The following is a 48,256-nucleotide window of genomic DNA, read 5'->3' as shown; positions in this document are numbered from 1 at the left end:
AAGACCACCGCATCATAGTGGGCCCGCAAATCCGCCAACGACAAATCCACCCCGTACGCCACATTGCCGAAAAACCGGATATCACCCCGGTCCAACACCTTGTGCAACGCGCCCACGATCCCCTTGATCCGCGGATGATCCGGCGCCACCCCATACCGGATCAACCCATACGGCGCCGGATACCGGTCAAACAGGTCAATACTCACCGACAACCCATCCGCCACCTCCTGCGACTTCGTCAACAGGTCCGCGGCATACACCCCCGCCGGACCCGAACCAATAACGGCCACACGCAGGGGGCGCTCGGCGGATCCAACAGTGGCTCCAACAGGGGTGGGGATGGCAGTGGACACGGGTGTGCTCATTTCTGTCATGGGAAAAGGGGGTTTGGACAATTCTAGGGCAGTTGGCTGACGGTTTCCCGGGTGCCGTAGTACCCGGTGGCCAGTTCCGGCGGCGCCAGCGGGCTCACGCGCACCACGTCGCCGACGACGACGACGGCCGGGTTGCGCACGCGCGCCGCCTGGGCCTGCGCCACGATGGTCCCGAGGGTGCCGATCGTGACGCGCTGGTCGGGCGCGAACCCGTTCTCGATGATGGCGACGGGGCAGTCAGCGCCGCGCCCGGCCGCCGCCAGGATGGGCATGGACCGGTTCAGTGTGCCGACGCCCATGAGCAGCACCACCGTGTGGTCGCTGCCAGACGGGACGTGTTCAAGTTCCTCATGGCCGCTGATCAGCGTGAACGCCTTGGCCAGGCCGCGGTGCGTGACGGGGATGCCGGCGGCGGCCGGGACGGACACGGCGGACGTGACGCCGGGGACCACCTCGACGTCCACGCCGTTCGCGCGGCAGAAGATCGCCTCCTCACCGCCGCGGCCGAGCACGTACGGGTCCCCGCCCTTGAGCCGGACCACGCGGTTGCCGGCCCGGGCCTCGCGGACCAGGATCTCGTTGATCTCCTGTTGCGGGACGGGGTGGTGGCCGGGCGTCTTGCCGACCTCGATGACGCGCACGTCCGGGTCCAGCCCGGCCAGCAGGTCGCGGGGGCCGAGCCGGTCGGCGACCACGACGTCGGCCTGGGCCAGCAGCCGCCGGCCGCGCACGGTGATCAATTCCGGGTCGCCGGGCCCGCCGCCGACCAGTGCGACGGATCCCCGGTGGTCGAGCCCGTCGAGACCCCGGTGGTCGAGCCCGTCGAGACCCCGGTGGTCGAGCCCGTCGAGACCCCGGTGGTCGAGCCCGTCGAGACCCCGGATTTCCCCAGCCTCAATCACCGGCTTGCTCCGCCGCACCGGCAGCTCGCCTGTCTCCAGGGAAAGGGCGACGGCGTTGCGGATGGCGATGGCACGGCGCGGGTCCCCGCCGGCGTTGACGGCGATCTTCACGTCATCCACCGTGGCGACGGCGGGCGTCCAGGCGGTGGAGCCGTCCGCGTCGGCGGCGTTCACGCACCACAGGCGGCGGGCCTCGGCGTCGGCGGCGACACGGTTGTCCACGTCCGCGGAGCCGGTGGCCGTGACGACGAACCAGGGCACGTCGAGGTCGCCCGGCTCGTATTCGCGCTGCCGCCAGGCCAGCAGGCCGAGCAGCTCACGCGCCTCGGCGGAGAGCTCCGGCGCCACCAGCGTGACGCGCGCGCCGGCGTCGAGCAGGCCGCGGGCACGCCGGGCCGCGACACGGCCGCCGCCCACCACGAGGGTGGGCCGGCCGAGCAGCCGCAGCGACGTCGGGTACAGATCCACAATTGCCATGAAAAAACCTTAGGTAGGGGGTGTTGCCGCGATCAATGACCCCGCAACACCGGTTCACGCGGCGTCATGCGGGGACACATTCGGCGGTCACCGTCAGCGCGTGCTGCCGGCGAGCAGGCCGCGGCCGCGCAGCAGGCGCTTCTCGACCGGGGCGAAGACCAGCAGTTCCACCGCGATGCCGACGAACAGGATGGTCAGGATCGCGGACATGACCATGCCCATGTCGGCCAGTTGGCGACCCTGTTCGAGCAGCGAGCCCAGGCCGAACCCGAGCGTGCCGCCGATGACGATGATCTCCGCCGCCATGAGCGAACGCCATGAGAACGCCCAGCCCTGCTTGAGGCCGGCCACGTAGCCGGGCAATGCGGCGGGCAGCACCACGTGCAGGGCCATCTCGAGCCGGGACGCGCCGAGCACGTGGCCGACGCGCCGGTATTGCGGCGGGATCTGGTCGACGCCGGCGATCAGCCCGTTGATGATGGATGGGATGGCGCCCATGAGCACCACGAAGAACACGGTGGCGTCGGTGAGCCCGAACCAGATGATGGCGGCCGGCACCCACGCGACCGATGGCAGCACCTGCAACCCGGAGATCAGCGGCCCGAACGCCCGGCGCAGCGGTTTCGCCTGGGCCAGCAGCAACCCGATGGGTGTGGCCACGGCGACGCTGATGGCGAAGCCGATCAGTCCGCGCTGCAGCGACGTGAGGACGGCCTCCTGGATCTTGCCCTCGTCCCACAGGGTGCCGAGCGAACCGAACACGTCCAGCGGACCGGGCACCAGGTCGCGGCGCCGGAAGCCCAGGGACACGTACAGCTGCCAGGCCAGCACGAGCACCACGAGGGCGCCCAGCGGCAGCAGCAGACGCGACCATTCGATGCCGCGGCGAACACCCGCGTCGGATTGCAGCGAATCGAGCCCGGCCTCCAGCGAGCGCAGCTCCTCAGGCGTGCCGCTCTTCAGGGCCGGGGCCGTGATGGTTTGAGGCAGTGCTGTTTCAGGCAGTGCTGTTTGAGGCAGTGCTGTTTCAGGCATGGCGGCGGATCTCCTCGCGCAGTCTGGCGGTGATGGCGGCCGTCAGCTCGCCGGCGGCGCCCGCATTGGTCCGGTGTGCCTCGCTGACGTCCCATTCGGCCACGACGCGGCCGGGCCGGGAGGACAGCAGCAGGACGCGCTGGCCGAGCCGGACGGCCTCGCGCACGTTGTGCGTGACGAAGATGATGGTCCGCCCGGTTTCGCGCCACACCCGTTCCAGTTCGTCGTGCAGCAGGTCGCGGGTGATCGCGTCGAGCGCGGCGAACGGTTCGTCCATGAGCAGCAGCGGCTTCTCCTGCGCCAACGACCGCGCCAGGGCCACGCGCTGGCGCATCCCGCCGGACAATTCGTGCGGGCGCTTGTCCGCCGCGTGGCCCAGGTGCACCAGGTCCAGCAGTTCGTCGGCCCGTTCGCGCCGTTGCGACTTGTCGAGCCCGCGCAGCTTCAGCGCCAGCTCGATGTTGCCCCGGGCGCTGCGCCACGGGAACAGCGCGGAGTCCTGGAACATGAACGCGGCGCCGTCCGCGGGCACCTCGAGCGCCCCCGCGGTGGGCGTGTCCAGCCCGGCGATGATGTTCAGCAGGGTCGATTTCCCGCAGCCCGACGCGCCCAGCAGCGCCACGAACTCGCCCTGCCGGATGGTCGCGTTGACGCCGTCGAGCACGGGCGCGCCCGCGCCGAAGCGCTTGCCCACCGAGTCGAGCACGACGGCGGGTGCCCGGCGCGCGTCGCCGGCCGCAGCACGGGTGGGGGCGGCCTGGGCTGGATTTGCCGCTGTCGCGGCCTGGGCTGCGGGGGCGCTCACTAGTTCGTCCCCAGCCCGGCCGCGTTCACCGTGGGCTGCCCGGCCTGGCGCAGCGCCGCGTTCAGCGGGGTCAGGTCGAAGATGCCGTTTATGTCGGCCTGTTTCGTGACGCCGGCCTTGACCCCGTGCGCCAACAGGGTCGGGAACGTGACGGCGAGCGGGTCGGCGGAGAACTTCAGTTCGGTCAGCGAGCGGGCGATCACATTATCCGCCAGCGGCTTGCCGGCGGCCGTGGCGAGGCCGGCGTTGATGACCTTCGCGGTCTGGTCCTGGTGCGTGTTCAGCCAGGTGACGGCCTGAACGTGGCCGGCCAGCAGCGCCTGGACGGTCTGCGGGTGGGCGTCCAGGTAGGACTTGTTCACGATCAGCACGGTGGTGCTGAACTGGCCCTTCGCCCACAGGTCCCCCTCGTTGACCAGGACCTTGGCCCCGGCCTGCAGCACGAGGCGGGACGCCCACGGTTCCGGAAGCCAGGCGCCGTCGAGCTTGCCGTCCTGGAACAGGCGCAGTGTCTGGGCGTTGTCGGTGGGGTTGATGGTGACGTCTCCCCCGCCGCCGGGGGTGGTCTTGAAACCCTGGTCGGCCAGCCAGGAGCGCAGCGCCACGTCCTGGGTGCCGCCGAGCTGCGGGGAGGCGAGCACCTTGCCCAAGAGCTGCGCGGCCGTGGTGATGGTCGGCTTGACGACGAGCTGGGCGCCGCCGGCGGTGGCACCGGCGACGATGCGGATCGAGTCGCCGTGGCTCTTGACGTAGGAGTTGATGGCCGGGTTGGGCCCGACGTAGGCGGCGTCGATGGCGCCGGCGTTCAGCGCCTCGATGGCGGCCGGGCCGGCGTTGAACACCTCCGTGCTCAGCGTCGTGCCGCCCAATGCCTTGGCGAAGAGGCCCTCCTGCAGCCCGACGAGGGCGGGGGCGTGGGTGACGTTGCCGAAGTAGCCCAGCCTCAGGCTCGCTGCCGGCGTGGGTTGCGCCGCCACGGCGTCGTGCGATTGCGAGGTGACCGAGGCGACGGCGGCACCGGCGCCGATGAGCACCACGAGGCCGGCGACGGCGGCGATCTCCAGTCCGCGTTTGCGGGCCTTGGTCGGGCGCTGCGGTTTCTGGCCGGCGACGATGCGGGTGGTGGCCAGGGGTTCATTGTCTGGGTTGTGCTGGGGCATGGGGGGTCCTTGGGGTTCGGCGGATGCGGGCAGTGGTCAGGCTGCGCGACATCGCCGCGTGGTGGTGCGCGTCCGGCGATACGTCGTGGCGGGCAGTCCCAAAGTGGTCATGCGACAACGCTAGGGAAGCCGCCGGGCGCCTTCAATCGCCCGGAAACCCTAGGTCACGCGGGGTCACGCGGCGTCACAAAACAGCCCTCAGGCTCCCCGCACCCCTGGCCTCATGCCAGTGAAGTCGCCTGTCCCTGCACGCGAGTGCCTGCACGTTGATGGGTTCGAGAACCCATTGTCTTGTCTTCTGTGCGTCCACCAGTGCGTAAACCCGCGCACGCCACCGCCGCCTCCACCCGGGCCACGGCATCCAAACGCTCCACCACGGCCGCCCTGCACGCCGCCACCTGCGCCTCCAGCCGGGCCACCGCCGCCAACGCCTCCACCGCGTCATCACGGGCCGCCCGCGCCGTCGCCACCACCGACTCGCCCCGGCGGCGCTCGGCCACCGGGTCAAACCGGGAAACCACCGGCACACTCACCGCGGCCACGACCGCCGCCACACCTCGCGGCGTGCCGACACCCTCACCGTTCGATCCACTGCCGCTGGATCCTCTGCCCCGTCCCCCGGAGCCACCCGGAATACCCATATCTTCATGGAACACCCACCCACCGACAAACTCGTTCGCGGAGACCGCGCTGCTCGGGCTGGCCGCGCCGGAAGCGTGGAACTGCCCGCCGTTCTGCGCACCGTTCGGGGCCGAACATTGCGCAGTGTGGCCTCCTGCGCAGCGTAGCAACCCGTACCGTGCGCAGAACGGCCGGCTCTTGAACCCGCCGCTAAAATGAACGATAATTCATAGTGAATGAATCAATCGTCAGTCTGCCGGGTGGTGGGTCATGCCGCATGTCGCCCTTGTCACAGGCGCCGGGTCCGGGATCGGCCGGGCCATCGCCACGGGCCTGGCCGCCGGCGGCTGCCGGGTCGCGGCGGCCGACCTCAACCTGCCCGCGGCCGAGGCGACGGCCGCGACCGCGCCGAACCTGATCACCCCCTACCTGGTCGACGTCACGGACCGGGCATCCGTGGACGGGTTGCGCGACGGCGTCACGGCTGGGATGGGATGCCCCGACATCGTGGTCAACGCGGCCGGATGGGACCGCGCGGCACCGTTCCTGGCGGCAACCGCGGACTTCATCAACGCCGTCGTCGCGATCAACTTCCTGGGCCCCGTCAACATCTGTGGCGCCTTCCTGACGGGCATGATCGACGCCGGCCACGGCGGCAGGATCGTCAACGTGGCCAGCGATGCGGGCCGGGTCGGCAGCGCGGGTGAGGCGGTCTACGCCGGCGCCAAGGGAGGGGTCATCGCCTTGAGCAAATCCCTGGCCCGGGAGATGGCCCGGCATGCGATCACCGTCAACTGCGTCTGTCCGGGACCCACGGACACGCCGTTCTTCGCCGCGCAGCCGGAGAAACTCCGTGAGGCGCTGATCCGGGCCGTGCCGTTCCGCCGCCTGGCCCGGCCCGAGGAGGTCGCTTCGGCTGCCCTGTTCTTCACCTCCGACGCGGCGTCATTCGTGACCGGCCAGGTGCTCAGCGTCAGCGGCGGACTGACGATGGCAGGATGACACGGAAGCGACCAGTGGGGCCATGGATTTCACCCAGTACAAGCACCTTGCGTTCACCCGCCACGATGACGGCGTCCTGCTGGTCACCTTGAACCGGCCGGCAGCCTACAACGCCACCGACGAGCGGATGCACGGCGAATTGGCACGGGTCTGGCGGGAGGTGTCCGACGACCCCGGAACCCGGGTGGCCGTCGTCACGGGCGCCGGCAAGGCGTTCTGCGCCGGCGGCGATCTGGCCATGGTGCAGCGGATGGCTGGGGACCATGCCCGCGTGGCGCACATGCTCTCGGAGATGAGCGATCTGGCCTACAACGTCATCAACTGTGAAAAGCCCATTGTGTCGGCCGTCAACGGGGTGGCTGTCGGCGCCGGGCTGGTCGTGGCGTTGCTGGCGGACATCTGCGTCTGCGCCGAGGACGCCCGGCTGGGCGACGGCCATGTGAAGCTCGGCGTCGCCGCTGGAGACCATGCGGCGATGATCTGGCCCCTGCTGGTGGGGATGGCGAAGGCACGCTACTACTTGCTGACCGGCGAGATGCTCACGGGCGCCGAGGCCGAGAGGATCGGCCTGGTGAGCCTGGCCATCCCGCGGGACCGGGTGCTCGAGACGGCCCTGGGAATCGCGAACGAACTGGCCACCGGATCACAGCTTGCCATCCGGTGGACGAAGCGGGCACTGAACAATTGGCTTCGAAGTGCCGGGCCGATCTTCGACCAGTCAGCCGCCTACGAAATGCTCACCTTCCTCGGACCCGATGTGGCCGAGGGCGCCGCGGCCCTGCGGGAGAAGCGAGCCCCCCGGTTTCCGTCCGCGGCGCGGGCCGGCTGAGAACGCGGGAGCAGGCCATGCTGGACCAGGGCCCCGAACACGTCGCGTTCCGCGCCATGATGCGCCGCTTCCTTGCCCGCGACGTCGTGCCCCAATTGGACCGCTGGGAACGAAATCGGCGAATCGACCGGGCGTTCTTTGTCCAGGCCGGCAGCCTCGGCCTGCTTGGCCTATCGGTACCGGAAGAATACGGCGGACCCGGGGTCGACGACTTCCGCTACAACGCCATTGTCATCGAGGAGACCAACCGGGTCGGGGCCGTGGCCCTCGGCCTGGCGTTCGCGTTGCAAAACGATGTGGTCTTGCCGTACCTGACCGGTCTGGCACGGGCTGAACAGAAGTCCCGATGGCTCCCGCGCGTCGTCACCGGCGAATCGCTGCTGGCGATCGCCATGACCGAGCCGGGCGCCGGCAGCGACCTGGCCGGCATCCGCACCAGTGCCGTGCGGGACGGTGAACACTATGTTGTCAACGGCAGCAAGACCTTCATCTCCAACGGCCAGAATGCCGACCTGTTCGTCGTTGCCGTACGGACCTCGCCGGAACCGCACCACGGTCTGACGTTGCTCGCCGTCGAGGCCGGCACACCCGGATTCGCGCGGGGACGCAATCTGGACAAGATCGGCCTGCACGCGCAGGACACCAGCGAATTGAGCTTCCGCGACGCCCGCGTCCCGGCGACGCATCGCCTGGGCCTTGAAGGCGAAGGCTTCTTCCAGCTGGTGCACAACCTCCCCCAAGAGCGGCTCTCGCTCGCGGTGGGGGCCGTCGCTGCCGCCGAGGGAGTGTTGGCCGGGACGCTGCGGTACATCCGTGAACGGACGGCGTTTGGGCAGCGGATCGGCGATTTCCAACAGACGCACACGGTCATTGCCGAACTGGCAACGGAGCTCGACGCCGCGCGCGCCTACGTCGATGACTGCGTTCGCGAACACCTCGCCGGTGAACTGAGCGCCGCCCGGGCCGCCCGCGTGAAGTGGTGGACCACCGAACTCCAGTTCCGGGTGGCGGACCGATGCCTGCAACTGTACGGCGGCTACGGATACATGCGGGAATACCCGATTTCCCGCGCCTTTGTCGATGCCCGCGCGCAAACGATCTATGGTGGCACTACGGAGATCCTCAAGGAACTGATCGCCCGCGACCTCATCGGCTGAGCCACCGCGGCCGGGCGGATGGTGACAGGTGGCAAAGGAGCGGACGATGAGCCTGGCCGAGTCAATTTCCGAGATGGAGGAGGCCGTGCGGTCCCTGCGCCGTGACGCCCGGCGCCGCCAGGTCCTCGACGCTGCGGTCGCCGTGATGCAACGCACGGGCTTTCACGAGATGTCGATGCAGGCGCTCGCGAACGAGGCGTCGGTCAGTGTCGGGTTGCTGTACACCTATTTTGGCGGCAAGGAGGAGATCCTCCTTGCCGCCGTGCTGGACATCCTCAACTCGTTCCGGGACCAGCTCCGGCCCGCCATGGACGCCGTGGGGGACGATCCGGTCGAACGCCTGGCCGCCGGATTCCGCCGGTACACCGAGATAGTCGACGAGAACCGGGACGCCGTACTGCTGACCTATCGGGAGAGCCGTACCCTCGACCATGCCGGCCTGGAGCAGATCAAGGAACTGGAGGTCGAGACGTCGGCACCCCTGCGCGACGCCGTCGAGGCCGGCATGGCACGCGGCATCATCCGGAGCGCGGACCCCGATTTGGTCACCTACGACCTGATGATGCTCGCCCACGCGTGGGCGCTCAAGGCCTGGCACTTCGAACCGAAATACTCGGTCGAGACGTTTATCAGGGCGCAGACCGCGCTCGTTCTGCAGTCGCTGATTCCCCCGTCCCGCCGCAGCCACTACCGCCACCTCGTGGAGGGGTGACCGGGCGTTCTCGCCTCCCCGCCGGGGGCAAGCGCTACGGGCGCATGTCCCCCGTATCGATGTAGCGCTGGTGCCAGGACAACGCCTCCCCCATCAGGTGCGGGGTGTGCTTGCCGTAGCTCTCGCGGGACGCCCGTTCGAAGTAGTCCTCCAGCATGGGCCGGAAGTCCGGGTGGGCGCAGCGTTCCATGATGAGCCGCGCGCGTTGCTTGGGCGCCAGGCCGCGCAGGTCCGCCAGGCCCTGCTCGGTGACGATGACCATGGTGTCGTGCTCGGTGTGGTCCACGTGGCTGGCCATCGGCACGATCCCGGAGATCCTGCCGCCCTTGGCCGTGCTCGGGGACATGAACACGGACAGGAAGCCATTGCGGGCGAAGTCGCCGGACCCGCCGATGCCGTTCATCATGTGCGACCCGGCCACGTGCGTGGAGTTCACGTTGCCGTAGATGTCCGCCTCGATCATCCCGTTCATGGCGATGCAGCCGAGCCGGCGCACCAGTTCCGGGTGGTTGGAGATCTCCTGCGGGCGCAGCACGATCCGTTCCCGGTAGAAGTCGACGTTCGCGTTGAATTCGGCGATGCCGGCCTCGCTGAGCGAGAACGACGTGGCGGATGCGAACGCCAGCGTGCCATTCTTGATCAGCTCCAACATGCCGTCCTGGATGACCTCGGTGAACGCGCGCAGCCCGCGGTAGCCACCGTCGGCCAGGCCCGCCAGCACGGCGTTGGCGACATTGCCCACACCGGACTGCAGCGGCAGCAATGTCCCGGTCAACCGGCCGTGGTCGATCTCGTGGGCGAAGAAGTCCAGCAGGTGGCCGGCGATCTGCCGGGAGGCCGCGTCCGGGGCGGCGAACGCGGACAGCCGGTCCGGCGCGTCCGTCTCGACGACGGCGATGATCTTGTCCGGGTCCACGTGCAGGTACGGCACGCCGATCCGGTCCTCCGGGGCCAGCAGCGGGATCGGCTTGCGGTGCGGCGGCAGGGCCGTGCCGTAGTAGATGTCATGCATGCCCTCCAGCCCGGGCGACTGCTGCGCGTTGACCTCGATGATGACCTTGTCCGCCATCTCCAGCCACGTCTTGTTGTTGCCCACGGACGACGACGGGATGAGCCGGCCGTCCTCCAGCACGCCCACCACCTCGATCACGGCCACGTCCACGTCGCCGTAGAAGCCGAACCAGGCGTGTTGGGCCACATGGCTGAGATGGATGTCCATGTAGTCGAGGTCGCCGTCGTTGATTCGCTTGCGCAGGCTCGGGTCCGACATGTAGGGCAGGCGCAGCTGCATGCCGCCCACCTTCGCCAGCACGCCGTCGAGCTCCGGCGCCGTGGACGCGCCGGTGAGGACCTTGATCTGGAACTCGTTCCCGGCTCCGTGTTCGGCCTCCATCAGGCTTGCCAGCGCCTGCGGCACCGCCTTCGGGTAGCCGGCCCCCGTGAAGCCGCTCATCGCCACCGTCATCCCCGGCTTGATCAGCGCGGCCGCCTGTTCGGCCGACATCCGGCGTTCCAGCAGTCCTGCGTTCCGGATTCGATCGTGCACGTGCGGGCCCTTCCCTTGGTCGCGACCCCCATCCTCGAGTGTCGCCCACACCACTGTAGCCCGTGGGCCAGACGACAACGGCCGTTCCGTGCCACCGTGGGTGGGCCTCCGCGACGAACTGTGGCTTTCACGCGCCCAGGTGCCGGCGGACGTGCCCCGGGCCCGCCTGGCGGCCCCCAAGACCCCAAGACCCCAAGACCCCAAGACCCCAGGGACCGTGGGATCGGTTTGATACGCTTCACACTCGTGCGCAACGGCAGCGTCCGGAACGAACTCCATCGTCACGGGCCGGCCGGTTCCGGACCCCGCCCACTTCCAAGGAGCAGCCATGAGTGCAGCCACCCCCGCCGCCAACCCCGACGCCGGCGCGCCGACGGCGCAACCCCGGCCCGCCGTCGTCGGACTTGTCGATGTGGACCGGACCGACCCGGCAAAGCGCGCGTGGCTGACCGAGGCCATCCGCCGGGTCAAGGCCGACGGCGTCCGCTCCGCCGACACGCACCTGTTGCAGTTCCCGCTGCCGGCCGAGTGGGGCATCGACCTGTACCTGAAGGACGAATCCACGCACCCGACCGGCAGCCTCAAGCACCGGCTGGCGCGGTCGCTGTTCCTGTACGGGCTGTGCAACGACCTCATCCATGCGGAGTCCACGATCGTGGAGGCCTCCAGCGGGTCGACGGCCATCAGCGAGGCGTACTTTGCCCGGCTCATCGGCCTGCCGTTCGTGGCCGTCATCCCGCGCCGGACCAGCCCGGAGAAGATCGCCGCCATCGAGGCGTACGGCGGCCACTGCCACCTGGTGGGCGATGCCGTGTCGATCTACGACGAGTCGAGCCGGCTGGCCGCGGAACTCGGCGGGCACTACATGGACCAGTTCACGTTCGCCGAACGGGCCACGGACTGGCGCGGCAACAACAACATCGCCGAGTCGATCTTCGCCCAGCTGCGCGCCGAACGGCACCCGCTGCCCGAGTGGATCGTGGTGGGCGCCGGCACCGGCGGGACGAGCGCGACGATCGGCCGGTACATCCGCTACCAGGGCCACCCCACCAGCCTCTGCGTGGCGGACCCGGAGAATTCCGCGTTCCTGGCCGGCTGGGCCGGTCACGATCCTGGCGCCACCGGCGGCGGGTCGCGGATCGAGGGCATCGGCCGGCCGCGCATGGAGCCCAGCTTCCAGCCGGACGTCGTGGACCGGATGATGGGCGTCCCGGACGCCGCGTCGCTGGCCGCGACCCGGTTCCTGCAGCGGCACACCGGGCTGTGTGCCGGCGGGTCCACGGGCACCAACCTGTACGCGGCGCTGCGGCTGGTCTGTGAGATGCGCGCGGCCGGGCGCACCGGCAGCATCGTGACACTGTTGTGCGACGGCGGCGCCCGGTACGGGCAGACGTACTACGACGACGTGTGGGTGGCGGCGCAGGGCTTCGACCTGGCGCCGTACCTGGACGTGCTGGCGGCGGCCTGCGCCATGGGCGAGTGGACCGGCTGAGCCCGGACGACGACGGCGGCGACCCGCCCGCCGTGGGCGAGTCGCCGCCGTCGTCCATCACCGCCTCTACAGCGGCAGGTGCATGCCCGAGGCCAGGTTGAGGCCGGTGGCGAACGTCAGGTACATCAGCCACAGGCCCGTGGCCAGGTGCCAGAACCCGAGAGCGCGTTCACCCCAGGCCATGCCGATGCTGTGGAAGAAGTCGCTGACATAGATGAGCGTCAGCCCGCAGAACAGCAGCCCGACGGGCCAGTCGCCAGCCAGGAAGAACACCACCAGCCCCAGCACGGAGATGACGGTGAAGGCCACGGACATGCCCGCGTTGGGGCGCGGATCGCTGCGCTGCCAGCGGTTGTAGCCGAGCGCGAACCAGTGGATGCCGTACGCGGAGAACGCGAGCGCGGCCATGTACAGCGGCGCCGCCTTGAACACCTGGAACCAGGTCATGCCGACGAACAGGTAGATGCCCGTCAGCAGTTGGCAGAAGCCCGGCATCCAGATGCCCCAAACACCGGTTGACCGGTCCACCGCCTCATCCCGCTTGGGCCAGTGAAACAGTTCCTGCGGGCCGTAGATCAGGTAGCCCGTGCCGAGACCGAAAAACCCGAGGCCGATCGGTACGAATGCCGAGGCCTCAAACACCATGTTCATGTCCATGATCCTTTTCAGTGTGAACAAACCAATGTGAACTCACTGGGTGCGAATGATGGAACCGCGGGCAAGTGTGTAGGCCGGGCCTCCTTCCTGGGCCCGTACCGGGTGGTCAGTGGGCGAACGCCGGGGCTTCGGCGCGTTCCAGGCGCACGACGACGGACTTGGAGACGGGCGTGTTGCTCACCTCCGCGGTGTCGTCGAGGGACACCAGCACGTTGGCCTCGGGGAAGTAGGCGGCGACGCAGCCGCGCGACGTCGGATAGCTGATGATGCGCTGCTGGCGCAGTACCCGGTCGGTGCCGTCGGCGGCCTCGCCGTGCACGTCGACGTAGTCGCCGTCGGACAGGCCCAGCTCCTTCAGGTCGTCGGGGTTGACGAACAGCACGTGCCGGCCCTTCTTCACGCCGCGGTACCGGTCGTTGAGCGTGTACATGGTCGTGTTGAACTGGTCGTGGGAACGCACGCTCTGCAGCAGCAGCCGGCCGTCCGGGACGTGGATGGTCTCCAGCTCGTTGACCGTGATCATGGCCTTGCCGGTGGCGGTCGGGAACGTGCGGCTGTCGCGCGGCGGGTGCGGCAGCACGAACCCGCCGGGCCGGCGCACCTTTTCGTTGTAGTCCTCGCAACCGGCGCAGACGTGGGCGATGTGCTCCCTGATGCTGTCGTAGTCGGCCTCGAAGCCGGCCCAGTCGACCGGGTGGTCATCGCCGAGCACGGCCCGTGCCAGCCGGCTGATGATCGCCACCTCGGACAGCGCCGTGGCGGAGATGGGTTGCACGCGGCCGGCCGAGGCGTGGACGGCGCAGACGGTGTCCTCGACGGTGACGAACTGCGGGCCGGCGGCCTGCAGGTCGATTTCGCTGCGGCCCAGCGTCGGCAGGATGAGCGCCTGCTCCCCCACGAACGCGTGCGACCTGTTCAGTTTCGTGGACACCTGGACGGAGAGCTTGAGGTTCTGCAGCGCCGCCTCGGCGACGGACGTGTCGGAGACGGCGGAGACCAGGTTGCCGCCGAGCGCGAACAGGACCTTGAGTTTTCCGTCACGCATGGCGCGGATGCTCTCGACGACGTCGAGGCCCGGCTCACGGGGCGGGTCGAAGCCGAATTCCATTTGCAGACCGTCCAGGAAGGCCGGTGGCATCTGCTCCCATATGCCCATGGTCCGGTCGCCCTGCACGTTGGAGTGCCCGCGGATGGGTGAGGGCCCGGCGCCCGGCTTGCCGATGTTGCCGCGCAGCAGCAGCAGGTTGACGATCTCCTTGATGGTGGGCACGGCCTTCTTGTGCTGGGTCAGGCCCATGGCCCACGTGATGATGACCTTGTCGGCCTTCAGGTACCGTGCGGCGAGCTCGTCGATCTCCGCGCTCCGCAGCCCGGTGGCCGCGAGGACCTCCGCCTCGTCGAGCGTGGCGACGTGATCCTTGAACTCCGCCAGGCCCTGGCAGTGCTCATCGAGGAACGCATGGTCCAGGACGGTGCCGGGGGCGGCGTCCTCGGCCTCGAACACGCGCTTGGACACGGCCTGCAGGAGGGCCATGTCGCCGGCGAGGCGGATCTGCAGGAACTGGTCGGCCAGGTCGGTGCCCCTGCCGACGAGGCCGCGGGGCCGTTGCGGGTTGCGGAAGTTGATGAGCCCGGCCTCCGGCAGCGGGTTGACGGCCACGATGGACGCCCCGGCGCGCTTGGCCTCCTCGAGCGCGGTGAGCATGCGCGGGTGGCAGGTGCCCGGGTTCTGGCCCATGATGATGATCAGGTCGGCCTTGGCGAAGTCGGTATAGGAGACGGCGGACTTGCCCACGCCGATGGTCTCCCCCATGGCGGCACCGGTGGATTCGTGGCACATGTTGGAGCAGTCGGGCAGGTTGTTGGTGCCGAACGCGCGGGCGAACAGCTGGTATTCGAACGCGGCCTCGTTGCTGGTGCGCCCGCTCGTGTAGAACGTGGCCTGGTTCGGGGAGTCCAGCGCGTTCAGTTCCCTGGCGATGATACCGAACGCGTCGTCCCAGCTCACCGGCTGGTAGTGGTCCTGGCCAGCGGCCTTGTAGAGCGGCTCGACGAACCGGCCCTGCTGCCCCAGCCAGTATTCGGTGCGGTCCCGCAGCGAGGAAACGGTGTTTTCCGCCCAGAACGTGGACGGGATCTTCAGCGGGTCCGCCTCCCAGGCGACGGCTTTCGCCCCGTTTTCGCAGAATTCGGCGATCTTCCGGTCCGGCGGGTCCGGCCAGGCGCAGCTCATGCAGTCGAAGCCGTCCTTCTGGTTCATGGCGGCGAGGGTCTTGATGGTGCGCCCGAGGCCCATCTCGGACAGGGCCATGGGGATGGACACCGTGAGGCTGGTCAGTCCGGCGGCCGATTTCTTCGGGTGCGTGACCCGCATGTCGGCGTCGGTGACGTCCTGGACTGGCGGCTTGTTGCTGTTCATGCGGTGCGACCTTCTTCCGGCAGGGCTCCGGAATGAAACGCGGTTGCCGGCCGATCCGGACCCAGGGCGCCTCCGTGGTCAAGCACCCGCGGCTTGCCGCACGGCGGCGTGTGAACTAACGGGCTCTTTTCGGTATATCAGCAGTCATTGCCAAAGGCAACGGGCCGGAAAGTGATGTGGATTACATCCATGCAGGGTGGGTCGGATCACTCGTGAACCTCCACACCGCGCGCCCGGGCAGCCTTGGCGAGCCGTCGATCGAACGTCGCCAGTGCGCAGTGGAGCTTTTCAGCCGTCAACAGGACGCAGCAGTCGGGCACCGTCAGGGACGTCGCCGCCCGTAGTTGCGCGAGTCGAGGCACAGATGCCGCATCCAGTGGATCGGTCCGCAGGTTCATCCGGTCCACGGCCGTCGACACTGCTTCGAGTTGGCCCGCGCGAGCCGGCCCCACCATGACTTCGGCCAGCGTCATCGCGTTCACCACCCATTCCTCACCGGCAAGTGCGTCCAACAGCCGCCGCGATTGCTCATGGAATGCGTCTTGCCCGTCCAGCAGGGCGATGATCACGCTGGCGTCGAGGACGATCACGCGGGCCACTCCGCGTGGAGCGCGGCAATGTAGCCCTCGCCGTAGGCTTCGGTCAATGCTCCCGAGATTTCAGCCAGGGCCGCGCGCCTGGCCGACGTCGCATCGTGACGGCGCGAGGCGACGGCCGAATAGCCCTCTTCCACGAGCCGGACCAGAAGCTTTGCCCGATTTCCATGCAGTTCGGGCCACAGGCGCGATGCCTCATCGAGTGCGCGAGCGATCTTGTCCGTTTCCGTTATCTGGTGTCGTGGCCGCGTGGTTGGCATGCGTCAAGTGTACCACCGGCAAAAAAAGTGGTACACCGTCAGCCGCCGATGTACGACATCTCGATGCGGTGCGACGCCCCACCCAGTTCCGGTGTCTGGGAGCTGCGCAGCTCCGAGTACCGATCCGTCCGGGCACCCCACAGCGCGCGGAGGGCAACCGTGAGCTCGTCGTCGGACGCGCCACCGCGCAGCAATGCCCGCAGGTCCGTCCCGGAGGTGGCGAACAGGCACGTGAACAGCTTGCCGTCGGCGGACAGCCGGGCGCGCGTGCAGCCCTGGCAGAACGCCCGGGTGACGCTGGAGATCACGCCGATCTCGCCCGCCCCGTCGGCGTACCGCCAGCGCCGGGACGTCTCGCCACGGTACTGGGGCGCCAGCGGTTCCAGCGGGAAGGTTTCGTTGATGCGCTCGAGGATCTCGGCGGACGGCACCACCTGGTCCATCTTCCAGCCATTCGTGGCGCCGACGTCCATGTACTCGATGAAGCGCAGGATGTACGGCGTGCCGCGGAAATGCCGGGCCGTGGCGAGGATGTCGCCGTCGTTCTGGCCGCGCTTGACCACCATGTTGACCTTCACCGGCCCCAGCCCGGCCTCGTGCGCCGTGTCGATGGCGTGCAACACCTTGGCCACCGGGTAGGCGACGTCGTTCATGGCCTGGAACGTGGCGTCCCGGATCGAGTCCAGCGACACCGTCACCCGGTTCAGTCCGGCGTCCTTGAGCGCCTGCGCCTTTTGCGCCAGCACGGAGCCGTTCGTGGTCAGGGCCAGATCCGGCGCCTCGCCGTCCGGGGTTCGCAGCCCGGCCAGCATGCGCACCAGTTCCTCAAGGTCCTTGCGCAGCAGCGGTTCACCACCCGTGAGCCGGATCTTGTGCACGCCGTGCGCCACGGCGATGCCGGCCAGCCGTGCGATCTCCTCGAACGTGAGCAGCTGGTCCCGGGGCATGAAGACGAAATCGCGGCCGAAGATCTCCTTGGGCATGCAGTACACGCAGCGGAAGTTGCACCGGTCCGTCACGGAGATCCGCAGGTCCCGCAATGGCCGGCGCAGGGTGTCGGTCAACGCGATGGCGTCCATGACGGGCTTCCTGCAGAAGGGCGGCTGTTGCCTTCAGCCTAGGCCGCCGCGGCGGGGGCGTCGAGGGTCAGGCGCGCAGCACGTCGTGGGTGGCGTGGTCGTAGCGGAAGGTGACCGGACCGCCGTCGTGCGCGAACTCATGGTCGGCGCCATCGCGCACGCCGAACGCGCCGTAATTCTCGTGCCACGACCCGTTCACCACCGCCTTGTACTTGTAAAAACCGGATGGCAGTTCGGCGGTCAGGATCCAGGCTTGGGCCGACTCGTCCAGGCGCATCTGCACCTGCTCGTGCGCCGGTTCCCAGTCGGCCGGCGCGCCCAGCAGGGTGCCGAAGTCGCCGGCGATCGCCACGGACGCCGGCTGCTCTCCGCGGACGACGGCGGCTGCCGCGGCGGGTGCCTCCGTCGCCTTCGCGCGCGCGGCCGGCTTCTTGGCGGCAGGTTTCCGGGGGGTCTTCTTGGCTGATGTCTTTGCCTCAGCGGGCTTGGCCGGCAGCGGCGTGCCCTCCGGCACGGGCGTCCCGGCGGCGAGCGCCGCCGCCAGCTCGGCCACCGTGGGAAACGCGACCGTGGCCCGCAGCCCGTCCTCGGTGATGGTCCAGCCGCCGCGGCCCTTGAGCATCCAACCGGCCTTGACGAGCTGGGCCGTGGCCGCGGTGAGGGTCTTGTGACCGCGCGGGATGCCGCCGCTGAGCAGTTCGGCCTCCTCCGGCGTGAAGGGCACCCGGGCAGCGGCCTCGGCCAGCACGGCCCCGCCGCCCGGTTTTTCGTCGGCCCACGACCCCGCGGCCATGATGTCCAGGACTTCCTTGAGCCGGCGGTTGGTGTTGTCTCGAGCGTTCACGGGATCCTCCTTGGACGACGGGTATGGGTCCACCTTGCCAGCCCTGAATACTACTCGCCGGTATGTGACACGCCCGGGCCAGCATCGGCCTGGTCGGGGACCTGCGCCGGCTCTCCACGCAGGTGGAAGGCGCGGCGGGGTTCGCGGCTGCGTTGCAGGATGCCGGGATCACTGATGGGGAGAGGTTCGTGCGGGCCGACTCGCACGACGCCACCGCCGCGCGGGATGCGGTGCTGGACCTGGTGTCCGGTCCGCTGCCGCCGACGGCCCTGGTCACGACGAACAACCGCATCACGATCGGGGCCCTGCAGGCGCTGGTCGGCTTCGACGACTTCGACCTGGCCGACGTCCTCGGCGCCACGCTGGTGGCCCACGATCCCGACCGCATGGGCGCTCGCCACCCGGATCGTGCTGGACCGGCTGGCCGGCGACGACGGAGACCCGCGGTTCGAGGTGATCCCGACGCATCTCATCGAACGGGCGTCCAGCAGGCGGCCGCCGACGCTGTGAGGACAGGCCCCCGTCAGCGCGCCGCGGCCTCGGCGACCAGCCTCTCCACGCCACCTATCAGCGCATCCGCGAATCTCCCGAGCGTGGGTAGCCATCCTCGGGCCCCGCTCGTGCGGATCGCCGCGTGGCCGAACGCGATTGTCAAGGTCCGGCAGCCCACAGTTGCGACATTGGCCCAGGTCCCTGGGCTGTGCTCTCGCGAGGGAAGTCGGCACCGATCCGCACTCCGGCGATGGCTCCAAGGCGATCCGGCGCCACGGAAGCAGCGCTCGAATTGCCCCGACACGCCGGTAGAACACCCCTTCCCGACACCTCGCGTCGATAAACGAGCGCTGGATCCGACAGTCCCTACCCGCCCGGTAGCCATCCCGACAGAACGGCACCATGATAGATGGCCATTCCCGAGGTGATTGGGCCGGCCTCGAAAACCAGGGAACAAACTTCCAAAATCCCGCCCTCACAGCATGTGCGTAATCGATTGAGTCGGTAGGCTGTGAATCCTAGGGAGGGGCATGAGAAACGACAAGCAGCGCGTCACCATCCGCACGGTGGCCGATGCCGTAGGCGTGTCCACGGCTACCGTTTCCCGTGTCTTCTCAGGGCAGGGCGGGGCTGGGGAGGACGTCACACAACGGATTTTCAGGGTGGCAAGCGAGCTCGGGTACAGGGGCAATTCCATTGCCAGATCCTTGCGAAGCCAGCGAACCGACACGGTTGGGCTTCTGGTCCCAAATCTCCTGAACCCGTTCTTCCCGGCATTGATCCAAGCAATCGAAGTGCGACTCCAGGCTGGTGGCCTTGGCCTGCTCCTGGCCGACTCCCAGGGCTCCGTCGGCGTGGAGGCCCAGAGGATTAGGGCCCTCCTGGACCGGCGGGTGGACTCATTGATCATCAGCCCCGTGGACCAAGTCGAGTCGCGCACCGCGATCCAGGAAGCCCTGCGAAGTGTCACCGTGGTTCAAGTCGACCGTCAGGCCGGAAACGATGCGGCCTATGTGGGCGTGAACCACAGGCAGTCGGTGGAACTGGCGCTGAATCATATGCGCCAGTTGGGCCGGACCCGGTTCGCCTTCGCCGGCTATGACGCCGGCGTTTCAACTTCGGAAGAACGCCTTCGGTGGTTCTTGGAACTCACCAAGGACATTGACCCGGGGGCCTCGACACGGATCTTGCGTGAAACGGTTGGCGATGCGGATGAAGTTCCGCACGAATGGCTGGACAGGCACGCCGATGGCATGGATGCCGTGGTGACGACGAGCGACCTCATTGCCGTGTCGATGCAGATGGCGCTGCGCGAGCGCGGGTATTCCGTTCCCGAGGATGTCGCGATTGTCGGCTTTGACAACACCCGTTTGGCCGCGGTCGCCCAGATAACGAGTATTCAGCAGCCGTTGGATGACTTGGCCGAGGCCGTGGCGGCCAAGGTGGAGGGCACCCGGCTTGAGCTGCCGACCGATGGATTCCCGTGCACGCTTGTGATCAGGCACTCCACGGCCGGCAGCTCAGCGGATCGGTGACTATCCCCAGCTTGATTCGCTCATGCTGCGCAGCGCGACCTCCAGAATTCGGTATCGCGCCGGGCGCGTGAGGACAAACTCGGCGAGGTCCGCGATGTCCTCCGCCTGCATCATGGCGTCAAGGACCGGCGACCCCTCCTCCCGGCCCCGTCCCTCACCGACGGCGAAATTCGTTGCAACGCCGCCCGGGCACAGGTTCGTGGCCCGAATTCCCTTGGACCGGAGTTCATGATCCATGGCCTTGATGAATCCCACCTGTCCGAACTTCGAGGCGCTGTATGCGGCCTCGTAGGGCAGCCCCCTTCGACCGGCTTCGGAAGCGACGGCCAGGATGTCGCCGGTGTCATTCTTGAGCAGGTGCGGTAGCGCTGCACGGACGGCATTCACCGTGCCGGCGAAGTTCGTTTCGATCATTTCTTGGACGCGCTGGGCCGGGACGCCGAGGAACTCGCCCATGTGGCCGACGCCGGCGTTGGCAACAAGGATATCGATCCTCCCGAATCGCTCGGCCGTCTCGTGGGCGAACGCCTCGACGTCGGTCAAGTCCCTCACATCCACGGAGCGGGACAACGAGTCCTCGATGCCCAGGTTGTCGGCGGTTCTCGCTGCCAGGGCGACCTTGACGCCGTTCGTCGAGAGTCGTTCCGCGATGGCTCGGCCGATACCGGAGTTCGCCCCCGTGATCAGGGCGACCTTGCCATTCAAGTCTTGCTTAGGCATTGATGGGTGTCCTTCCATTCGTCGTGTTGGTGTCTGTCGCGGCAGCGATCCGTGTCTCCAGGGCGCGCGTGAAGCCGGTGATGCCCGACGCCACGGCGGCCTGGAAGATTTTGATGTCGTTCCCAAATGCCAAGATGTGGTAGCCCCGATCGAGCATCTCGGCCGCGACAACGTCGCTCGCGGTAGTGAATCCGGCGTACTTGCCGGCCTTGGCGGCCGCTTGCGCGACTCGTTCCAAGGCGTCAAGGTAGATCGGGTTGTCAAAGTCGCCCGGGACGCCCAGGGAAGCGGCAAGGTCGTTGTCGCCCACCCAGAGCACGTCGATCCCATCGACCGTGGCAATGTCATCGACGTTGGCGAGGCCTTCTGCGGTTTCGATCTGGACGAAGACGACGACCTCATCGTTGGCGGCCTGCAAGGCGGCGGCCGCATCCTGTGGTGGGGTGTATCTGTCCGCGACGAAGTTGAACGTCACCGCACGGTGCCCAGCCAGTGGATAGCGGGCGGCATCGACGATGGCGCGTGCCGTTTCGGCGTCGTCGACCGCGGGCACCATGATGAGTTTCGCTCCCAGGTCGAGTGCGGCCCCGATGAGCCACGGCTCCGGCGCCGGCACACGAACCCCTGGCACGATGTCCAGGCCACGGGTGTTGGCCATGCCGGCCGCGATCTTCTCCAAAGGCCAGCCGGTGTGCTGAAGGTCCCAGAAGATGAAGCGGGCGCCGCCGGCCGCCGCCAAGGGTGCGACACCGGGGGTCGCGAATTCCATCACGAAAGTGCCGAAGATCGCCTCGCGGGCGTCAAGGGCTGTGCGCACCGCGTTCGAGGTCATGCCGTCACCCAAGGGGCTGTCAGCAGACCGGAGCCGAACCCGTCCCGAGCCAGACGCCGCTTGACCGCGCCGATGAACTCGCCCTCATTGACCGCTGTTGCAGTGCCGATCTCGGCCAAGTAGGCGTTGACCTCGCGCTGCTTCTTCCAAGCCGAGTCGAGGTCACCCGACTTGGCCGTCTGAATCAGGTCCACAAAAAGGGCAGGGTTGGAAGCGCTGACGACCGAGACGATGGACGTGGCGCCGAGGGCCAGGCTCACCGCGATCAGCTCTTCCTGGCCCTGGAAGACGATGAAATCGTCCGGGGTCTCCCAGATGAGCCGCTGCGTTTCAGCGATCTGCGTGGTCGAGTCCTTGGTGCCCGCGATGCCGTCCGTGCGTGCCAGGCGCAGCATCGTGTCGATTGAGAGACGATTCTTGGTGAAGAACGGATTGTGATACGGGAAGACGGGTTTGCCCGTCATCTCGATGAGGGAGACGAAGTAGCCGTACAGCTCCTCCTGGCTGTAGCCGTAGTAGATGGGCGGGACGGCGAAGACGCCCTTGACGGGCAGATCGGCGATCGGTTCCCATCGTTCCTTCGTCCGCTTCGTCCCGTCTGCGCTGATGCCCGCGATGACCGGAAAGTCGTTTCCGAGTTCATCAAAAAGGATCTCCAGGGCGCGGCGACGGGTGGAGTCGTCGAGGGTCAGCCCCTCACCGCCGGAGCCGAACATCCAAAATCCTGATGCGCCGGCGTCGGCGTTGGCCCGGAACAGGCGGCGCTGGGCGTCCTCGTCGAGGGATTCACCGTCGACCAGGATGGTGGGAGCGGCCGGGAATAGTCCGTGGAAATCAGCAGGGTTGTGGGCAGCCATGGTGGTTTTCTCCTTGGTTGGCGTTGAAAATTTGTTCGATGTCGGATTCGGGTTCAATGACGCATGATCAGTTCGTGTGCTACCTCGATTCGCTGTTGCTGGTCGCCGTGGAGCCTCGCGGGCTCACCGTGACTCCGACGGCTGCGGGAAGTTCTTGTGGGCTCCTGTCGCCAAGAACTCGCTTGGCGACGAGTGCCATGCCGGCGGCATAGACCAGCCAGGCTGCGAGGAAATACATCGCGGGCAGGACGCTCCCGGTCGCGTCCGTGATCATGCCGACCGCGAACGGTCCGATGAACCCGCCCAGGTTTCCGATCGAATTGACGCAGGCGATGCCGACCGCGAGTGTCGAGGCGGACAGGACTTTGGTGGGGAGGGAGAGGAGGATGGGCTGGCCGGCCATGAGCCCGACCGCGGCCACCGTGATGAACCCCATCTGTAGGAACGGATTGTGCGTGGTGCCCACGAGCATGAAGGCCACGGCCCCCAGCAGTGCGGGCAACGCCATGTGCCAGTACAGCTCGCCCTTCCGTTGCGAACGACGCGGCCAGTACCAGAGTGCCAGGATCACGAAAACGTACGGGATCGCCGTGATAAAACCGGTCAGGGTCTTGCTGGATTCGAAATTGGACACGATCGTCGGCAGCCAGAGTTGCAGGCCCAAGGTGGCGACGGGGAAGGCGAGCCAGAATGCGCTCAGGAACAAGACACGTTTGTCCTTCAGTGCCTTGAGCGGGTTGCCATGCTCGGTCGTTCCCGCATTGCTGCCGGCCACTGACGCGAGCACGGCGGAACGTTCCTCGTCGCTCAGCCACTTGGCGGTCGCGGGCGAATCCGGAAGATAGGCGAGCAATACGAACGCCAACACCACAGCGGGAAGGCCCGTCAGGATGAACATCCACTGCCACCCTGCCAGGTTCAAGAATCCATGCGTTGAATCGAGGATCCAGGCCGACAACGGCGCGCCCACGATGACGGCAATCGGATTGCCAAACATGAGCAGGCCGATCATGCGGGCACGGTGCTGGAACGGAAACCAATTCGCCAGGTAATAGATTAGGCCAGGCATGAGTCCGGCCTCGGCTGCACCCAAGAGGAATCGGAACATGTAGAAGGACCAGTCGTTCTGTGTCAGGAACGTCAGCATCAGAATGACGCCCCAGGTGATCATGATTCGAGCAAACCACCGTCGCGGCCCAAACCTGACGATGGCCAAGTTACTGGGAACCTCGAAGAAGAAGTAGCCGATGAAGAACAACCCGGCGCCTAGACCATACGCAGCGTTCGACAGTCCGATATCACCCTGCATGGACAGCTTGGCGATGCCCACGTTGCTGCGATCGATGTAGGCAACCAGGTAAATGATGACCAGGAACGGAATCAGCTTGCGCGTGATCTTGCGCAGGAGCGCGGCCGACATCGCCGGGGTGGCGCTCGACGGAATCGATGCGGTACTCATGCCTGGACCTCACCATGGCCACGGCGATCAAGCGGGGACGAATTTGAACGCAACTTGCTACCTCCTTGTAGGACGGTGGGAGCACACTTGCACCATAAGTGGAACATTGAAACCGTGTGATCACCGTTACGTAATCGATTACGTAACGGTACCAACAGCCTCCCTCGTTGGCAAGGGTTGGTCGGTTTCGCCTGCGAACGACCGCGTGCCGCCGGCTACGGGTAGTGGTACCGCTCGCGCGCGACCGTGAACCGGCCCTTGACCTCGTCGGCCCACGCCCGTGACGTGGAGGGCAGGTACTCCCGCTCGACCCGGCGCGGCCACACCGGCAACTCGCCGGTCAGCGCCCATGCCGCCTGCCGGGCCGCGCCCAGCGCCGCGTACTCGCGCGGCTCCGGCACCACGATCTCGGCGTCCAGCACGTCGGCCGCCGCGGCCTGCAGCGACGTGCTCCGGGCGCCGCCACCCACCAGCACCACCCGGGACGCCGCGACCCCGCGGGCACGCAGCATCTCCAGCGACTCGGACAGACCGCACAGCATGCCCAGGATGGTGGCCCGGGCCACGTTCTCGGCCGTCATGTTGGCCCGGGTCAGCCCGGCCAGGGTGCCGGTCGCCTCCGGCAGCGCCGGCCTGTGCTCCCCGTCCAGGTACGGTAGCAGGATCAGTCCCCCGGCGTCGGCCGGCCCCGCCCCCGCCAGCCGATCGAAGTCGGCCAGCGGGACGCCGAGCATCCGGGCCGAGGCCACAATGGTCCGCGCGCCGTTGATGGCCGACATCAGCGCCAGGTGCTTGCCGGCCGCGTCGGCCAGCGAGGCGATGTAGCCGCTCGGGTCCGGCACGGGCCCGGGCAGCGGGGCGAAGATCGTGGCGCTGGTGCCGATCGAGACGGCCACCTCGCCCTCGGCCAGGCCCAACCCCAGCGCGGCCCCGGCGTTGTCCCCGCAACCGGCGCCCACCACCACGCCCGCCGCCGTGCTCCCGGCCCGCTCCGCCGGCCCCAGCACGCGCGGCACCGCCGGCACGTGGCCCAGCGCCCGCGCCAGCAGGTCTCCCCGGTACGCCTCCTCGCGCAGCGAGTAGTAGCCCGTGCCGGAGGCGTCACTGCGGTCCGTGACCGGCTCGGCGTCCGGGCCCAGGATCCGCCACGTGAGCCAGTCATGCGGCAACAGGACCCGGCGCACCCGGGCGGCCCGCTCCGGATGGGTCTCGGCCAGCCACAGCAGCTTCGACACGGTGGTCGACGCCGTCGGCACCACGCCCAGCGCGGACGCCCACGTGGCCGCGCCGTCTGCGGCCACGAGCCGGCGCGCCTGGTCCGCGCTGCGCGTGTCGTTCCACAGCAGCGCGTCGATCACCGGTTCGCCGGCCGCATCCAAGGCGACCATGCCGTACTGCTGGGCGCTGACCGAGAGCGCGGCGACCCCGTCGAACACCGGGGCCGCGGCGGTGTACGCCTCCCACCAGCGTTCCGGGTCCACGGCCGTCCCGTCCGGGTGCGGGGCGCTGGAAGCGTCCAGCACCCGCCCGGTCGCGGCGTCCACGTGCAGGATCTTGCAGTTCTGCGTCGACGAGTCGATCCCCGCCACGGTGGTCCGGCCGGCCATGGGACGCCTACGCCCCGATCAGGCGCCGCGCGGTCGCGGCGTCCGTGACGAGGGAATGCACCAGCCCGGAGGCCAGCACGGCGCGGATCGCCTCCGTCTTGGCGGCGCCGCCGGCGACGGCGATCACCTGGGGGATGCGGCGCAGCTGCGCCTCGGGGATGGCCAGGCAGCGGTTGTCCAGGTCGTGGATGATCTCCCCGCCGTCGCCCACCAGGGTCGCGCCGACCTCCGCCCGCACGCCGCGGGCGACCAGCTTGTCCCGGTCCTCGGCGCCCAGCGCCGGGTTCTGCATCATCTGCGAATCCGCCGGATTCCAGCTGCCGACGGCGACCACGGCGACGCTCACGCGGGCGAACTGCGCGAACGTGTCGCGGATCTCAGGCTGCTGCAGCAGGCCCTCGGCGGTGGAGGCCATGCTGGCGACTAGAGGCGCGTAAATGGTCCACGGCCGCACCCCCGCGATGGCACTGACCCGGCGGATCGTCTCGATGCCGGTCTCCTGGATGGGCCCGGCGATGCCGGCCAGCTGGACCACCTCGCACGACGGCAGCGTCTTCAAGGCGCGCGCCAGCGCGTTGATCGTCCGCCCCGAGGTCAGCCCGAACACGTCGTCGTCGGTCAGGATCTCCGTGACCAGGTCCGCGGCGGTGCCGCCGAGGTACTGCTGCATCACCTCCGGCTGCTCAGAGGGCACGTTGACGGCGACGGCACGGTCCAGCGTGAATGCGCGCGTCAACTTGATCGACAGGTCCAGGTCGATGCCCGACGGGCTGGCGATCTGGAACGTCACCAGCCCGGAGGACACCGCCTCATCCAGCACCCGCCCCACCTTGAACCGGCTCAGCCCGGTCTCCTCGGCGATCTCGATGCGGGTCCGGCCCTCCACGAAGTGCCGGTGCGCGATGTACGCGCTGCGCACCAAGGCGTCCGGGCCGGGCTGTTCTCTTCTCATGCGCCCATTCTTCCCTGCCAGCCGCACAGGCTCCACACGGCGGCCCATTGAAAATCGGTGTGCTCATATGAGCATTATTATTGCACATATGATGAGATCTGACTCATACTCGAAAGTGGCTGGCGGAGGGTGGGAACTCCGGCAGGGCCCTCAACGACGATTGGTCACCCCAGGAACGCGAAGGAGCTGACGGGTTTTGGCAGCTGACACACAACCACGTACGACGGCGGTACGCACCGATGCGCCGCCCGTCGCCGGGGGCGCCTCCCCCGGCATCCTCGAATGCACGGACATCCGGATCGGCTTCGGCGGCATCCCGGTCCTGAAGGGCATCTCCCTGGCACTGGAGGCCGGCACCGTGACGGCGCTGGCCGGCGAGAACGGGGCCGGCAAGTCCACACTGATGAAGATCGCCTCCGGCCAGTACCGCCCCGACGCCGGGCACGTCTCGGTGCGCGGCGAGCGCCTGGCCGCCGGCGACATCCAAGCCGCCCACCGGCTGGGCGTGGCCATCGTGCCGCAGGAGCTGGCCTCGATCCCGGACATGACGGTCTACGAGAACCTGTTCGTGGGCCGCGAACCCCTCGCCCCGCTCGGGTTGCTGGACCGGCGGGCCATGATCCGTTCCGCGCGCCGGGACCTGGCCGCGTTCGGGCTCGACCTGGACCCGTCGGTCCGGATGGGGTCCCTGCCGGTCGGCATCCGGCAGATCATCGAGATCGTCAAGGCCACCGGCCGTGGCGCCAGGATCCTGCTGCTGGACGAACCGACCAGCGCCATCGCCGAACAGGAGGTCGAGCGCCTCTACGGTGTGGTCCGTACGCTGCGCGACCAGGGCGTGGCCATGCTCTTCACCACCCACAAGATGGAGGAGATCCGCGCCATGGCCGACCGCGTCGTCGTGCTGCGCGACGGCGCCCTCGTCGAGGACAGGCCGCTGGCCGAGCTGTCCGACGACGACATCGTCACCGCCATGATCGGCCGCGAACTCGAGGACATGTTCCCGGAGCCGGCCCCGCACGGCGAGGACGTGGTGCTGGCGGTCCGGGACCTGGTCCTGGCCGAGGGCCGCGCCCCGGTCTCGCTGCAGGTGCGCCGCGGTGAGATCCTCGGGTTGGCCGGGCTGGTCGGCGCCGGGCGCACCGAACTGCTGGAAAGCATCTTCGGCATGCGTCGCGCCCGGGGCGGCGCCGTCGTCGTCCATGGGAAACCGCTGCCGGCCGGCAACCCGGCCGCCGCGATCGGCGCCCGCGTGGCGCTGGTCCCGGAGGACCGCAAGGGCGCCGGCGCCGTGCTGTCGATGAACGTGCTGGACAACGCCTCGCTGCCACGCATCGCCGATTTCAGCACGGCCGGGTGGATCAACAACCGCAAGCGCACCGGCGCCGTGGGCGGCGTGCTGGCGGACCTGCGGCTGAAAAGCCGCGGGCTCGGCCAGAGCATGGAGACGCTCTCCGGCGGCAACCAGCAGAAGGTGGTCTTCGGCCGCTGGCTCACCGGCCCCGTCGACGTGCTGCTGCTGGACGAGCCGACCCGCGGCGTGGACGTCGGCGCCCGCAGCGAGATCTACCGCATCATCGTCGACCTGGCCGCCCGGGGCATGGCCGTGATCATGGCCTCCAGCGACATGCCGGAGATCCTCAGCCTCGCCCACCGGGCCTTCGTGCTGCGCGACCTCACGGTCGCCGGCGAACTCGACCGGGCCGCCCTGGCCCTCCCCTCCGCACCCGAGACGATCTTCCGGCTGGCCTCCGGCCTGGACGCGTCCACCCAGAAAGACACGAAGTCCCATGAGCACTGACCCCACCACCACCCTTGAACCGCCCGCGATCGTGATGGCAGCGGCGCCGGCGCCGACCCGGTTCGGCTGGAAGTCCCTGCAGGGGCTGGCCGTCCGGCATGCCATGGTCGTCATCATGCTGCTCATCGTGGCGTTCTTCCTCTACAAGAGCGCCCGGTTCGGCACCGTCGACAACCTGGCCACGATCCTCATCGCCGCCGCCCCGTTCGCGCTCATCGCACTCGGCCAGACCCTGGTCATCCTGACCGGCGGCATCGACCTGTCCGTGGGCAGCGTCATCGCCGCCAGCGCCATGGCCTCCGCGTACGTCGCCTCCGCCACCAACGGCAACATCGCGCTCACCGTGGTGACCGCCGTCGTCGTCGGACTGGCGGCCGGGGCCGTCAACGGCCTGGTGGTCAGCCGGCTGAACGTGCCGCCGTTCATCGCCACCCTCGGCATGCTCACCGCCGCCTCCGGCATGGCCTACGTGATCGGCGGCGGCGCGCCCATCAACGGGCTGCCGGACAGCTTCGGGGCCATCGCGAACACCGAGGTGCTGGGGCTGAAGGTGCCGGTGCTGCTCATGATCCTGTGCGTGGCCGGCTTCGCCGTCATCATGCGCCGCACGTCCTACGGGATGCGCGTCTATGCGGTCGGCGGCAACCGGCTGGCCGCGGAGATCGCCGGCGTGAAGTCCCGGCGCATCCTGTTCAGCGTCTACACGGTCAGCGGCGCACTGGCCGGCGTCTCCGGGCTCATGCTCGCCTCCCGCGTCATCTCTGGCGCCCCCAACCTGGGCCAAGGCTACGAGCTCGACGCGATCGCCGCCGTCGTGATCGGCGGGGCCAGCCTCATGGGCGGGCGCGGCACCGTGCTGGGCACCGCCATCGGCCTGCTGCTGATCCAAACCCTCAACAACGGGCTCGACCTGCTGATCGTGCCGTCGTACTGGCAGGACGTCATCAAGGGCGTGCTGATCGTCTTCGCCGTCGGCATCGACGTCTGGGCCGCCAAGCGCCGGGCCCACTGACCCCCTCACCCCCCACCACCATCAAGGAGCCACCCATGAAAACACGCACCTCACTTCTCGGCGCCGGACTCGCCGTCGCCACCGCCCTCACCCTGGCCGCCTGCGGCATGGGCGACACCTCGGCCGGCAACGCGGCGGGCGGGAAAGCCGTCACCGTCGGCGTCACCGTGTACGACATGTCCTCGTTCGTCACGCAGGGCAAACAGGGTATGGAGGCCTACGCCAAGGCGAACAACATCAACATGCTGTGGAACTCGGCCAATCTGGACGTGGCCACGCAGGCCAACCAGATGGACCAGTTCATCAACCAGCACGTGGGCGCCATACTGGTCAACCCCGTCCAGGCCGGCTCGCTGCAGCCGCAGATCGCCGCGGCGAAGGCGGCCGGGATCCCCGTCATCGACGTCAACTCGTCGCTGAAGAACAACCAGCTGGCCGGCTCCGTGCAGCCCGACGACGTCGCCGCCGGCGTGCAGGAGGCCACCATGATGGCCGACGCGCTCGGCGGCAAGGGCAACGTGGTCATCCTCGAGGGACCCAAGGGCAGCTCCGGCCAGCTGGACCGCGGCGCCGGCATCGACAAGGTCCTGGCCGCACACCCCGGCATGAAGGTGCTGGCCAAGGACACGGCGAACTGGAAGCGGGACGAGGCCGTCAACAAGATGAAGAACTGGATCTCCGCGTTCGGCCCGCAGATCGACGGCGTCATCGCCGAGAACGACGACATGGGCCTGGGCGCGCTGCAGGCGCTGAAGGAGGCCGGCCGGACCGGGGTGAAGATCGTCGGCATCGACGGCATCGAGGACGGGCTGAAGGCCGTCAAGAGCGGCGAGTTCATCGGCACCTCGCTGCAGCACGGCACCGTGGAGATGACCGCGGGCCTGGCGGTCGCGGCCAAGCTGGCCAAGGGCGAGAAGGTCCAGGCGACACCGAAGTACATCATGCCGGCCATCACCACCAAGAACGTGGATGCCGCCCTGGCCAACGTCGTCACCGGGCAGGCCGCGTTCCTGGCGCAGCTGCCGGCCCTCGTCGACGCCAACCTGCAAAGCGGCGACATCGCCTTCGAGAACCTGCCCGGGCAGCGCAAGCAGTAGGGGCCCGGGGACCTGGCGGACGCCGGCCGGTTCAGGCCGCGGCGTCCGCCAGGAGGTCCAGCACCGACCGCGCGGTCCGGGTGTCCGTGACGAGCCGCTTGAACAGGCGTGCACGGGCGCCGCCGACGATGCTGCCGACCTTGTCCTGTCCGGCCGCCACGGCGACCGAGTGCGGAATGGCCTGCAGCGCCGCGGGGCGAATGCCGACCATGTACTCGCTGCCCGGGAACCGGACCTCGTTGCCGTCGAGGTCGAAGAAGTTCAGGCAGACGTCACCGGCGGCGCGGGCGAGGGAGTTGTCCTCGCGCGGGATGAAGCGGGAGATGGAGCCGCGGGTGGTGGGCGGGGCGCCGACGCCGACCACCGCGCCCTTGGCGCTGGCCCAGAGCCGCTGGATCCGCTGGAAGTCCGGGTCGCGTTGGAGCATCTGAAACATCTCGGCCGTGGGCAGCGCCTGCGCCCACACGAACGCCGGGTGCGCACCGGTGCGCTCGGCCACGGCCCGGGCAATCTCGTTGGTCTGGTGCCACGGCTCCGGCTCGGCCTGTCCCCCGACGGTGGGGACGACGACGACGCCGGGCAGCTGGGGCAGCTCCGACCGGCTGAGCTCGTACAACGTCCGCCCGGACGCCGCCAGCAACACGTCACCCGGCATCAGCCCCATCTCGCGCAACGCCACGCCGACCATCGGGGCGAAGCCGGGGCCGATCCGGTTGGCGAGGTCGCCTTCCGCCAGGTAGGCCTTGTCCACGCCCAAGGCCGAGGCCAGCTCGGCCGCGAGCGCGTCCGAGGCCGTCTGCGCCGGGGGGAGCACCTCGATGCGGACCATGCCGATCCGGCGCGCCTCGGTCAGCAGCCGGCTGACCGTGGGGCGGGAGACCTTCATGGCCGCCGCGATGGCGGCCTGGTTGGCGTCCTCCATGTAGTACATGCGGGCGGCCTCGTACAACACCTCGGGGGCAAACCTGCTCTCCGGGCGACCCACGTCGCCGGTCGTCGCACTCACCACATGCCCCTCCCTGCCGGGTCTCGAATCACTCCCTCCATGGTAGTCGCCACCGGCCCCCTGTGAACAAAATTTCACGATTCAATCTCGAGAAATTTTGTTCTTGACATTTGTTCACACACTGGCGACACTGGAATTGTTGATGACGTGGCCCACACAGCCGGAGCGAGCGAACTATGATCGGACGACCCAGCTCAATGGCCATGATTGCCGGAACACTTGTTCACGACAATGCGGGCACCTGGCCCGCCACGATCCACCCATCAGAACAAAGGCGTTTCCCATGACCACACTGCTCACCCGGCCGGCCACGGTCGCCGAGACCCGGCTGGACCGGATCGGCATCCCGCATTCGCTGCGCTGGGGATTCCTCGGCGTGCTGATCTTCATGACCGGCAACGGTGTCGAGTCGAACTTCATCGCCCCGCACATGGCCCACGCGCTGGGCGGGGCGGCCGCTCTGGCGCCCACCATCATCACGATGTATGGTGTCGCCGTGCTCGTCGCCTCGTACCTTTCGGGCGCCCTGTCCGACCTGTTCGGACCCCGGCGCGTGATGGCACTCGGCTGCGCCGTCTGGATCGGGTTCGAGGCCCTGTTCCTGCTGAGCATGAATGCGGACTTCACCCCCGGCATCGTCGCCGCCTACTTCTTCCGCGGCTTCGGCTACCCGCTGTTCGCGTTCGCGTTCCTCGTCTGGATCAACACGGTCGTGCCGCGCAAGCGCAACGGGACGGCCGTGGGCTGGTTCTACGTCATGTTCACCGGCGGGCTGCCGACCCTCGGCTCCCTGTTCGCGCTGATCTTCATCCCCCTCTTCGGTGGCGGCGACGCCGGCGAGGCGACCACCATGGCGGCCTCCGCCGTCCTGGTCGCAACCGGGTTCCTGGTCGCCTGGTTCGGTGTGCGCGAGCCGCTCGGACGCCGTCGCCTGGCCCCGGCCGGGGAATCCGCCGCCCACGTCCTGACCGGCGGGGTGCGGCTGCTCGGCCGCGAACCGCGGGTGCTCATGGGCTTCCTGGTGCGCCTGATCAACACCGCCCCGCAGTACGGCATGTTCGTCATCCTGCCGGCCGTGATCGGCGGCGAGCTGGGCTGGACCCAGACCCAATGGCTGATGATGACCGTCATCGTCTACGCCTCGAACGTCCTGTTCAACGCCTTCTTCGGGGCGATCGGCGACAGGTGGGGCTGGCAGCGCACCGTGCGCTGGTTCGGCGTCGTCGGCTCCGCGATCGGCCTGCTGGCCTGGTGGTACGTCCCCCACCTGGTCGCCCCCGGCTCCACCTGGGGCTACTGGCTCTCCGTGCTGGCCGGCGTCGTGTTCGGCATCATGCTGGCCGGCTTCGTGCCGATGGGCGCGATCATCCCCGCGCTGACCCCGGCCCACAAGGGTGCGGCCATGGCCATGTACACCACCGCCGCCGGCGGTGCCGCGTTCCTCGGGGCCGCCGTCGTCGCCGTCGTGCTGCCGTGGGGCGGGAACACCGGCGTCGTGTGGGCCTTCGTCCTCCTCTACGGCGTGGCCTTCGCGCTCACGTCCTTCCTCAAGGTCCCCGGGGATGCCCCCGGCGCCCGCCACCACTAACCCATACCAGCACTTGGAGCAGTTGCCATGACCAAGATCTTCAACGACCCGGCCGAGTTCGCCGACGAGCAGTTCGCCGGGTTCCTGTCCCTCTACGCCGACCGGTTGCGCGGCGTGCCCGGCGGGGCCGTCGCCCTGCCGGACGCGTCCGGGCCCCAGGTGGCCGTCGTCATCGGCGGCGGCTCCGGCCACTACCCCGCGTTCTGCGGACTGGTGGGGCCCGGCCTGGCCAGCGGCGCCGTCGTGGGCAACATCTTCACCTCCCCGTCCGCCGCGCAGGTGTACTCGGTGGCGAAGGCCGCCGACCAAGGCCGCGGCGTGATCCTCTCGTTCGGCAACTACGCCGGGGACACCATGAACTTCGGCATCGCGGCGGAGCGGCTGCGCAAGGAGGGCATCGACACGCGCATCGTCGTGGTCACCGATGACATCGCCTCCGCGCCGGAGGAGGACAAGCGCCGCGGCATCGCCGGGGACTTCACGGTGTTCAAGGCCATGGGCGCGGCCGCCGCGGCCGGGCTGGACCTTGACGGGGTGGAGCGGATCGGGCGGGCCGCGAACGCCGCCACCCGCACGCTGGGCGTCGCGTTCTCCGGCTGCACCATGCCGGGCGCGCAGGGGCCGCTGTTCACCGTCCCGGAAGGCCATCTGGGCCTGGGCCTGGGCATCCACGGCGAGCCGGGCATCCGCGACGAGGCGCTGCCGAGCGCGCAGGAACTGGGCGCCACCCTGGTGCGCTCGCTGCTGAAGGAAGCGCCGGAGCGGGCGGGGAAGCGCGTGGGCGTGATCCTCAACGGGCTGGGCACCACGAAGTACGAGGAGCTGTTCCTGCTGTGGAACACGGTCGCCTCCGAGCTGGCCTCCGCCGGGCTGGAACCGGTGGACGTGGAGGTAGGCGAGCTGGTCACCAGCCTGGACATGGGCGGCTGCTCGCTGACGCTCATGTGGCTTGACGAGGAACTGGAGACGTACTGGACGGCCGACGCCTACACCCCGGCGTACCGCAAGCAGAAGGCCGCCACGGCCGGGCTGCTCTCCCCCGCGGAGGCCGCGGACCAGGACACGGCCGAGACGGAGACGGCGCCGCCGGCTACCGCGGCCGCGCGCGCCCTGGGCCGGCTGGTCCTCGACGGGCTGGCCACCATGCGCCGCACGCTGCACGAGCATGAGAAGTCCCTGGGCGACATCGACGCGGTTGCCGGCGACGGCGACCACGGCCGCGGCATGGTGCGCGGCATCGACGCGGCGCTGACGGCGGCGCTCGCGGCAGCCGAGGCCGGAGACGCCTCCGAGACCCGGGCGCCCGGCGGGGCGTGGCTGCTGCACCGGGCCGGCGGGGCGTGGGCCGAGCAGGCCGGCGGCACCTCGGGCGTGCTGTGGGGGGCCGCGTTGGAGGGGGCCGCCGCCTCGCTGACGGACGACCGCGACCGCTACACGGCGGCCGACTTCACCGCGGCCGCAGACGCGTTCGCCGGCGCCATCACCGACCTCGGCCGGGCGAAGCCCGGCGACAAGACCCTGGTGGACGCCCTGGTGCCGTTCGTCGACGAGCTGCGTGCCGCCGTCGGGCGCGGCACCCCGTTCGCCCGGGCCTGGTCGGGCGCCGCACGGGCCGCGGTCGAGGCGGCCACCGCCACGGCCGGGCTCAGGCCGAAGCTGGGCCGCGCCCGCCCGCTGGCCGAGAAGAGCGTGGGCACGCCCGACGCGGGCGCCACCTCGCTGGCACTGATCGTCACCGGCCTGTGCTCGCTGAACAACGAATCCCACCACGAGCTGCAACACGAAGGGGCCTGACCATGGGCGACGACACCTTGCGGATCGTCATCGGCTGCGATGACGCCGCGTACGAGTACAAGGAGATCCTGAAACAGGACCTGGCCGCGAACCCGCGCGTGCAGCTGGTCGCCGACGTCGGGGTCGACGCGGACGGTCACACCCCCTACCCCCATGTGGCCGTGAAGGCGGCCACGATGGTGGCCGACGGGCAGGCGGACCGGGCGTTGCTGCTGTGCGGCACCGGGCTGGGCGTGGCCATCGCCGCGAACAAGGTGAAGGGCATCCGTGCCGTCACCGCGCACGACTCGTTCTCCGTGGAACGCTCCGTGCTCAGCAACGACGCGCAGGTCCTGTGCATGGGCCAGCGCGTGGTGGGCATCGAACTGGCCCGGCGGCTGGTCGCCGAATGGCTCACCTACACCTTCAACCCATCCAGCGCGTCGGCCGAGAAGGTCAACGCCATCAGCAGTTACGAGGCATGACCATGAACGAGGAATTCTCCGGCAGGGTCGCCGTCATCACCGGCGCGGCCAGCGGCATCGGCAACGCGGTGGCGCACTACTTCGCCGAGCGCGGCGCCCGCGTGGTGGGCGTGGACCTGAACGAGGCGGTGGCCGACGCCATGGCCGCGATGCCGGGCACCGGCCACCACGGCATCGCCAAGGACCTGACCGCGCCCGGCGCGGCCGCCGAGGCGATCGACGAGGCCGTGCGCGTCGCCGGCACGGTCGACATCCTGGTCAACTCGGCCGGCGTCGCGTTGCTGGACAAGGCGCTGGAATTGTCCGACCGGATGTGGGATGCGACCATCAACGTGAACCTGACGGCCAGTTTCAAGATGGCGCAGGCGGCCGGGCGGGTCATGACGGCCAAGGGGTACGGGCGCATCATCAACCTGGCGTCGCAGGCCAGCGTGATCGGCCTGGACCAGCACGTGGCGTACTGCGCCAGCAAGGCCGGCATCCTGGGCATGACGCGCGTGCTGTCGCTGGAGTGGGCGCCGTCCGGGGTGACCGTGAACGCCGTCTCCCCCACCGTGGTGGAGACGCCGCTGGGCAAGGCGGCCTGGGCCGGGCAGAAGGGCGAGGACATGAAGAAGCTGATCCCGGCCGGCCGGTTCGCCCAGCCGGAGGAGGTCGCGGCGTTGATCGCGTACCTGGCCGGCGAGAACGCGGGCATGATCACCGGCGAGAACATTCTGATCGACGGCGGGTACGCCAGCATCTAGGTTGTTGGACTGGCGTAGTTGAGGGACGACGGCGGCCGCGCGCCTTGGGTGCGCGGCCGCCGTCGTCCGCGTGGCTAAAGTGTGGTTTCCTTCCCGTCCTCGACGGCGACGGTGCCGGCCCGGAACGGTGCGGGGCGCAGATACAGGCTGACCAGGCCGGCGGGCGAGGTCTCGGCCGAGACCACGGTGAAGCCGGAGGGGGCCGCGCCCGTCTCGAACAGCCGCTTGCCCTTGCCCACGACGACGGGGAAGACCAGCAACCGGTACTCATCGATGAGGCCCGCATCGTGCAGGGCGCGAACGAGTTGGTGGCTGCCGTGCACTTGAAGCTCGCCGCCGGGTTGGTCCTTGAGTGCGGCGACGGTCTTCACCGGATCGCCGTCCAGCTGGACGGAGTTCGGCCAGGCCAGGTCGCCACCGCTGGTCACCACGTACTTGGGCAGGTGGTTCAACGATGTCGCCACGGGGTTGTCCGGGTCCGTCACGGTGCTCCAGTACGGGTACATGGCCTCGTAGGTGGTGCGCCCAAGCAGGATGGCCTCGGCCTGGGCGAACCAGCCGTTGACAATGCCGCCGAACCATTCGTCGGCCAGCGGCACCAGCCACCCGCCCCGGTCGAACCCGTCGCTGGTGTCCTCCTCCGCGCCGCCGGGCCCCTGCATCACGCCGTCCAGGGTGACAAAGGTGTGCACAGTCAATTTCATGGTTTGATCCTCCCGTGGGGGTTGGGCCATTCGGCGCCGTGTGACCCAGTGTTGCCCTGACGGCGGCGGGAGTCAACGGGCCGCGCGTTTCAAATGATTCGTCTGTTTCGTTTGATTCGATTGGGGCGAAACGTGGAGAATGCCAGGACAAAGGTGATGCTGGTCCCCCACCCCACAGGCGGCGGATGTGCTGCACGTTTCCCGGCCTTACCTGGTCAAGCTGTTGGAATCGAGAAAGATCAAGGATCACAAGGTGGGGACTTACCGTCGCGTGGTGACAGAGTCCTGGACGAGTTCAGGCGCCAGGATTCACTGGCACGTCGGGACGGCGTGGGGCGCACGTTCAGGGATGGGCGGCATGTTCGGGCCCGACCCGTACATTCGGGGGTGGGCAGCACCGAATAAGCGGGCCACCCCCGACTGAGCGGGCGAACCCCGAGCATGCCACCCGTATCGGGCATTGCGGCCACTGGCGGCAACAGGATTGTCGTGACAGGCCGTGCCCCAAAACGGCTCCTGGCGGCATTCCACGGGATGCCGAGCCGCTTCTACCTGCATAGTTATGCAGTCGGACGACCAAGTCACCGGCACGGATGAAGATCTTCGACGGCCCTATCGACGGTGGATTCGCCTCTTGTGCTCGGCATCGTAAGCCATGCAATGTGGTGGCCGAAAGGGGATCCTCACCTGGACGATCACCCGTTGACCCGTATCGTCAGACAAGATATGTTGTCTATATGCGGATTGGTGCCCCGCGTGGAAGCATGGCGTTTCCGAACCGGACATCCGGCATGCTGTTCGCTTCGCGATACGCCGGATCGCCATGGACGAGGAACTTACCATGCTCATAGGACCGGCCGAAGAAGGAGCCTTGTTGGAAATCGGGGTTCTCGACATTGCGGGCGACGATCCAGTGGTCATCCACGCCATGCATTTACGGCCAAAGTTCTACAGATTCCTTTGAGGGAGGTGACGATGATGCGACATACCGAAGATGAGATTAATAAGGCAGCGAGCCGGTTCGAAGACTTGGCTGACGCCCTCGATCCTTCAACCGCCCAAGTGGATCATGCTGACGACCTGCGCCAGATTGCAGCCGCCTCCGAAGCGGTTCGCACAGACAAGGTGCGGTTGCGGGAGTGCATCGAGGTCGCCCGGGCGCACGGAAGGTCATGGAACCAAATCGCGATCGCCTTGGGCGTTTCCCGCCAGGCGGCTCGACAACGGTTCAGCGACAAACTGCACGCCTGACTCCCGTAGCCGTTCCGCAAGTCGACCGGTCTACGGAACGGCGCGAACACAATCCACGAGTAGCTGCGACGGATCCGGTGCATGTGCAACCAGGGAATCCAGCTCTCCCCGGCGTCCTCGCCGCCCGCGTCGTCGCAGGCACATGTGAGGACTTCCCCGCTGAAGAAGTCCGTGCGGTAGCGGCCGCCCCTACAGGATCCGCCGCAGCACCGGGATGGCCAGCAGCGCCGCGGCCACGGCAAAGCTGCCGACGACGGCGGTCGGCGCCAGGATCGCCAGCTTCACCCCGCCCGAGAGCGCCAAGGGCCGCAAGGCGAGCGCGATGCCGACCAACACGGGCGCCTGGACGATGTACGCCGGGTAGGCGGCCCGCGCGGCGAACCGGGTGACGGGCGACGGCGGCCCGCCGGGGACGGCGCTCACCACGACGACGGCGGCCGCCACCGACACGGCCCCTTCGAGCAACGCCACCACGAGGGATTCCCAGTGCCACCCGCCGGCCAGCGGCGTCAGGTCGCTGCTGAAGAGCATGAGCAGGGCGACGACGCCGGCCAGCCCGGCAACGAGCACGCCGGCACAGGTGCGTCGCAGCGCCCGCGGGACGTCATTGAACCAGCCGTGCCGCCCGGCGTGGAGGCCCAGCATGAACAGCCCGGCGCATTGGCCCCATTGCCACACATGGGCGGCGAACAGCTGGAACGAGTCCACCGGGAACCACAGGCGCAGGACGAACGACGCCGTGGCGACGCCCACGGCGCAAACGGCCAGGACCGCTGGGAGGCGGAACCGCCGTCGTACTGGCCGGCGACCGGCAAGCAGCGCGTACACGGTGGAATACACCAGTAGGACCCCGACGAACCACAGCGGGCCGGAGTCGAGGTAGCCCAGCTCCGCCAGCCACGCGGCCGGGAGGGAGCCGTGCGGCCCCAACAGCGAGACGGACCACTGGATCAGGGGCACCACGACGAGCACGAACACGGTGAACGGGACGCCGAGGCGCAGCCACCGGTCGCGCAGGAAGCGGGTGCGGCCCTTGCGGGCGAACGACGCCGGGGTGAACGCGCCGGCCAGGAAGAAGAACAGGCCCATGCCGAACAGTTCGCCGAACGCCAGCGGGATGTCCAGGACGGCGCGGAGGGGTTGGCCGGCCGTCGGCTCGTGGTAGAACCAGGACCCGATGGCCCCGTAGGTGATGGACGCGTGGGCGCAGATGACCCCGACGGTCAGGGCGATCTTGATCCGGTCGACCTGCGCCAGCCGTGCCTCCCCCGCCGCCGGGAGGGTGCCGGCGTGGACGGTGGCGGGTGCATCGCGCACGGGCCGATTTTACGCCGACTTTCTGCGTGGACGCCGGATTCACGGGCAATCCCCAGCCGGGTCAGCCGTCGGCGTCCCCGGCCTTCTGCGCCGCCGTCAGCTTGGCCGGCGCGGGCGTCCCGGTCAGCGTGGTCGTTGGATGAACCGGCAGCAGCAGCGGTGCCCGCGGGGCCTGGGTGAAGTCGAAGTCGGCAACCAGGTTGCCCAGCACGGCCGCGTTCTCGCGGACGTCCGGGCGCGGGTCCGGCCGGCCGTCGGTGCGCGGGTCCAGCCGCTGCCCGCCGAGGAAGTCGTCCTCGATGAACTTGTCGTAGGCGTCGAAGGACAGCGTCTGGTGGTCGACGTATCCCTTCCGCGCGTAGGCGCTGATCACGATCCCGGGCACCCGCAGCCCGTAGCCGTTCTGATCCACGGTGGGCGGCACGACGTTGTCGTAGAAACCGCCCCAGTCGTCCCAGGACAGGAAGATGGCGGTGGAGTCCCAGTCGGGGCCGGCCATGACGGCGTTGACCAGGCCGGTCACGTAGGACTGGCCGTAACTCACCGGTGCGGGCGGGTGCTCGCTGATGGCCCCGGACGGCACCACCCAGCTGACGGCCGGCAGCGTCCCGGCCTTGGCGGCCGCGTAGTACTTGTCCACCGACTGGATATTGCCCTCCTGGCCGTCCGCACGGACCGTGTCGAAGTATGGCAGCGGGTTCCAGATGCCGGGCGTCTTCGCGTTCTGCTTCACGGGCGCGCAGGAGATGGCGGCGCTGTTCTCGCAGTCCGGCTCGGTCCCGGCCACCACGTAGTAGCCCCAGGACACGTTGTCCTTGTGCAGCAGGTAGGTCAGGTCGGTCCAGGCGTAGATCGGGCCGGAGCCGTTCGGGGCCTTGATCGCCTTGCCCGGCAGCCCCTGGTGCTGGGGTGTGCCGGGGCTCTGCAGGGCGTTGGTGCAGCTGGCCGGGTTGCCGTGCTGGGTGCAGTGCGCGGACCATTCGGAGACCTCGAACAGGTGCGATGGCAGGCTCCAGGACGCGTTGGGCTCGAACATGTGGTCCTGCAGCACGAAGTTGGAGGCGTACGCCCAATAGTTCGGGATGTCACTTTGCACGTGGTAACCCATGACGTCGGGCGTGGCCGAGTTCGCGCAGGCCGGGTTGTTCGGATCCTGGCAGCCCTTCCGGGCCGCCTCGGCCTGCCGGACGAACCCGTCCATCTTGCCGCCGTCGGTGTCCGCGGTGGCGTTCGACTGCCCGTGCGGGCCGCCGCCGTTGATGTCGGCGTGGTCGACGAACGGCGCCACGCAGGGCTGGCCACTGTTTGCGGGTTCGCAGACGGACGGCTTGCCGTTGGCGGTCGGGATGCCGTCGGCGCCGGGGAACGTGCCGAAGTATTCGTCGAACGACCCGTTCTCCTGCATGATCACCACGACGTGCTTGATCTTGTGGATGCCGGCATTGGCCTCCGCGGTTGCGCTGCCGGTTGCTGTACTTGAGCCGGTTCCTGACGACGGCGGTGCCGGCGCGGGCGTCACCGGCGCCGTGCACCCGGCAAGCATCAGGGCCGCCGCGGCAAGGAGGGCGAGGGTCCGCATCCGCCCGTGGTTCGACCCGTGCCGACGGGGTTTCCGATGCTTCATGTCAGCCTCCCGGGCCGAAAAGGATGCGTTGTGGATCAGGGTAGGACCGGGGCGTGACGCTCAGGTCTGGTTTCTGTAAGGTCCCGGTAAAGTTTCAGGGGTTTCCGGGGTTCGACCGCACGGGTAGGCTGGCCGCCATGATCGGGCGCATGCACCATGTGGTGATCGACTGTCCGGACCCGTTGGCGTTGGCCAGGTTCTACTCCGAGTTGTTGGGCCGCCCCGTCACGTACCGCTCGGCGGATTGGGTGGTGGTCGCATCGGATGAGCGCAGTTCCGGGCTGGCGTTCCAACTCGCCCCCGACCACGTGCCGCCGCGCTGGCCGGACCCGGCGTATCCGCAGCAGGTCCATCTGGATGTCATGGTCGACGACGTCGACGCGGCCGAACCATGCGTCCTCGCCCTGGGTGCCACGCGGCTTTCGGCTGACGACGCCCGTTCGCGGGTCTTCGCCGATCCGGCCGGCCATCCGTTCTGCCTGATCCCGCGGCCCTCGTGGGCCGATCCGGTGGTCGAGCCCGTCGAGACCCCGGTGGTCGAGCTCGTCGAGACCCCCGAGCCCCACGATGCCTGAGCTGCCCGAGGTCGAGGGCCTGGCCCTCTTCCTCCGCGGCAAGCTGGTGGGCCAGACCGTCCGGCGCCTCACTGTGGTCTCGTTCGCGGCGCTGAAGACCGCCACGATCCCGGCGGACCGGCTGGCCGGACGAACCGTCACCGCAGTGGCCCGGCACGGGAAGTTCCTGGACGTGGATGCCGACGGCGTCCACCTTGTGTTCCACCTCGCCAAGGCCGGCTGGCTGCGCTGGTACGACGCCGTTCCGGCCGCTCCTGCGCGCCCGGGAAAGGGTCCGCTGGCAGCCCGGTTCGTCCTCGACCATGGCTCGGGCTTCGACCTGACCGAGGCCGGCACACGCAAGAGCCTGGCCATCTACCTGGCGCCCGTCCCGGACGAGGTTCCGGGCATCGCCCGGCTCGGCCCGGACCCGCTGTCGGCCGGATTCACCCGTGACGATCTGGCCACGCTGCTGGCCGCCCATCGCGCCCAGATCAAGGGCGTCCTGCGGGACCAGTCGAACCTGGCCGGCATCGGGAACGCCTACAGTGACGAGATCCTGCACGCCGCACGGCTGTCCCCGTTCGCGATCGCCGCCAACCTGGACGGCGACGCCGTCACCCGGCTCTATGAGTCGATGCGATCAACGCTGGCCGCGGCGGTCGAGGCGGCCGGCGGCAAGCCGGCTGCCGCCTTGAAGGACGCGAAACGGGCGGGCATGCGCGTGCACGGCCGCGCCGGCCAGCCGTGCCCGGTCTGCGGGGACACGGTGCTCCAGGTGATCTTCGCCGACTCGTCGCTGCAGTACTGCCCGACCTGCCAAACAGGCGGGAGGGTCCTTGCCGACCGGCTGCTCTCGCGCCTGCTGAAGTAGGTGTGCCACGACTTCTGCCACCGCTTCCGCTTTCTGCGACCGGTAGACCGGTGGCAGAACGCGGAAGCGGGAGCATCTTTCGCAGGCGTTGATTCTTCGGCGATTGTGGGTGGCGGGCTCGCGCACCCACAATTGCCGAAGAATCAACGCGTCGAATGCGCCAGGCGCAGGGCGAGCATCGGGCACAGGCGGATGGCGTCCCGCGCCGCATCCAGGTCGGCGGCCGCCAACGGCACATTTGTGGGGTCCGAGTCCGCGTCCAGCGCCAGCGGGTACCCCCACGGGTCGCGGCCCAACCGGTGCGGGAGCAGTTCGGTGCACAGCCCCCGGCCGTCGCATCGGGTCCAGTCGATGTGCAGGACGGTACCGGAACTCATGATTCGTCCTCCACACAGGTCCCGGCCAGGTGCCGGAGGGTCTCGGCGCCGAACGCGTCCAGGGCGCTGGCCACCAGCCGGACCGTCCCGTCCGGGTGGTGGCACGCGCCGCGCCCCGACACCAACGCACCGAGCGATGCCAGTTCCGCCGGCAGCCCGGGATCCGGGTCCCGGTCCGCCAGCCGGCCCATCGCGTCGGCGAGCGCCGGCAGGCCGAACCGGCACGGGCCGCATTGGCGGGCGGACTGCGCGGCCAGGTAGGCGGTGATCTGCGCCGTCGCGACGAGGCCGCAGCGCCCGGACCCCAGCACCATGAGCACGCCGGCGCCCGGCGTCACGGGGGCCGACGCCGATCGCACCCACTGCCCGTGGTAGCCGCCCACGAGCACGGCCGAGACGCCGGATCCCACGCCCGCCACGTGCAGCACGTCCCCGACGGCGGCCCCGCCGGCGACCTCGAGCACCTGCGAGGACGGCACGTCGCCGCTGACCGTGACGAGCCGGGTGCCCGGATCCGAAGCTGTCCCCGCGGAACGGAACCAGGCCGGCCCGTAGCGGGCGATCAGCGCCACCTGGGCCAGGGTCTCGACATTCTGCACCAGCGTCGGCCGGGTGCGCGATGCGGTGACGCGGTCCAGCGGGATCGGCGGGCCGCCGGCCAGGACGTTGGCGACGGCGCTCGTCTCCCCGGCCAGGAACGTGTCGGGCGCCTCGACGAGCCGCACCGCTCCGGCGTCGGGCCGGTCCGCGAGCGCCGACGCCAGGGCCGGAAGGGATCCGGCGCCCGCGTACAGCACGAGCCGCTTCGCGGACAGCACCGCCCCGGCCACCAGCAGCCCGTCGATGACCAGGTGTGGCGCGTGTGCCAAGAGCGTGGCGTCCTTGCAGCTGAGCGGTTCGCCCTCGGCGCCGTTGGCCACCACCACGGGCCTGTCACGCCCGTGCGCGGCGAACTTCCGCCACGTGGCGAACCCGGCCCCGCCACGCCCGGCCAGCCCGGACTCCTGCAACCGTTCGATGAACACGGTGCCCAGCGCGTCCACCCGGAGCGGCCCATAGGCGGCCACGTGGCCGGCATGCCCGGCGTGTTGCCCGGCGGCGAACAGCCGGTTGGGTCCGAGCACGGAGCCGGGATGGACCGCGGAAGTCATCGTGGCCTGGCTCATGACGCGCTCCCCTGCCGGAGCCGCGCCGATTCCACAAACCCGGCAGACAGCCGCCACGCCACGGCCGCGAGCACCAGGACCACGGCCACGACGGTCGCGCCCAGGAACCAGCCGTTGAACCCGTCGGTGCCGTTGCCGATCCCGTGCGCCACGGCGACCGGCCACAGCGCGTAGGACAGCCAGTGGACCAGCCGGAAGGCCCGGTACCCGAGCCGGTGCCGCAGCAGGCTGGTGAGGACGACGGCGATGGCCAGGTCGAGCGCGACGGTGCCCAGTCCCTGCCAGAAGGGCCGGTAGTGGCCCAGGAACGGCACGACGACGTCGGTGAGCGTGAGCTTCGCGAACGGGTCCAGCAGCAGCGTCCCGACGTGCAGCGCCAGGAACACGAGCGCCAGCAGGGACACGTTGCGGTGGATCAGGGTCAGCGAGAACCGGGGCACGCCCGCCACCGGCCGGCCCGAGCGGTTGAGGATGCCGAGCAGGACGGTGCACGTGAACAGGGCGAGGGCCACGAAGCCGCCGGCCCTCCCGGCCGCCCACAGCACCTCATCCATGAGGGTCCGCCCCGGCGAGGGAAGACCCCGTGGGCCAGGCACCGGTGGTGACGACCCGGCGTCGTTGGTCAACCAGGCGGGCGCTGACGCCGTCCGCGCGCAACCAGTCAACGGCGGCGTGCCCCCTGACGATCGCGGCCGTGCTGTACGCGTTGGCGCGCAGGCACGATTCCGCCGCGACGGTGACGCTGCGCCAGACGGGGTCGGCGGGCAGCCCGAAGCGGGGGTCCAGGATGTGGTGGGCGGCGCCGCGGGGCCCGTGCCAGCGCCGCTTGGACGTGCTGGAGGTGGCCATGCCGCAGCCGGCCGGCAGCGCCACGCACTGCCCGGGGTCGTCGTCGAGATCCTGGACGAGCACCTGCCACAGGCCGTCCGGGGCGGGTCCGGCCGTGGCGATGTCGCCGCCGAGGCTGACGAGCACGCCGCAGCCCAGGGCGTCGGCGATCTGCCGGGCGGCCAGGTCGGCTGTCGCGGCCTTCGCGGTGGCGCCGAGGTCCAGGCTGACGTCGGCCGGGACGGTCAGCACGCCGGCGTCGATGCCGACGCGCCGCCAGCCGGGCGCCCCCCGTGAGGCCGTCCGGGTGAGCAGGGCGCCGTCCGGCTCGGCCTGGTCTACTGGAATGCTGTCCACGGGGATGCTCGCGAGGTCGCGGTCGTAGCCGAGCGCGGCCAGGTCGTTGCCGAGCGTCGGGTCGACGTCGCCGTCGGTCATCTCCGCGGCCCACAGCGCCAGCTCGACCAGGTACGCCAGCAGCGGGCTGACGACGACGCCGTCGGCCAGCACGGGGGCGAGCCGGGACAGCTCGGAGTCGCGGCGGAAGCGGGAGCAGGAGTCGTCGACGGCGTCGCACAGGTCCTGGACGTGGCGCGCGGCCGCACCGAGCCGGGCCGGTTCGGTGACGACCACCGACGCCGCCAGCCCCCACACGGTCCAGTCCCGGGACGCGGTCATGACCCCGACGACCTTCCGTGGACCGTGCCGCCGGTGTCACCGTTGCCGGGCAGCACGGGCGTGGTCGTGGCGCCCTGGTCGGAGCCGGATGTGTCACCCGAGGTTGCCGAGGGGGCGGGCGTTGACGTTGCTGGTGTTGACGTTGCCGGTGTTGTGGCGGCCTTGGCCGTCGGGGTCTGCGCGTATGCCACGGCGGCGCCGATGCCGGCCGTGCCGAAGCTGCCGACGGCCGCGACGACCGTCACTGTGGCGGCGATCCGCTTTCCACGTGAGTGTGCGTCCATGGTTCTGCCTCCTGCACCGGAAAGTTTGAGTAGTGCAATCGTGCGCGCGGCAACTTTGCACAGGATCGGAGCTCTCTGGTGACAGGCTGTGTTTTTGCCGGGAATGCGAGCCGTGGCGGGGCGTGTCTGACCCGGCCCCTAAACTTCTAGGGTGATCACAGGTGAAATCAAGTCCCAGGTAGACAGGGTCTGGAATACGTTCTGGACCAGCGGCATCTCGAACCCGATCGAGATCATCGAACAGGTCACGTATCTGCTGTTCCTAAAGCGCCTGGACGAGGAACAGACCCGGCTGGAGAACCAGGCCAACCGCACAGGCGATCCGATCCGCAACCCGCCGTTCCCCATCGGCAACGACCACCTCGGCCGGCCGTTCAGCGACCTGCGCTGGAAGAACTTCGAGCACCTGTCCAAGGACAAGATGTTCCGGTTGTTCAGCGACCGCATGTTCGACTTCCTGCGGGACGTGCTGCCCACGCAGCGCAACGGCGAGGCGTCCAGCTACACGAAGCACCTGGAGGGCGCCCGGTTCACCATCCCGACGGCCAATGTGCTCGGCACGGTGGTGGACATCATTTCCAAGATGGACATGTCCGGCAGGGACACCAAGGGCGACCTGTACGAATACATGCTTTCCAAGCTGTCCACGGCCGGCACCAACGGGCAGTTCCGCACGCCGCGGCACATCATCGACCTGATGGTGACGATGCAGGCGCCGCAGCCGTTGGAGGCCATCTGCGATCCGGCGGCGGGCACGTGCGGCTTCCTGGTCCAGGCCGCCGCGTACCTGAAGGAGCACAACGAGACGCTGCTGACGAACCCGGAAACGGCGAAGTTCTTCCACCAGGAGCAGTTCCACGGCTTCGACTTCGACAACACCATGCTGCGCATCGGCGCCATGAACCTGATGCTGCACGGGGTGGAGAACCCGGAGGTCACGTACCGCGATTCGCTGGCGGACCTGCATGGCACGGAGGAGGAGAAGTACGACCTCATCCTGGCCAATCCCCCGTTCGCCGGCAGCCTGGACTACGACAACGTGGCCAAGGACCTGCTCAGCCTGGTCAAGACCAAGAAGACGGAGCTACTGTTCCTGGCCCTGTTCCTGCGCCTGCTCAGGCCGGGCGGCCGCGCGGCGGTGATCGTCCCGGACGGGGTGCTGTTCGGCTCCACGAAGGCGCACAAGGAACTGCGCAGGATCATCGTCGACGGCCACAAGCTCGACGCCGTCGTCAAGCTCCCATCCGGCGTGTTCAAGCCGTACGCCGGAGTCTCGACCGCGATCCTGTTCTTCACGAAAACGAACGCCGGCGGCACGGAGAACGTCTGGTTCTACGACGTGAAGAGCGACGGTTTCTCGCTCGACGACAAGCGCACGCCGCTCGGCTCCTCCGACCTGGACGACGTGCTGACCCGCTGGTCCCAGCGCACGACGGCGGAGCTCACCCGGGCGCGCACGGACCAGTCGTTCTGTGTGCCGCGGGCGGAGATCGAGGCCAACGACTACGACCTGTCGCTCAACCGCTACAAGGAGATCGAATACGACGAGGTGGACCACAAGTCGCCCGAGGAGATCCTGGGCGAGTTAGATACCCTCGAAGCGTCCATCCTGTCTGGCATGGCCGAACTGCGGGAGCTGTTGAAGTGACGGTGGTTGACCCAAACCCGGTGGTCGAGCCCGTCGAGACCCCGGTGATCGAACCCGTCGAGACCGAGCCTGTCGAGCCTGTCGAAACCCAAGCGGTGGTCGAGCCTGTCGAGACGAAGCCTGTCGAGACCCCCGTGGTGCGCCTTGGCGATGTTGCTTCGTTCATCCGAGGGATCACTTTTAAGCCCACAGATCTCGAACTTGCAAATGGCGAGAATATTGACTGCATGCGTACCAAGAATGTGCAGTCGTTGCTCGACACAACGGATGTATGGTCCGTCCCGCGATCCTTCATGAAGCGGGCAGATCAGCAATTGCAGGTCGGGGACATTCTCATCTCCAGCGCCAACAGCTGGAATCTAGTGGGCAAAGCCTGCTGGATTCCCGAGCTTCAAAGACCCGCCACTTTCGGAGGCTTCGTCACAGTTTTGAGGGCTTTCCCTTCGGCCGTGGACCCGAGGTACCTTTACCGGTGGTTTACTTCGGATCCTATTCAAGAAACGCTTCGCAGTTTCGGGAACCAGACCACGAACATCTCCAACTTGAACTTGAAGCGTGCCTCGCAGCTTCAAATCCCCCTCCCACCCCTCCCCGACCAGCGCCGGATCGCCGCCATCCTGGACAAGGCCGACCACCTCCGCACCCAGCGCCGCGAAGCCCTGGTTCACCTCGACGCCCTGACCCAGTCCATCTTCCACTCGATGTTTGGGGATCCAGTACAGAATGAGCTCGGATACGAAACTGTCCCCCTGTCGGAGATCGGCCATCTCTACAGTGGCGGGACTCCGTCAAAGTCGGAACCCTCACTCTGGGATGGGAATGTCCCATGGTTCAGCCCGAAGGACATCAAATCCACGCATCTGACCGATTCGATCGATCACATCGCCGAATATGCCCTCCAAAACTCTTCTTTGCGACTGTTGCCGGAAGGAACAATCGTTGTAACTGGTCAGGTTCTTTGACGGCGTGTCATCCTGCGACTTTGGTGAGGTTGCGGAAGACTGGCTTGCATGTCCCGGCCA

47 protein-coding genes and 1 pseudogene are annotated in these 48,256 nt (G+C 68.7%); 19 read left to right on the top strand and 29 right to left on the bottom strand.

Features of this window, described 5'->3' with window-relative positions; translation table 11 throughout:
- The 6 genes and pseudogenes from EJC77_RS13885 to EJC77_RS20755 form a co-directional block, all read right to left on the bottom strand.
- Window positions 1–365 (bottom strand): annotated as a pseudogene (locus EJC77_RS13885) (pyridine nucleotide-disulfide oxidoreductase); the annotation flags it as partial.
- Between the two features lie 32 nt (window positions 366–397).
- Window positions 398–1,753 carry a uroporphyrinogen-III C-methyltransferase gene (gene cobA / locus EJC77_RS13880; protein WP_125613679.1) on the bottom strand — a complete coding sequence of 452 codons (1,356 nt, stop codon included), beginning with the start codon at window positions 1,751–1,753 and terminating at the stop codon, window positions 398–400.
- Window positions 1,754–1,846: 93 nt separating this feature from the next.
- Window positions 1,847–2,788 (bottom strand): ABC transporter permease, encoded by a 942-nt coding sequence (locus EJC77_RS13875; RefSeq protein WP_125613675.1) that lies wholly within the window; start codon window positions 2,786–2,788, stop codon window positions 1,847–1,849.
- The gene (locus tag EJC77_RS13870) at window positions 2,781–3,494 is read right to left on the bottom strand and encodes an ABC transporter ATP-binding protein (protein ID WP_125613711.1); all 714 of its coding nucleotides are present in this window, start codon (window positions 3,492–3,494) and stop codon (window positions 2,781–2,783) included. The genes EJC77_RS13875 and EJC77_RS13870 overlap by 8 nt, the downstream gene beginning before the upstream one ends.
- 98 nt (window positions 3,495–3,592) lie before the next feature.
- Window positions 3,593–4,753, bottom strand: coding sequence for an ABC transporter substrate-binding protein (locus tag EJC77_RS13865; protein WP_125613672.1), 1,161 nt, complete (start codon window positions 4,751–4,753; stop codon window positions 3,593–3,595).
- 221 nt (window positions 4,754–4,974) lie between these two features.
- Complete coding sequence (locus EJC77_RS20755) at window positions 4,975–5,295, bottom strand: hypothetical protein (RefSeq protein ID WP_205787324.1); 321 nt, start codon at window positions 5,293–5,295, stop codon at window positions 4,975–4,977.
- Window positions 5,296–5,644: 349 nt separating this feature from the next.
- Between EJC77_RS20755 and EJC77_RS13855 the strand changes: the two genes are divergently transcribed.
- From EJC77_RS13855 to EJC77_RS13840, 4 genes are read left to right on the top strand one after another with little or no spacing between them, the layout of a single operon-like run.
- Window positions 5,645–6,376 carry an SDR family NAD(P)-dependent oxidoreductase gene (locus EJC77_RS13855; RefSeq protein WP_125613669.1) on the top strand — a complete coding sequence of 244 codons (732 nt, stop codon included), beginning with the start codon at window positions 5,645–5,647 and terminating at the stop codon, window positions 6,374–6,376.
- A 22-nt stretch (window positions 6,377–6,398) separates the two neighbouring features.
- Window positions 6,399–7,205 (top strand): enoyl-CoA hydratase/isomerase family protein, encoded by an 807-nt coding sequence (locus EJC77_RS13850; protein WP_125613666.1) that lies wholly within the window; start codon window positions 6,399–6,401, stop codon window positions 7,203–7,205.
- A 17-nt stretch (window positions 7,206–7,222) separates the two neighbouring features.
- Window positions 7,223–8,362, top strand: coding sequence for an acyl-CoA dehydrogenase family protein (locus tag EJC77_RS13845; RefSeq protein WP_125613663.1), 1,140 nt, complete (start codon window positions 7,223–7,225; stop codon window positions 8,360–8,362).
- 46 nt (window positions 8,363–8,408) lie between these two features.
- Window positions 8,409–9,074, top strand: a complete 666-nt coding sequence (locus EJC77_RS13840) for a TetR/AcrR family transcriptional regulator (RefSeq protein ID WP_125613660.1) — start codon at window positions 8,409–8,411, stop codon at window positions 9,072–9,074.
- A gap of 34 nt (window positions 9,075–9,108) precedes the next feature.
- On the opposite strand, the gene EJC77_RS13835 is transcribed toward EJC77_RS13840, so the two are convergent.
- Window positions 9,109–10,620: an acetyl-CoA hydrolase/transferase family protein gene (locus tag EJC77_RS13835; protein WP_125613657.1), complete on the bottom strand. Its 1,512-nt coding sequence runs from the start codon at window positions 10,618–10,620 to the stop codon at window positions 9,109–9,111.
- 328 nt (window positions 10,621–10,948) lie between these two features.
- Between EJC77_RS13835 and EJC77_RS13830 the strand changes: the two genes are divergently transcribed.
- Window positions 10,949–12,112: a PLP-dependent cysteine synthase family protein gene (locus EJC77_RS13830; RefSeq protein WP_125613654.1), complete on the top strand. Its 1,164-nt coding sequence runs from the start codon at window positions 10,949–10,951 to the stop codon at window positions 12,110–12,112.
- A 66-nt stretch (window positions 12,113–12,178) separates the two neighbouring features.
- Here EJC77_RS13830 and EJC77_RS13825 read toward each other — a convergent pair whose 3' ends face one another.
- From EJC77_RS13825 to EJC77_RS13800, 6 genes are all read right to left on the bottom strand, one after another.
- Window positions 12,179–12,763, bottom strand: coding sequence for a hypothetical protein (locus EJC77_RS13825; RefSeq protein WP_205787322.1), 585 nt, complete (start codon window positions 12,761–12,763; stop codon window positions 12,179–12,181).
- 112 nt (window positions 12,764–12,875) lie between these two features.
- Window positions 12,876–15,188 carry an FdhF/YdeP family oxidoreductase gene (locus EJC77_RS13820; protein WP_125613651.1) on the bottom strand — a complete coding sequence of 771 codons (2,313 nt, stop codon included), beginning with the start codon at window positions 15,186–15,188 and terminating at the stop codon, window positions 12,876–12,878.
- Window positions 15,189–15,394: 206 nt separating this feature from the next.
- Window positions 15,395–15,778, bottom strand: a complete 384-nt coding sequence (locus tag EJC77_RS13815) for a type II toxin-antitoxin system VapC family toxin (RefSeq protein ID WP_164520422.1) — start codon at window positions 15,776–15,778, stop codon at window positions 15,395–15,397.
- Window positions 15,775–16,044: a hypothetical protein gene (locus EJC77_RS13810; RefSeq protein WP_125613645.1), complete on the bottom strand. Its 270-nt coding sequence runs from the start codon at window positions 16,042–16,044 to the stop codon at window positions 15,775–15,777. Before EJC77_RS13810 ends, EJC77_RS13815 begins: the two co-directional genes overlap by 4 nt.
- Before the next feature lie 38 nt (window positions 16,045–16,082).
- Entirely contained in the window at window positions 16,083–17,123 is a 1,041-nt protein-coding gene (gene moaA, locus EJC77_RS13805; RefSeq protein WP_125613642.1) for a GTP 3',8-cyclase MoaA, read from the bottom strand.
- A 67-nt stretch (window positions 17,124–17,190) separates the two neighbouring features.
- Window positions 17,191–17,916, bottom strand: a complete 726-nt coding sequence (locus EJC77_RS13800; RefSeq protein ID WP_125613705.1) for a pullulanase X25 domain-containing protein — start codon at window positions 17,914–17,916, stop codon at window positions 17,191–17,193.
- A 173-nt stretch (window positions 17,917–18,089) separates the two neighbouring features.
- Between EJC77_RS13800 and EJC77_RS21595 the strand changes: the two genes are divergently transcribed.
- Together EJC77_RS21595 and EJC77_RS13790 are read left to right on the top strand one after the other, a co-directional pair.
- Window positions 18,090–18,887, top strand: a complete 798-nt coding sequence (locus EJC77_RS21595; protein WP_164520421.1) for a type 1 periplasmic-binding domain-containing protein — start codon at window positions 18,090–18,092, stop codon at window positions 18,885–18,887.
- Window positions 18,888–18,989: 102 nt separating this feature from the next.
- Window positions 18,990–19,994 (top strand): LacI family DNA-binding transcriptional regulator, encoded by a 1,005-nt coding sequence (locus tag EJC77_RS13790; protein ID WP_125613640.1) that lies wholly within the window; start codon window positions 18,990–18,992, stop codon window positions 19,992–19,994.
- Here EJC77_RS13790 and EJC77_RS13785 read toward each other — a convergent pair whose 3' ends face one another.
- From EJC77_RS13785 to EJC77_RS13760, 6 genes are all read right to left on the bottom strand, one after another.
- Entirely contained in the window at window positions 19,995–20,714 is a 720-nt protein-coding gene (locus EJC77_RS13785) for an SDR family oxidoreductase (RefSeq protein ID WP_125613637.1), read from the bottom strand.
- The gene (locus EJC77_RS13780) at window positions 20,707–21,453 is read right to left on the bottom strand and encodes an HpcH/HpaI aldolase family protein (protein WP_205787320.1); all 747 of its coding nucleotides are present in this window, start codon (window positions 21,451–21,453) and stop codon (window positions 20,707–20,709) included. The genes EJC77_RS13785 and EJC77_RS13780 overlap by 8 nt, the downstream gene beginning before the upstream one ends.
- Window positions 21,454–21,542: 89 nt before the next feature.
- On the bottom strand, window positions 21,543–22,403 hold the full coding sequence (locus EJC77_RS13775) for a dihydrodipicolinate synthase family protein (protein WP_125613631.1): 861 nt from the start codon (window positions 22,401–22,403) through the stop codon (window positions 21,543–21,545).
- A gap of 79 nt (window positions 22,404–22,482) precedes the next feature.
- Window positions 22,483–23,862: an MFS transporter gene (locus EJC77_RS13770; RefSeq protein ID WP_125613628.1), complete on the bottom strand. Its 1,380-nt coding sequence runs from the start codon at window positions 23,860–23,862 to the stop codon at window positions 22,483–22,485.
- A 215-nt stretch (window positions 23,863–24,077) separates the two neighbouring features.
- Entirely contained in the window at window positions 24,078–25,469 is a 1,392-nt protein-coding gene (locus EJC77_RS13765; RefSeq protein ID WP_125613626.1) for an FGGY family carbohydrate kinase, read from the bottom strand.
- A gap of 7 nt (window positions 25,470–25,476) precedes the next feature.
- A complete protein-coding gene (locus EJC77_RS13760; RefSeq protein ID WP_164520420.1) occupies window positions 25,477–26,421 on the bottom strand; it encodes a sugar-binding transcriptional regulator in 945 nt (314 codons plus the stop codon).
- Window positions 26,422–26,617: 196 nt separating this feature from the next.
- Here EJC77_RS13760 and EJC77_RS13755 point away from each other — a divergent pair, with 196 nt between their 5' ends.
- From EJC77_RS13755 to EJC77_RS13745, 3 genes are read left to right on the top strand one after another with little or no spacing between them, the layout of a single operon-like run.
- Window positions 26,618–28,222, top strand: coding sequence for a sugar ABC transporter ATP-binding protein (locus EJC77_RS13755; protein WP_240630254.1), 1,605 nt, complete (start codon window positions 26,618–26,620; stop codon window positions 28,220–28,222).
- On the top strand, window positions 28,212–29,234 hold the full coding sequence (locus EJC77_RS13750) for an ABC transporter permease (protein ID WP_240630252.1): 1,023 nt from the start codon (window positions 28,212–28,214) through the stop codon (window positions 29,232–29,234). Before EJC77_RS13755 ends, EJC77_RS13750 begins: the two co-directional genes overlap by 11 nt.
- Window positions 29,235–29,269: 35 nt before the next feature.
- Entirely contained in the window at window positions 29,270–30,331 is a 1,062-nt protein-coding gene (locus tag EJC77_RS13745) for a substrate-binding domain-containing protein (protein WP_125613620.1), read from the top strand.
- A 31-nt stretch (window positions 30,332–30,362) separates the two neighbouring features.
- On the opposite strand, the gene EJC77_RS13740 is transcribed toward EJC77_RS13745, so the two are convergent.
- Window positions 30,363–31,337, bottom strand: a complete 975-nt coding sequence (locus tag EJC77_RS13740; RefSeq protein WP_205787318.1) for a sugar-binding domain-containing protein — start codon at window positions 31,335–31,337, stop codon at window positions 30,363–30,365.
- A 283-nt stretch (window positions 31,338–31,620) separates the two neighbouring features.
- Here EJC77_RS13740 and EJC77_RS13735 point away from each other — a divergent pair, with 283 nt between their 5' ends.
- Genes EJC77_RS13735 through EJC77_RS13720 form a run of 4 tightly spaced genes read left to right on the top strand, consistent with a single transcriptional unit; the run spans window position 31,621 to window position 35,929 of the window.
- Entirely contained in the window at window positions 31,621–32,925 is a 1,305-nt protein-coding gene (locus tag EJC77_RS13735) for an RbtT/DalT/CsbX family MFS transporter (RefSeq protein ID WP_125613617.1), read from the top strand.
- Between the two features lie 27 nt (window positions 32,926–32,952).
- Window positions 32,953–34,719 (top strand): dihydroxyacetone kinase family protein, encoded by a 1,767-nt coding sequence (locus EJC77_RS13730; RefSeq protein WP_125613614.1) that lies wholly within the window; start codon window positions 32,953–32,955, stop codon window positions 34,717–34,719.
- Window positions 34,720–34,721: 2 nt separating this feature from the next.
- On the top strand, window positions 34,722–35,183 hold the full coding sequence (locus EJC77_RS13725; RefSeq protein ID WP_125613610.1) for a ribose-5-phosphate isomerase: 462 nt from the start codon (window positions 34,722–34,724) through the stop codon (window positions 35,181–35,183).
- 2 nt (window positions 35,184–35,185) lie between these two features.
- A complete protein-coding gene (locus tag EJC77_RS13720) occupies window positions 35,186–35,929 on the top strand; it encodes a GolD/DthD family dehydrogenase (RefSeq protein ID WP_240630250.1) in 744 nt (247 codons plus the stop codon).
- 74 nt (window positions 35,930–36,003) lie between these two features.
- On the opposite strand, the gene EJC77_RS13715 is transcribed toward EJC77_RS13720, so the two are convergent.
- Complete coding sequence (locus tag EJC77_RS13715) at window positions 36,004–36,633, bottom strand: dihydrofolate reductase family protein (RefSeq protein WP_125613604.1); 630 nt, start codon at window positions 36,631–36,633, stop codon at window positions 36,004–36,006.
- 733 nt (window positions 36,634–37,366) lie between these two features.
- Complete coding sequence (locus tag EJC77_RS13705) at window positions 37,367–37,558, bottom strand: hypothetical protein (protein WP_125613601.1); 192 nt, start codon at window positions 37,556–37,558, stop codon at window positions 37,367–37,369.
- Window positions 37,559–37,608: 50 nt separating this feature from the next.
- On the opposite strand from EJC77_RS13705, the gene EJC77_RS13700 reads away from it, so the two are divergent.
- Window positions 37,609–37,884, top strand: coding sequence for a hypothetical protein (locus EJC77_RS13700; protein WP_205787316.1), 276 nt, complete (start codon window positions 37,609–37,611; stop codon window positions 37,882–37,884).
- A 189-nt stretch (window positions 37,885–38,073) separates the two neighbouring features.
- Here the strand turns inward: EJC77_RS13700 and EJC77_RS13695 are convergent, their stop codons facing one another.
- A complete protein-coding gene (locus EJC77_RS13695) occupies window positions 38,074–39,201 on the bottom strand; it encodes an acyltransferase family protein (RefSeq protein ID WP_125613598.1) in 1,128 nt (375 codons plus the stop codon).
- Between the two features lie 61 nt (window positions 39,202–39,262).
- Complete coding sequence (locus tag EJC77_RS13690) at window positions 39,263–40,780, bottom strand: phospholipase C (RefSeq protein ID WP_240630249.1); 1,518 nt, start codon at window positions 40,778–40,780, stop codon at window positions 39,263–39,265.
- Window positions 40,781–40,962: 182 nt separating this feature from the next.
- Between EJC77_RS13690 and EJC77_RS13685 the strand changes: the two genes are divergently transcribed.
- Together EJC77_RS13685 and EJC77_RS13680 are read left to right on the top strand one after the other, a co-directional pair.
- Window positions 40,963–41,400, top strand: a complete 438-nt coding sequence (locus EJC77_RS13685; RefSeq protein WP_164520419.1) for a VOC family protein — start codon at window positions 40,963–40,965, stop codon at window positions 41,398–41,400.
- Window positions 41,393–42,253, top strand: coding sequence for an Fpg/Nei family DNA glycosylase (locus tag EJC77_RS13680; RefSeq protein ID WP_125613595.1), 861 nt, complete (start codon window positions 41,393–41,395; stop codon window positions 42,251–42,253). The genes EJC77_RS13685 and EJC77_RS13680 overlap by 8 nt, the downstream gene beginning before the upstream one ends.
- Window positions 42,254–42,396: 143 nt before the next feature.
- Here the strand turns inward: EJC77_RS13680 and EJC77_RS13675 are convergent, their stop codons facing one another.
- Genes EJC77_RS13675 through EJC77_RS13655 form a run of 5 tightly spaced genes read right to left on the bottom strand, consistent with a single transcriptional unit; the run spans window position 42,397 to window position 45,586 of the window.
- Window positions 42,397–42,630, bottom strand: a complete 234-nt coding sequence (locus EJC77_RS13675; RefSeq protein ID WP_125613592.1) for a ferredoxin — start codon at window positions 42,628–42,630, stop codon at window positions 42,397–42,399.
- The gene (locus tag EJC77_RS13670) at window positions 42,627–43,796 is read right to left on the bottom strand and encodes an NADH-ubiquinone oxidoreductase-F iron-sulfur binding region domain-containing protein (RefSeq protein WP_125613589.1); all 1,170 of its coding nucleotides are present in this window, start codon (window positions 43,794–43,796) and stop codon (window positions 42,627–42,629) included. The genes EJC77_RS13675 and EJC77_RS13670 overlap by 4 nt, the downstream gene beginning before the upstream one ends.
- Window positions 43,793–44,350 carry a ferric reductase-like transmembrane domain-containing protein gene (locus tag EJC77_RS13665; protein WP_125613586.1) on the bottom strand — a complete coding sequence of 186 codons (558 nt, stop codon included), beginning with the start codon at window positions 44,348–44,350 and terminating at the stop codon, window positions 43,793–43,795. The genes EJC77_RS13670 and EJC77_RS13665 overlap by 4 nt, the downstream gene beginning before the upstream one ends.
- The gene (locus tag EJC77_RS13660; RefSeq protein ID WP_125613583.1) at window positions 44,343–45,302 is read right to left on the bottom strand and encodes an FAD:protein FMN transferase; all 960 of its coding nucleotides are present in this window, start codon (window positions 45,300–45,302) and stop codon (window positions 44,343–44,345) included. The genes EJC77_RS13665 and EJC77_RS13660 overlap by 8 nt, the downstream gene beginning before the upstream one ends.
- Complete coding sequence (locus EJC77_RS13655) at window positions 45,299–45,586, bottom strand: hypothetical protein (protein ID WP_125613580.1); 288 nt, start codon at window positions 45,584–45,586, stop codon at window positions 45,299–45,301. The genes EJC77_RS13660 and EJC77_RS13655 overlap by 4 nt, the downstream gene beginning before the upstream one ends.
- 151 nt (window positions 45,587–45,737) lie before the next feature.
- Here EJC77_RS13655 and EJC77_RS13650 point away from each other — a divergent pair, with 151 nt between their 5' ends.
- A complete protein-coding gene (locus EJC77_RS13650) occupies window positions 45,738–47,234 on the top strand; it encodes a type I restriction-modification system subunit M (RefSeq protein ID WP_125613577.1) in 1,497 nt (498 codons plus the stop codon).
- Window positions 47,231–48,196 carry a restriction endonuclease subunit S gene (locus EJC77_RS13645; protein WP_205787314.1) on the top strand — a complete coding sequence of 322 codons (966 nt, stop codon included), beginning with the start codon at window positions 47,231–47,233 and terminating at the stop codon, window positions 48,194–48,196. Before EJC77_RS13650 ends, EJC77_RS13645 begins: the two co-directional genes overlap by 4 nt.
- Window positions 48,197–48,256: the final 60 nt, after the last annotated feature.

This window comes from Specibacter cremeus, from assembly GCF_003946885.1.
GTDB classification, from domain to species: Bacteria; Actinomycetota; Actinomycetes; order Actinomycetales; family Micrococcaceae; genus Specibacter; species Specibacter cremeus.
The sequence above is the reverse complement of the archived record's forward strand: the minus strand, read 5'-3'. Positions and strand labels throughout refer to the sequence as shown.

Excerpts from the sequence above, each read along its gene's own strand:
- EJC77_RS13720 (WP_240630250.1), top strand. The coding sequence starts at position 35,186 with ATGAACGAGGAATTCTCCGGCAGGGTCGCCGTCATCACCGGCGCGGCC.
- EJC77_RS13855 (WP_125613669.1), top strand. The coding sequence starts at position 5,645 with ATGCCGCATGTCGCCCTTGTCACAGGCGCCGGGTCCGGGATCGGCCGG.
- EJC77_RS13685 (WP_164520419.1), top strand. The coding sequence starts at position 40,963 with ATGATCGGGCGCATGCACCATGTGGTGATCGACTGTCCGGACCCGTTG.
- EJC77_RS13700 (WP_205787316.1), top strand. The coding sequence starts at position 37,609 with ATGATGCGACATACCGAAGATGAGATTAATAAGGCAGCGAGCCGGTTC.
- EJC77_RS13690 (WP_240630249.1), bottom strand. The coding sequence starts at position 40,780 with ATGCGGACCCTCGCCCTCCTTGCCGCGGCGGCCCTGATGCTTGCCGGG.
- EJC77_RS13680 (WP_125613595.1), top strand. The coding sequence starts at position 41,393 with ATGCCTGAGCTGCCCGAGGTCGAGGGCCTGGCCCTCTTCCTCCGCGGC.
- EJC77_RS13730 (WP_125613614.1), top strand. The coding sequence starts at position 32,953 with ATGACCAAGATCTTCAACGACCCGGCCGAGTTCGCCGACGAGCAGTTC.
- EJC77_RS13715 (WP_125613604.1), bottom strand. The coding sequence starts at position 36,633 with ATGAAATTGACTGTGCACACCTTTGTCACCCTGGACGGCGTGATGCAG.
- EJC77_RS13850 (WP_125613666.1), top strand. The coding sequence starts at position 6,399 with ATGGATTTCACCCAGTACAAGCACCTTGCGTTCACCCGCCACGATGAC.
- EJC77_RS13875 (WP_125613675.1), bottom strand. The coding sequence starts at position 2,788 with ATGCCTGAAACAGCACTGCCTCAAACAGCACTGCCTGAAACAGCACTG.
- EJC77_RS13790 (WP_125613640.1), top strand. The coding sequence starts at position 18,990 with ATGAGAAACGACAAGCAGCGCGTCACCATCCGCACGGTGGCCGATGCC.
- EJC77_RS13820 (WP_125613651.1), bottom strand. The coding sequence starts at position 15,188 with ATGAACAGCAACAAGCCGCCAGTCCAGGACGTCACCGACGCCGACATG.
- EJC77_RS13785 (WP_125613637.1), bottom strand. The coding sequence starts at position 20,714 with ATGCCTAAGCAAGACTTGAATGGCAAGGTCGCCCTGATCACGGGGGCG.
- EJC77_RS13670 (WP_125613589.1), bottom strand. The coding sequence starts at position 43,796 with ATGAGCCAGGCCACGATGACTTCCGCGGTCCATCCCGGCTCCGTGCTC.
- EJC77_RS13825 (WP_205787322.1), bottom strand. The coding sequence starts at position 12,763 with ATGAACATGGTGTTTGAGGCCTCGGCATTCGTACCGATCGGCCTCGGG.
- EJC77_RS13665 (WP_125613586.1), bottom strand. The coding sequence starts at position 44,350 with ATGGATGAGGTGCTGTGGGCGGCCGGGAGGGCCGGCGGCTTCGTGGCC.
- EJC77_RS13735 (WP_125613617.1), top strand. The coding sequence starts at position 31,621 with ATGACCACACTGCTCACCCGGCCGGCCACGGTCGCCGAGACCCGGCTG.
- EJC77_RS13675 (WP_125613592.1), bottom strand. The coding sequence starts at position 42,630 with ATGAGTTCCGGTACCGTCCTGCACATCGACTGGACCCGATGCGACGGC.
- EJC77_RS13725 (WP_125613610.1), top strand. The coding sequence starts at position 34,722 with ATGGGCGACGACACCTTGCGGATCGTCATCGGCTGCGATGACGCCGCG.
- EJC77_RS13840 (WP_125613660.1), top strand. The coding sequence starts at position 8,409 with ATGAGCCTGGCCGAGTCAATTTCCGAGATGGAGGAGGCCGTGCGGTCC.
- EJC77_RS13830 (WP_125613654.1), top strand. The coding sequence starts at position 10,949 with ATGAGTGCAGCCACCCCCGCCGCCAACCCCGACGCCGGCGCGCCGACG.
- EJC77_RS13845 (WP_125613663.1), top strand. The coding sequence starts at position 7,223 with ATGCTGGACCAGGGCCCCGAACACGTCGCGTTCCGCGCCATGATGCGC.
- EJC77_RS13760 (WP_164520420.1), bottom strand. The coding sequence starts at position 26,421 with ATGAGAAGAGAACAGCCCGGCCCGGACGCCTTGGTGCGCAGCGCGTAC.
- EJC77_RS13865 (WP_125613672.1), bottom strand. The coding sequence starts at position 4,753 with ATGCCCCAGCACAACCCAGACAATGAACCCCTGGCCACCACCCGCATC.
- EJC77_RS13810 (WP_125613645.1), bottom strand. The coding sequence starts at position 16,044 with ATGCCAACCACGCGGCCACGACACCAGATAACGGAAACGGACAAGATC.
- EJC77_RS13770 (WP_125613628.1), bottom strand. The coding sequence starts at position 23,862 with ATGAGTACCGCATCGATTCCGTCGAGCGCCACCCCGGCGATGTCGGCC.
- EJC77_RS13745 (WP_125613620.1), top strand. The coding sequence starts at position 29,270 with ATGAAAACACGCACCTCACTTCTCGGCGCCGGACTCGCCGTCGCCACC.
- EJC77_RS13750 (WP_240630252.1), top strand. The coding sequence starts at position 28,212 with ATGAGCACTGACCCCACCACCACCCTTGAACCGCCCGCGATCGTGATG.
- cobA (WP_125613679.1), bottom strand. The coding sequence starts at position 1,753 with ATGGCAATTGTGGATCTGTACCCGACGTCGCTGCGGCTGCTCGGCCGG.
- EJC77_RS13660 (WP_125613583.1), bottom strand. The coding sequence starts at position 45,302 with ATGACCGCGTCCCGGGACTGGACCGTGTGGGGGCTGGCGGCGTCGGTG.
- moaA (WP_125613642.1), bottom strand. The coding sequence starts at position 17,123 with ATGGACGCCATCGCGTTGACCGACACCCTGCGCCGGCCATTGCGGGAC.
- EJC77_RS13765 (WP_125613626.1), bottom strand. The coding sequence starts at position 25,469 with ATGGCCGGCCGGACCACCGTGGCGGGGATCGACTCGTCGACGCAGAAC.
- EJC77_RS13800 (WP_125613705.1), bottom strand. The coding sequence starts at position 17,916 with ATGGCCGCGGGGTCGTGGGCCGACGAAAAACCGGGCGGCGGGGCCGTG.
- EJC77_RS13775 (WP_125613631.1), bottom strand. The coding sequence starts at position 22,403 with ATGGCTGCCCACAACCCTGCTGATTTCCACGGACTATTCCCGGCCGCT.
- EJC77_RS13655 (WP_125613580.1), bottom strand. The coding sequence starts at position 45,586 with ATGGACGCACACTCACGTGGAAAGCGGATCGCCGCCACAGTGACGGTC.